45 protein-coding genes and 1 pseudogene are annotated in these 50824 nt (G+C 64.1%); 16 read left to right on the forward strand and 30 right to left on the reverse strand.

Translation table 11 applies throughout. From position 1 onward, the window contains the following. Nucleotides 1–145: 145 nt before the first annotated feature. Genes cofH through H8B02_RS10300 form a run of 6 tightly spaced genes read right to left on the reverse strand, consistent with a single transcriptional unit; the run spans nucleotide 146 to nucleotide 6418 of the window. On the reverse strand, nucleotides 146–2551 hold the full coding sequence (gene cofH / locus H8B02_RS10275) for a 5-amino-6-(D-ribitylamino)uracil--L-tyrosine 4-hydroxyphenyl transferase CofH (RefSeq protein ID WP_229166138.1): 2406 nt from the start codon (nucleotides 2549–2551) through the stop codon (nucleotides 146–148). After that, nucleotides 2551–3240, reverse strand: coding sequence for a 2-phospho-L-lactate guanylyltransferase (gene cofC, locus H8B02_RS10280; protein ID WP_233287574.1), 690 nt, complete (start codon nucleotides 3238–3240; stop codon nucleotides 2551–2553). Before cofC ends, cofH begins: the two co-directional genes overlap by 1 nt. Before the next feature lie 8 nt (nucleotides 3241–3248). Further along, complete coding sequence (gene cofD / locus H8B02_RS10285) at nucleotides 3249–4187, reverse strand: 2-phospho-L-lactate transferase (protein WP_229166140.1); 939 nt, start codon at nucleotides 4185–4187, stop codon at nucleotides 3249–3251. Beyond that, nucleotides 4184–4957, reverse strand: a complete 774-nt coding sequence (gene cofE, locus H8B02_RS10290; protein ID WP_229166141.1) for a coenzyme F420-0:L-glutamate ligase — start codon at nucleotides 4955–4957, stop codon at nucleotides 4184–4186. The genes cofD and cofE overlap by 4 nt, the downstream gene beginning before the upstream one ends. A 3-nt stretch (nucleotides 4958–4960) precedes the next feature. After that, nucleotides 4961–5620, reverse strand: a complete 660-nt coding sequence (gene npdG / locus H8B02_RS10295; RefSeq protein ID WP_229166142.1) for an NADPH-dependent F420 reductase — start codon at nucleotides 5618–5620, stop codon at nucleotides 4961–4963. A gap of 21 nt (nucleotides 5621–5641) precedes the next feature. Next, nucleotides 5642–6418 (reverse strand): LamB/YcsF family protein, encoded by a 777-nt coding sequence (locus H8B02_RS10300; protein WP_212316331.1) that lies wholly within the window; start codon nucleotides 6416–6418, stop codon nucleotides 5642–5644. Nucleotides 6419–6675: 257 nt separating this feature from the next. Between H8B02_RS10300 and H8B02_RS10305 the strand changes: the two genes are divergently transcribed. Then, on the forward strand, nucleotides 6676–7863 hold the full coding sequence (locus H8B02_RS10305; RefSeq protein ID WP_229166143.1) for a diaminopropionate ammonia-lyase: 1188 nt from the start codon (nucleotides 6676–6678) through the stop codon (nucleotides 7861–7863). Between the two features lie 139 nt (nucleotides 7864–8002). Here the strand turns inward: H8B02_RS10305 and H8B02_RS10310 are convergent, their stop codons facing one another. From H8B02_RS10310 to H8B02_RS10345, 8 genes are all read right to left on the reverse strand, one after another. Beyond that, complete coding sequence (locus H8B02_RS10310) at nucleotides 8003–8761, reverse strand: GntR family transcriptional regulator (protein WP_229166144.1); 759 nt, start codon at nucleotides 8759–8761, stop codon at nucleotides 8003–8005. 53 nt (nucleotides 8762–8814) lie between these two features. Further along, nucleotides 8815–10035 (reverse strand): xanthine dehydrogenase family Fe-S subunit, encoded by a 1221-nt coding sequence (locus H8B02_RS10315; protein WP_229166145.1) that lies wholly within the window; start codon nucleotides 10033–10035, stop codon nucleotides 8815–8817. Beyond that, nucleotides 10032–10871 carry an FAD binding domain-containing protein gene (locus tag H8B02_RS10320; protein ID WP_229166146.1) on the reverse strand — a complete coding sequence of 280 codons (840 nt, stop codon included), beginning with the start codon at nucleotides 10869–10871 and terminating at the stop codon, nucleotides 10032–10034. Before H8B02_RS10320 ends, H8B02_RS10315 begins: the two co-directional genes overlap by 4 nt. Further along, on the reverse strand, nucleotides 10868–13294 hold the full coding sequence (locus tag H8B02_RS10325) for a xanthine dehydrogenase family protein molybdopterin-binding subunit (RefSeq protein WP_229166174.1): 2427 nt from the start codon (nucleotides 13292–13294) through the stop codon (nucleotides 10868–10870). The genes H8B02_RS10320 and H8B02_RS10325 overlap by 4 nt, the downstream gene beginning before the upstream one ends. Nucleotides 13295–13452: 158 nt before the next feature. Next, a complete protein-coding gene (locus H8B02_RS10330) occupies nucleotides 13453–14730 on the reverse strand; it encodes an ArgE/DapE family deacylase (RefSeq protein WP_229166147.1) in 1278 nt (425 codons plus the stop codon). A gap of 36 nt (nucleotides 14731–14766) precedes the next feature. Continuing rightward, on the reverse strand, nucleotides 14767–15720 hold the full coding sequence (locus tag H8B02_RS10335) for an LLM class flavin-dependent oxidoreductase (protein ID WP_229166148.1): 954 nt from the start codon (nucleotides 15718–15720) through the stop codon (nucleotides 14767–14769). A gap of 27 nt (nucleotides 15721–15747) precedes the next feature. Continuing rightward, nucleotides 15748–16518, reverse strand: coding sequence for a CoA-transferase subunit beta (locus H8B02_RS10340; RefSeq protein WP_229166149.1), 771 nt, complete (start codon nucleotides 16516–16518; stop codon nucleotides 15748–15750). Next, complete coding sequence (locus H8B02_RS10345; RefSeq protein WP_229166175.1) at nucleotides 16511–17431, reverse strand: CoA transferase subunit A; 921 nt, start codon at nucleotides 17429–17431, stop codon at nucleotides 16511–16513. Before H8B02_RS10345 ends, H8B02_RS10340 begins: the two co-directional genes overlap by 8 nt. Before the next feature lie 673 nt (nucleotides 17432–18104). On the opposite strand from H8B02_RS10345, the gene H8B02_RS10350 reads away from it, so the two are divergent. After that, nucleotides 18105–19043 (forward strand): acetamidase/formamidase family protein, encoded by a 939-nt coding sequence (locus H8B02_RS10350; protein WP_229166150.1) that lies wholly within the window; start codon nucleotides 18105–18107, stop codon nucleotides 19041–19043. Between the two features lie 56 nt (nucleotides 19044–19099). Here the strand turns inward: H8B02_RS10350 and H8B02_RS10355 are convergent, their stop codons facing one another. From H8B02_RS10355 to H8B02_RS10385, 7 genes are all read right to left on the reverse strand, one after another. Beyond that, nucleotides 19100–20071: a TRAP transporter substrate-binding protein gene (locus tag H8B02_RS10355; RefSeq protein WP_229166176.1), complete on the reverse strand. Its 972-nt coding sequence runs from the start codon at nucleotides 20069–20071 to the stop codon at nucleotides 19100–19102. A 154-nt stretch (nucleotides 20072–20225) separates the two neighbouring features. After that, nucleotides 20226–20954 (reverse strand): class II aldolase/adducin family protein, encoded by a 729-nt coding sequence (locus H8B02_RS10360; protein ID WP_229166151.1) that lies wholly within the window; start codon nucleotides 20952–20954, stop codon nucleotides 20226–20228. Between the two features lie 120 nt (nucleotides 20955–21074). Beyond that, nucleotides 21075–22622 (reverse strand): threonine ammonia-lyase, biosynthetic, encoded by a 1548-nt coding sequence (gene ilvA / locus H8B02_RS10365; RefSeq protein WP_229166152.1) that lies wholly within the window; start codon nucleotides 22620–22622, stop codon nucleotides 21075–21077. A gap of 388 nt (nucleotides 22623–23010) precedes the next feature. Continuing rightward, nucleotides 23011–24216: a M24 family metallopeptidase gene (locus tag H8B02_RS10370; RefSeq protein WP_229166153.1), complete on the reverse strand. Its 1206-nt coding sequence runs from the start codon at nucleotides 24214–24216 to the stop codon at nucleotides 23011–23013. A 3-nt stretch (nucleotides 24217–24219) separates the two neighbouring features. Continuing rightward, nucleotides 24220–25638 (reverse strand): MFS transporter, encoded by a 1419-nt coding sequence (locus tag H8B02_RS10375; RefSeq protein WP_229166154.1) that lies wholly within the window; start codon nucleotides 25636–25638, stop codon nucleotides 24220–24222. A gap of 18 nt (nucleotides 25639–25656) precedes the next feature. Continuing rightward, nucleotides 25657–26382 carry an alpha/beta fold hydrolase gene (locus H8B02_RS10380; protein ID WP_229166155.1) on the reverse strand — a complete coding sequence of 242 codons (726 nt, stop codon included), beginning with the start codon at nucleotides 26380–26382 and terminating at the stop codon, nucleotides 25657–25659. 77 nt (nucleotides 26383–26459) lie between these two features. Next, the gene (locus tag H8B02_RS10385; RefSeq protein WP_312000779.1) at nucleotides 26460–28037 is read right to left on the reverse strand and encodes an FAD-dependent monooxygenase; all 1578 of its coding nucleotides are present in this window, start codon (nucleotides 28035–28037) and stop codon (nucleotides 26460–26462) included. A gap of 150 nt (nucleotides 28038–28187) precedes the next feature. Between H8B02_RS10385 and H8B02_RS10390 the strand changes: the two genes are divergently transcribed. The 8 genes from H8B02_RS10390 to H8B02_RS10425 all read left to right on the forward strand — a co-directional run bounded on the left by H8B02_RS10390 (nucleotide 28188) and on the right by H8B02_RS10425 (nucleotide 35156). Next, a complete protein-coding gene (locus H8B02_RS10390; RefSeq protein WP_229166157.1) occupies nucleotides 28188–29084 on the forward strand; it encodes a LysR family transcriptional regulator in 897 nt (298 codons plus the stop codon). A gap of 302 nt (nucleotides 29085–29386) precedes the next feature. Then, nucleotides 29387–30760 carry an aromatic ring-hydroxylating oxygenase subunit alpha gene (locus H8B02_RS10395; protein ID WP_229166158.1) on the forward strand — a complete coding sequence of 458 codons (1374 nt, stop codon included), beginning with the start codon at nucleotides 29387–29389 and terminating at the stop codon, nucleotides 30758–30760. Further along, nucleotides 30760–31275 carry an aromatic-ring-hydroxylating dioxygenase subunit beta gene (locus H8B02_RS10400; protein WP_229166159.1) on the forward strand — a complete coding sequence of 172 codons (516 nt, stop codon included), beginning with the start codon at nucleotides 30760–30762 and terminating at the stop codon, nucleotides 31273–31275. The genes H8B02_RS10395 and H8B02_RS10400 overlap by 1 nt, the downstream gene beginning before the upstream one ends. Before the next feature lie 8 nt (nucleotides 31276–31283). After that, nucleotides 31284–31607, forward strand: a complete 324-nt coding sequence (locus tag H8B02_RS10405; RefSeq protein ID WP_229166160.1) for a non-heme iron oxygenase ferredoxin subunit — start codon at nucleotides 31284–31286, stop codon at nucleotides 31605–31607. 39 nt (nucleotides 31608–31646) lie between these two features. Beyond that, the gene (locus H8B02_RS10410; RefSeq protein WP_229166161.1) at nucleotides 31647–32960 is read left to right on the forward strand and encodes an MFS transporter; all 1314 of its coding nucleotides are present in this window, start codon (nucleotides 31647–31649) and stop codon (nucleotides 32958–32960) included. A gap of 77 nt (nucleotides 32961–33037) precedes the next feature. Next, entirely contained in the window at nucleotides 33038–33550 is a 513-nt protein-coding gene (locus H8B02_RS10415; protein ID WP_229166162.1) for a MarR family winged helix-turn-helix transcriptional regulator, read from the forward strand. A gap of 147 nt (nucleotides 33551–33697) precedes the next feature. Beyond that, nucleotides 33698–33979: a hypothetical protein gene (locus H8B02_RS10420; protein WP_050401090.1), complete on the forward strand. Its 282-nt coding sequence runs from the start codon at nucleotides 33698–33700 to the stop codon at nucleotides 33977–33979. Nucleotides 33980–34202: 223 nt separating this feature from the next. Further along, nucleotides 34203–35156 (forward strand): helix-turn-helix domain-containing protein, encoded by a 954-nt coding sequence (locus H8B02_RS10425; RefSeq protein ID WP_229166177.1) that lies wholly within the window; start codon nucleotides 34203–34205, stop codon nucleotides 35154–35156. A gap of 38 nt (nucleotides 35157–35194) precedes the next feature. Here H8B02_RS10425 and H8B02_RS10430 read toward each other — a convergent pair whose 3' ends face one another. Next, a complete protein-coding gene (locus H8B02_RS10430) occupies nucleotides 35195–36064 on the reverse strand; it encodes a DUF2066 domain-containing protein (protein WP_229166163.1) in 870 nt (289 codons plus the stop codon). 200 nt (nucleotides 36065–36264) lie between these two features. Here H8B02_RS10430 and H8B02_RS10435 point away from each other — a divergent pair, with 200 nt between their 5' ends. Then, nucleotides 36265–37278, forward strand: a complete 1014-nt coding sequence (locus H8B02_RS10435) for a zinc-dependent alcohol dehydrogenase family protein (protein WP_229166164.1) — start codon at nucleotides 36265–36267, stop codon at nucleotides 37276–37278. Between the two features lie 9 nt (nucleotides 37279–37287). On the opposite strand, the gene H8B02_RS10440 is transcribed toward H8B02_RS10435, so the two are convergent. After that, entirely contained in the window at nucleotides 37288–38061 is a 774-nt protein-coding gene (locus tag H8B02_RS10440; RefSeq protein WP_229166165.1) for an enoyl-CoA hydratase-related protein, read from the reverse strand. A 101-nt stretch (nucleotides 38062–38162) separates the two neighbouring features. On the opposite strand from H8B02_RS10440, the gene H8B02_RS10445 reads away from it, so the two are divergent. Further along, nucleotides 38163–39752 (forward strand): gamma-glutamyltransferase, encoded by a 1590-nt coding sequence (locus H8B02_RS10445; protein WP_229166166.1) that lies wholly within the window; start codon nucleotides 38163–38165, stop codon nucleotides 39750–39752. Nucleotides 39753–39797: 45 nt separating this feature from the next. Further along, nucleotides 39798–40652, forward strand: a complete 855-nt coding sequence (locus H8B02_RS10450; RefSeq protein ID WP_229166167.1) for an enoyl-CoA hydratase-related protein — start codon at nucleotides 39798–39800, stop codon at nucleotides 40650–40652. 313 nt (nucleotides 40653–40965) lie between these two features. Here the strand turns inward: H8B02_RS10450 and H8B02_RS10455 are convergent, their stop codons facing one another. Continuing rightward, complete coding sequence (locus H8B02_RS10455) at nucleotides 40966–42138, reverse strand: GAF domain-containing sensor histidine kinase (RefSeq protein ID WP_312000775.1); 1173 nt, start codon at nucleotides 42136–42138, stop codon at nucleotides 40966–40968. A gap of 273 nt (nucleotides 42139–42411) precedes the next feature. On the opposite strand from H8B02_RS10455, the gene H8B02_RS10460 reads away from it, so the two are divergent. Beyond that, nucleotides 42412–42813, forward strand: a complete 402-nt coding sequence (locus tag H8B02_RS10460; RefSeq protein ID WP_229166178.1) for a PaaI family thioesterase — start codon at nucleotides 42412–42414, stop codon at nucleotides 42811–42813. Nucleotides 42814–42815: 2 nt separating this feature from the next. Further along, a complete protein-coding gene (locus H8B02_RS10465) occupies nucleotides 42816–43805 on the forward strand; it encodes an alpha/beta hydrolase family protein (protein ID WP_229166168.1) in 990 nt (329 codons plus the stop codon). A gap of 7 nt (nucleotides 43806–43812) precedes the next feature. Here H8B02_RS10465 and H8B02_RS10470 read toward each other — a convergent pair whose 3' ends face one another. From H8B02_RS10470 to H8B02_RS10485, 4 genes are all read right to left on the reverse strand, one after another. Continuing rightward, nucleotides 43813–45105 (reverse strand): NAD(P)/FAD-dependent oxidoreductase, encoded by a 1293-nt coding sequence (locus H8B02_RS10470; protein ID WP_229166169.1) that lies wholly within the window; start codon nucleotides 45103–45105, stop codon nucleotides 43813–43815. A gap of 14 nt (nucleotides 45106–45119) precedes the next feature. After that, complete coding sequence (locus H8B02_RS10475) at nucleotides 45120–45851, reverse strand: amino acid ABC transporter ATP-binding protein (protein WP_176529609.1); 732 nt, start codon at nucleotides 45849–45851, stop codon at nucleotides 45120–45122. Further along, nucleotides 45848–46501: an amino acid ABC transporter permease gene (locus tag H8B02_RS10480; RefSeq protein ID WP_229166170.1), complete on the reverse strand. Its 654-nt coding sequence runs from the start codon at nucleotides 46499–46501 to the stop codon at nucleotides 45848–45850. The genes H8B02_RS10475 and H8B02_RS10480 overlap by 4 nt, the downstream gene beginning before the upstream one ends. Nucleotides 46502–46680: 179 nt before the next feature. Further along, nucleotides 46681–47448: an ABC transporter substrate-binding protein gene (locus H8B02_RS10485; RefSeq protein ID WP_229166171.1), complete on the reverse strand. Its 768-nt coding sequence runs from the start codon at nucleotides 47446–47448 to the stop codon at nucleotides 46681–46683. A 164-nt stretch (nucleotides 47449–47612) separates the two neighbouring features. Here H8B02_RS10485 and H8B02_RS10490 point away from each other — a divergent pair, with 164 nt between their 5' ends. Next, nucleotides 47613–48290 (forward strand): cupin domain-containing protein, encoded by a 678-nt coding sequence (locus H8B02_RS10490; protein ID WP_229166172.1) that lies wholly within the window; start codon nucleotides 47613–47615, stop codon nucleotides 48288–48290. A 70-nt stretch (nucleotides 48291–48360) separates the two neighbouring features. Here the strand turns inward: H8B02_RS10490 and H8B02_RS10495 are convergent, their stop codons facing one another. After that, complete coding sequence (locus tag H8B02_RS10495; RefSeq protein ID WP_229166173.1) at nucleotides 48361–50628, reverse strand: xanthine dehydrogenase family protein molybdopterin-binding subunit; 2268 nt, start codon at nucleotides 50626–50628, stop codon at nucleotides 48361–48363. 3 nt (nucleotides 50629–50631) lie between these two features. Then, nucleotides 50632–50824 (reverse strand): annotated as a pseudogene (locus H8B02_RS10500) (FAD binding domain-containing protein); the annotation flags it as partial.

A 50824-nucleotide genomic window follows, 5' to 3' on the forward strand; every position in this document is an offset into this window, starting at 1 on the left:
CTGCGAGAAGGTCGGCAGCCTCAGGTTAAGTTTGCGCGCTTGCGCCGCGGCTTGCCGCCAGCCTTTCCTGTCGACGACATTCGGCTCGATTACAAACGCCATTTCCAATCATCCCTGTTGAATCTCACGGCCTCGCCCGGGTCCTTTAGCACCCCGCGGATCGCATGCCCGTGCTGGTCTGCCGCTCGCGGACCGCGTCAAATGAACGCTGCCGCCGAACCTCATCCGCGACGCCATACGTCGTCGTGCGCTGACGCGGCACACGGCCTGCCGAAATGATGATCGATTCGAGCGCCTGCGGCGTCATTTCCTGGCCGTGCGAGGCGCCGGCCGACCGCGAGATGCTCTCATCCATCAGCGTGCCGCCGAGGTCGTTGACACCAGCCGAAAGGCAGTGCCGCAGACCCTCCGGTCCCATCTTGACCCAGGATGCCTGGATATTGGTGATGTGCGGGTTGAGGACGAGGCGCGACACCGCGTGCATCAGGACCGCCTCGCGGAATGTCGGCCCCGGTCGCGCCCGGCCCTTGAGATAGACCGGCGCTTCCATGTGAACGAACGGCAACGGCACGAGCTCGGTAAATCCGCCGGTCTCCGCCTGCAAGCGCCGCAGCCGGAGCAGGTGCCGCGACCAATGGTCGTAACGCTCGATATGGCCGAACATGATGGTGGCCGTCGATCGGAGCCCGATCGAATGCGCCGTGCGCATGACGTCGAGCCACTGCTGGGTCCTGATCTTGTCCGCGCAGAGCGTCTCGCGCACCTCGTCGTCGAGGATTTCGGCGGCCGTTCCTGGCAGGGTGCCCAGGCCTGCCGCTTTCAGTTCCTGCAAGAATTCGGCAACAGAAATGCCAAGCGTGTGCGCCCCTTGATGGATCTCGAGCGGCGAGAACGCATGGAGATGCATGGCCGGGACGGCGCCCTTCACGGCCCGACAAACATCCAGATATTTCTGCCCCGTATAGGACGGGTGGATGCCGCCCTGCATGCACACCTCGGAGGCGCCGCGGTCCCAGGCCTCGGTGACCCGCTGCGCGACTTCGGACATCTCGAGGTCGTAGGGTCGCCCGCGCAGATTCTCGCTCATCTTCCCCTTCGAGAAAGCGCAGAACTGGCATTTGAAGGAGCAGATGTTGGTGTAGTTGATGTTGCGGCATACGACGTAGGACACCACGTCGCCGTTGACGCTGTACCGCAATTCGTCGGCCGCCCGGCAAATGCTGGTAAAGTCGCTCTCGTGAGCGCGGAACAGCCTGACGATCTCGCCCTCCGAAAGCTCATCGCCGCGCTGGGCTCTGGCAATGACGGACGTGACCTCGCTGCCGTGTGCGGTGCGCGGAGCGGACTTCAGCCATCCGAGCTCGCGCGATGGAAGCCCGCTGACGTGGCCGGGATGCCAGTCGTCGGTGCGCGGAAATCCGTCCCCATCGATGCGATCGAGGACCGACTTCAGCAGCTTGTTGTCGAGCCAGCGCGAGGGATAGCGCGCGAAGCTCGGATAGATCGGCAGCCGCTTCTCGAGCCGCTTGCCGGTTGACCGCGTTGCAGCCTCCAGGAGCCGCAGATGCGGCCATGGTGCTTCGGGATTGACGTGGTCCGGCGTGACCGGCGAGACGCCGCCCCAATCGTTGATCCCTGCCGCAACCACGCGCCCCAGGGCCGCCGGGCTCAAGTTCGGCGGCGCCTGAATGTTCATCTCCGGCTCGAATATCAGGCGGGCGACAGCAATGGTCCAGAGATGATCGTCTACGGAGGGCGCCGGCGCATCGGCCATGCGCGTCCCAACCTTCGGCCGGAAGTTCTGGACAATGATCTCCTGCAGATGGTCATGCGCATCGTTCAGGTCACGCAGGGCGAGCAATGCATCGATCCGTTCGGCCCTGGTCTCCCCGATGCCGATCAGGATTCCGGATGTGAACGGAACAGCCTGCTCACCGGCAGTCTTGATCGTCCGAAGTCTGACGGCAGGCACCTTGTCCGGCGATCCGAAGTGGGGGCCGCCCTTCGCGCAAAGCCGGTCGGACGCGGACTCCAGCATGATCCCCTGCGAGACCGATACCTTGCGCAGCATGGCAAGGTCGAGTTCGCTCATGATACCCGGATTGACGTGAGGGAGCAGGCCAGTTTGCTCGAACACAGCCCTGGCGACTTCGGCCAGATACGACAGCGAGGATTCGTGGCCGAGCCTTGTCAGCTCCTCACGCGCGACGCGGTAGCGAAGCTCGGGCTTGTCGCCGAGCGTAAACAGCGCCTCATGACAGCCGGCCTCCTTGCCGGCCCTGGCGATGGCGACCGCTTCCTCGACCGAGAGATACGGCTTGACGTTCGAACGCGGCGCGTGAGCGAACGTGCAGTAGTGACAGACATCGCGGCAAAGCTGGGTAAGCGGGATGAACACCTTGGGCGAATAGGTGATGACATCGCCGTGCGCGGCATTCCTTCGCCTGGCGGCTGCCGTCAGGAGTTGGTCGATGTCAGCAAGATCGATGAGCTCATAGGCTTCGCTTCGGGACAGGCGACGGTCGAACGAGAGATTCAAGACGGACGTCATCAGAACAGCCTCACGGGAACGGGATGGTCGTCGCCGAAGCGGTCGGCAATCTTGAGCTCATCAAGAAACGAACCGGTCGTTCCGAGGTTTTGCGACGAGATCAGATACGGACCAAAATCGATCGGGCAGTCGATGTCCTTGCCGATGCCATGCGACTTGAACACGCTGCAGCTCAATTGCCGCTGTCGCGCCAGGGCGCGGTGCGCGCGGAAACTCTCATCGCCAAATCGCGGCTCCAGCATGTCGGGCGACCGCATCGCGAGAGCATTTGTGCCACCGTCGTAAAGTGCGGGCACGAGCACGATCGGCGTGTGGTCCAGCAACCGGACGACGTGCTCGAAGTCCTCCGGCCGGGCGAACGGAATATCGGCGGGCACGACAAGAACCCGCCGGCCGTACAGTTGGAACGCATCGAGGCCACGCTGTACCGCGGCATTAACGCCCGTCTCGACCTCGTCGAAGATCATGGCCGCGCCAAAGCGCTTGGCGATCGCAAACGCTTCCGGATCGGCGCTCACCACGGCGCTGCCGGCCAGCGAGCGCGTATCCCGCAGGTTTCCGAGAACATCGCACAGCATGGCTTGCGCCAGTTTTGTGCGCTCGGTCGCCACCAGGATGTCGCCCAGCCTGCTCTTTGCTTGACTGAACCGTTTGACAGGCACCAGGGCCCAGGTTTCGGAATCGTCCATTGCTCCGCTCAGCTGTTTAGTCGATCGAGAAATCGGAGACACTCGCGTGCCAACTGAACACGCTCATCCTTCGAGCGCATGATCGTGTTCGTCACATGCACGGGAATGCCGATCGCATCGGCGTCCGCCTGGTCCTCGCGATCCATCACCAGACCATCGAGGAAGCCGTAGTGCCTGACAATCGAGGCGCAGTTTGTCGTGACGCCGAGTTCGTTCATGATCTTTGCGGTCGGTCCCTTGATGGCGCGGCCGCCGACCAGCGGCGAGATGGCGACGATGGGGGCCTTCGCCGCGTCCAAGGCTGCCCGGATACCGGGTACAGCCAGGATCGGATCGATGCTGAGATACGGGTTCGACGGACAGACAACGATGGCATCGGCGGCGCCGATGGCCCGCAATGCGGCGCTGGTCGCCGTTCCACCGCTGGGGCTCTGGAATTCGATCTTCTTGACCTCGGGCCGCGCCTGCAGCTCGACGAAATAGCGTTGAAACGCGAGCTTCTGATCGGCCGTCACGACGATCGTCGCAAACGGATCGTCGGTCATCGGCAGGATGCTCGCCTCAATGCCGAGATGCGATGCGATCCTGCCCGTGAAATCGGTCAAGGTCACGCCGGCGCTCAGCGCGCGCGAGCGCAGGACGTGCATGGCAAGATCGCGGTCGCCCAAGCGAAACCATGTCTCGCCGTTCAGGCCGCCGAGCGCCTCCATGAAGTTCCAGCTTTCGCCGGCTCGCCCCCAGCCACGCTCTTCGTCGGCAAGCTCGCCCAGCGTATAAACGACCGTGTCGATGTCCGGCGAGATCGTGAGGCCGAGATGCTCGAAGTCGTCGCCTGTGTTGACGATGACAGCGAGCTTGGCGCCCAGCAGGCGGTTGAGGCCATAGGCAAGCTTGGCGCCCCCGACCCCGCCACAAAGCGCAACAACGTTGAGGTCCGCGCCACTCATCGGAACATGTCCTGACTCTTGGGTCGCGCGAGCGCGGCCGCGGGTGAGACCGGTCCATCAAGCGTGAGGCCACGGACGAGGATGATCGGCATCCCCTCGCCTGCCTGCCCCATCAGGAGCGAAGCGGCGCCGGCGATCTCATCGGCGATGGCGATTTCAGTGACGCGCATCGCCCGGCCGAACATGTCGTGGACGCCGATTTGGCTCAACAGCGAAGGAATGCCGGCAGCGCCGATCGCCACGCCGACGACACCATTGCGCCAGGGACGGCCAAAACTGTCGTTGATGATGATCCCAAGATTGAGGTCGCCGGCTGCGTCCAGCGCGATCTTCAGCTTCTGCGCTGATCCGTCGGGATCTTTGGGCAGCAGCAGGACGCGCTCTTCGCCTTCACGGTGCTCGATGTTCGATTGATCGATGCCGGCGTTGGCCATGACGAAGCCGAGCCGGTGCGCGGCGATGACGACGTTCGGCCGCGTCTTGACTACCTCCGCGGATTCGCGCAGCACGACCTCAAGGAAGCGCGGGTCCTTGCCGACCGTCGCCGCGAGTTCAAGCGCCTCGGAGGACGGCTCGACGTCGCTCAGCCGAACGTACCGCCCTTCCGATTTCGAGACGATTTTCTGCACAATGACGAGGATGTCGCCCCGCTCCAGCTCGAGGGACATCCCGGCCAGACCTTGCCTGATGAGCGCGGCAATATCCTCGCCCGGCTCGACGCGCCGAATGTCCTGCAGGGCGATGTATTCGACTCGCGTCCCCACAGGCATGGATCAGGTACCCGGGCTTGCGGGCAGGCCGGTGATGCGGATGCCCGCGCCGGGCACCTTGTAGCGCCGATTGATCCCGATCAGCACGGATGTGAGCGCCTCGGCCGCCGCCGAGTTTGCCAGCACGCCGCCGTCGATACCGGCGGATGCAACTTCATTCGCGAGACCGATGACGACGTCACGCGCCGCCTTGTCGTCGCCAAAGACCAGAACGTCGCAATCCGCCCGGCTGCCCTGGTGCAGCTTGGTCGCGCCCACATTGTGGAAGGCGGAGACGACCCGCACGCCCGGCCCCAGCAACTGCTGCGCGATCTGCGCGGCCGAGCCGGCGGACGGAAGCTGCACGACGGATACTTTCGGCGGCACCAGCGGGACCGCGGCATCCACGACGATCTTGCCCTGAACCACGTCCTTGACTTCGTTCAGCGTCGCATCATGGCTCGCGAACGGCACGGCAACGACCACGATGTCGGCAGCCCGGGCAGCGGCGGAATTGCCGTCACCCGCGACGTCGCCGGTCATGGTCTGGGCCGCGCTCTTGGCCTTCTCCGCGGAGCGTGAACCGAGAATGACTTTGTAACCGGCCGCAAGCCAGCATTTCGCAAGGCCGGATCCCAAGTCGCCGGTTCCTCCAAGGATGGCAATCGTCGGTTTCGTGTTCATGTCTCGGTGGCCTTTCCGGGATTAGTCGAGGGGCATTTCGGTGAGCGGCACGAGCTTGACGCCGGCCTTCTCGAGGCCTTCCCGCACCGCACGGGCCGTGGCGACGCCGGTTGGCTCGTCGCCATGGACGCACAGCGAGTGGACCTTGCATGTGATCTTCTTGCCGTTGCGGGAGGTGATGGTGTTGTTCAACACCATATCGAGCACCTGCCGGGTGGCGACCGCCGCATCCTTGATGACCGAGCCCGCGATCTTGCGCGATGTCAGATTGCCGTCGTCGTCATACTGGCGATCGCAGAAGCCTTCGATTGCGACGGGAAGTCCGAGCTTGCGGCCGGCCTTCTCCATCTCGGACCCCGCGAGCGCCACATAGATGATGCGCGGATCGACGGCCTTGATGGCGCGGCCGATGGCCAGCGCGTATTCAGCGTCTTCGGCGGCCATGTTGTTGAGCGCGCCGTGCGGCTTGAGGTGGGTGACCCGCTCGCCTTCATAGGCCGCCATCGCCTGCAGCGCGCCAATTTGATAGGCGACCATGTATTCGAGGTCATCGGGGCGCATATCGATGCGCCGGCGCCCGAAGCCCCAGAGATCGTTGAAACCGGGATGGGCACCGATCGTGACGCCGAGGCGCTTGGCTTCGCGCACGACGTTGCGCATCACCCGCGGGTCACCGGCGTGAAAGCCGCAGGCGATATTGGCCGATCCGATGATCTTGAGGATTCCGGCATCGTCACCGACGTCGTAGGCGCCGAACCCTTCGGCCATGTCGGCGTTCAAGTTGATCGATATGGTCATCCGTCACCTCGTCTGCTTGAGCTATAATGTCCTATCATTAGTAAGACAATCCCTCTTGCAAACAATTTTTCCCGTTTTCCCGAAGACCGTTTTGGAACGACGAAACCCCAGGCAGCCGGTCTCGCGATCCGTATTGAACCATCATCCCAATGATAGTATGTATCCCCAATCCTGGCAAGCTACGCTGCCCCGATGGCGACACGTCCGATCAGCGGCGGCAGCTCCCACCAAACAACTCATCGCGAAGGCCGGCTCGAATGTTCCTGTCGAATACAAGTTCATCTCACGACCAACCGCTTGACCCGACGGATGCCGCCACGCTGGCGCGTGAAGAAGCGAGCGAAGTCGAGCGCTTTCTCGCCTTCCGACCGAATCACGCGGAAACGCCGCTGCGATCGCTGCCGGCGCTCGCCCGCGAATTCGAGGTCAAGTCCATCCATATCAAGGACGAATCGCATCGGCTCGGCCTCGGCAGCTTCAAGGCTCTGGGCGGATCCTACGCCGTCGTCAGGCTACTGCTGGAGCATGCCAGCAGCAAGCTGGGCCGCGCGGTGGATATCAGCGAGATCGGGACGCCGGCGATACGCGAGATCGCGCGCAGCCTGACGGTCGGCTGCGCCACCGATGGAAATCATGGGCGATCGGTCGCGGCCGGCGCACAGATGGTCGGAGCCAAGGCGGTCATCTTCGTGCATTCCGGAGTCACGGATGAGCGCGTGCAGGCGATTGCCCGCTTCGGCGCGGAAATCGTGCGGGTGCCCGGCACCTACGACGACTCCGTCGCGGTCGCCGACAAGGTCTGCCAGGACAATCATTGGATCGTCGTCTCTGATACGTCCTGGCCCGGCTATGAGCGCATCCCCGGGCTGGTCATGCAGGGCTATACGGCGATGCTGAACGAGATCCTCCGGCAGCAGCCGGAGACCCCCACCCATGTCTTCCTCCAGGCCGGCGTCGGCGGCCTCGCGGCCGCAGTCGCGGGTTACTTTGATGTCGTCTTTGGCAAGAGCCGGCCGACATTCGTGGTCGTCGAACCCGAACGGGCTGCGTGCCTCTATCAAAGCGCCATCGCGGGCGCGCCGATCAAGATCGCCCATGGCGAGCCGACGATCATGGCCATGCTGGAATGCTACGAGCCTTCTCTGGTTGCCTGGCGCATTCTGTCGCGGAAGGCGGACGCGTTCATGATGGTCGGCGAAGAAGGTGCCGCGGCAGCTATGCGCCGCCTCGCGCATCCGACGGGCGATGATCCGGCCATTGTGGCCGGCGAAAGTGGCGCTGCAGGATTGGCTGGCCTTTGGCGCGCTGCCAAGAGCAGCGCCGCGCGTGAATCGCTGGGCTTGAACCAGGCGTCGCGCGTGCTGCTGATCAACACCGAAGGTGCGACCGACCAACAGCGCTACACGGAGATCGTGGGCGCTTCGCCGGCCAGCATCCTCGCTTAGAGCATTTTCGGTTCTGATTGCATCAGAACCGAAGCTCTAGATTCTTGTTTCGACGCGTTTTCTTCACGCGAACCGGTGGCCACTTCGCTCGAAAACGCTCGAGCGCGGCCTTGGAGCGGGCCTTGCGTCCGCTCCTTCGTCAGGCCTTCGTTCGCTTCTTCGATTTTTCGAGAAGATCGGAACGGAGCGCGAAGCAACTGCGATGATAGTGGATGTTGGCGACATAGACGGCAATGTCGTTGCTGTCGACCAGCACCAGGCGACAATCGGCCGTTGGTTCGCCGAGGCCGATCTTGAGCAGTTCGGCCGTCTCGGGATCGGCCACGCCGATCGTCACGACCTGATGAGCATGGGCGAGCGTTATGTCGTCCATCTCCATGATCTTCGTCAGCGCGGCCGTGTGGGTGAAGCGCTTGCGGTCCTTGAGGTAGAGGTTGCGCGCCAGATGGAGGTTGACGACCGAAAACGGCTCGTCCTCGTTGTATTGCACGCTTCTGAGAAACGCGTAGCTGGCGGCGGGCCGCCCTTCATGCGCGGCGAGCCGGGGCGGATCCGCATTTTCCTCGACATAGACGCGCTTGAGGACGTTGTTCCTGACGGAATCGACCATCGACTCGAAATCATTGGCCAGGTTCAGCCAGTGACGATTCTTGGGTCTTCCGGACACGAACGTCCCGCGTCCCTGCTGCGCGTCGAGGAGACCCTCGTTCCGCAACATCTCGATCGCCTGCCGGATCGTAACGCGCGCGACGCCGAATTCGGCTTCGAGTTCCTCGATGGTCGAGATCTTGTCGCCCTCTTGCCATCGCCCGGACTCGACCCGTTGGCGCATGACCGATGCAACCTGCACGTAGAGGGGGACCCGGCTGCGCTCGTAATTTGGGACTACCTTATTCATGATAGTAAGATAGTCCATTTCATCGCCAAAGGCGAGTTTTTATCGCCGAACAACTAGGATCGTCGCAAGAGCCATCGAAGCGCTCGTCTCACATAATCCAACGCCATCGATCGCATGAGCGCGCCGGCGTCGAATTCCCTAACCATGGCCGGCTCACCCTCGCCTCCACCCGATCGATGGGAGAGCCGCGTCTCGAGGTTCTGGACAAAGACAGCGATGATTCGTCCGGCCACATCCTGGATCAGACCGGAGCGGCTGAACTGCGCCAAGGCCCCGGTCAAGGTGAAGCCAATGCTGAGATCGACCCTGGTTTGGTTCTCCACGTCAGCCGGCTTGACGGCATAGCCGATCAGGCCGCGGGTTGACGAGTTGCTGCGCTTGTCCTTGCCTGCGCCGACGATCGTGCCCGTGCGGCTCGCATCATCGCGCGTCACATCGGCGATGCCTTGAAATTCGGCAGAGATCGGCCCGACCTTGATCTTGATCTGGCCGTCGACGTGACCGTCGACCGGCTCTCCGGCCAACGATGCGCCCGGCAGGCAGGCCGCGACCGCGCCGATGTCGGAGAAGAAATTCCAGACGTCATCGACTGGATGCCCGACGGTGAAGCTCTGCGTGAACGTCGTTTGCGGCTTCCAGCCCGTATCCCTGAGCGAGGCCGCCGCCGCTGCCGGAGCTTCCGCCCTTTTCACAGCTGGTGTGGCGTTTGCTTTGGGCCGAACGGAGGCCGCGGTCACCGCGATCGCATTGCCTGAGCCCGAAGGCCCAAGACGCGTCCGGTTTCCGTTTGGAATCGCCGCGATCCCTCGCCCCCTGCGGTCTGCGATCACACCCTGGATGGCGCGGACGATGCCGACATAGCCGGTGCAGCGACAAAGGTTTCCGCTCATCGCCACGCGAATATCGCGCTCGCTGGGGTCCTGCATGCGCAGCACGACATCGCGCGCCGACACAACCATCCCCGGCGTGCAATAGCCGCATTGCAGGCCGTGCTCTCGTGTGAACGCCGCGCGCAGCTCGCGCGTGATCTCGTCGTCGTCGAGCCCCTCGATCGTCGTGACGTCGGCCTGCTGGCAGGCCAACGCGAAGGTGATGCAGGAGCGCGTGGGCACACCATCGACTAGCAGTGTGCATGCACCGCAGACGCCGTGCTCGCAGCCCAGATGGGTGCCGGTCAGATTGAGCTTCTCGCGGAGAAAGTCCGCAAGATGCGTTCGCGGCTGGATCTCCGCGCTGACGGCGCTCCCGTTGACGTTGAGGTTGCAGGTGCTCATTGCGACCGTGCCTGCTCGATCGCGCGGCGCAGCGCAGCGACATGGGTTTGCTTGTCCAGGGGATCGACCATCCCTGCCTTCTCCAGAATCTCGTCGACGGCCCCGCCGTCGAAACTGTCGTTCAGCCGCGGAGCGCGGCCGTCGCCGATCACATTGCTTGCCTTGGCAATGACGACCGGACGGCTCTCCGTCGCGCCGATCACCGCACGGCTGATGCCGCGATCGGGGTCGGTCATGAAGGCGCCGATTGCGTGGGCAAACTCGCCCGTCTTGCGGCAACTCTTGTAATAGCCCCAGCGCGCCGATTTGCTCAGTCGCGGCACCACGACGCGAACGAGAACTTCGCCAGGGCGCAGATCGGCTTCGAGAGCGCCGACCATGTAGTCCTCAACGGCCACGGTCCGCTCCCCGGCCGGGCCGCGCAGCACGACTTTGGCCCCAACCGCGGCGAGGATTGAGTGCCAGTCGGCGGACGGATCGGCGTGCGTCAAGCTGCCACCGATGGTGCCGCGATTGCGCACCGCGCGATATGCGATGCCGTTGGCCACCGTCGGCAGCGCACCACGCGTGACGTCGGTGACGCGGAGGTCCTCGATATCGGCATGCGTGACGCAAGCCCCGATCGAGATTTCGTCGACCCCGTCACTGAAACAACGGAGCTCTTCGATCCCGGTCAGGTCGACGATCAGATCGGGCTGCACGAGCCTGAGGTTCAACATCGGCCCGAGCGACTGGCTCCCGGCCATCATCTTGACGGTTCTGCTGTCGTCCGCGATGAGCCTGATCACCGCGTCGACCGCATCGGGGCGCGCATAGTCGAAATTGACAGGTTTCACGCCGGCAGCCCTTCCGCCAGTTCGGGCGCCTTCTCCTTGCGGCTCTCGGCTGCGGCCTGGATGGCTTCGAGGACACGCCGTGGCGTCATTGGTGTGTGCAAGACCTGGGCTCCAAGAGGCCTCAGCGCGTCATTGACCGCATTGCCGATCGCTCCGGGAGGCGCAATGGCACCACCCTCGCCGATGCCTTTGACACCGAACTCCGTATACGGCGCCAACGTCTCCATGTGGCCAAGCTTGGGCGCCGGCACCTCGGTCGGGCCCGGCAGCAGATAGTCGGCAAAGGTCGACGCGAGCGGCTGCCCCGACGTGTCAAAATTCATCTCTTCATACATTGCGGTGCCGATGCCTTGCGCCAGCCCGCCATAGATTTGCCCATCGACAACCATGGGGTTGATCAGTTGGCCGCCGTCTTCGACGACCACGTAGTCGATCAGCTCGATATCACCCAATTCCGGATCGATGGCGACCACCGCGATATGGGTCGCGTAGCTGAACGTGCCGGAATCGCGCGCGGGCTTGTAGCCGATGGTGACCTCCAGGCCTCTCGGATCGACAGTTGCCGGCAGATCCTGCGGCCGGCGATACCAGGTGTGCGCGATTTCATCGATCTTCACGCTGTTGGATGGACCAACGACCGCGCCGTTCTCGAGCTTGACGTTCTCGACATCGGTCTGCAGCAGATGCGCGCCAATCCCCTTGATGAGCTTGGCGAGTTCACGCGACGCCGTCGCAACGGCGCCGCCGGACATCACGGCGCAGCGCGATCCCCAGCTGCCTGTCGAGTACGGCGTGTACTCGGTGTCGCCGTGAACCAGCTTGATGCGCGCGATATCAATGCCAAGGATCTCGTGCGCGACCTGCGGGAGCGTGGTCTCCATGCTTTGACCATGCGAATGCGCGCCGATGCGAAGCTCGAGGCCGCCGTCGGGAGTCATGCGGGCGGTTGCCTGCTCGTGTCCCGGAACCATCGGGATGCCCCAGCCTGCGTAGACCGACGTGCCGTGCGCACCCTGCTCGCAATAGACTGATAGCCCGACCCCGATCAACCGGCCGTCCGGCTCGCCCTTCTTCTGGCGCGCGCGGAGGCCCGCCAAATCGATCTTTGCCAGAGCCTGCCGCAGCGATTCCGGATAATTTCCGCTGTCAAAATGCTTCTTGGTGATGTTGTCGAACGACATCTGCTCCGGCCGCACCAGGTTCTTGAGCCTCACCTCGTACGGCTCAAGACCGCATTCGTGTGCGATCGCGTCCATCATCAGTTCGATCGCGTAGCACACGCCGGTTCGGGCAACGCCGCGGTAAGGCAGGATCGGGCACTTGTTGGTGGACACCGACCAGGTGCGGCAGCGATAGGACGGGAAATCGTAAGGTCCAGGCAAAATGCTGGCGATCTGCGCAGCCTCCAGGCATGCCGAGAACGGATAGGACGAGTAGGCGCCGGAATCGACCGAGGCCTCGCACTCGACGCCGCGCAACTTTCCGTCGCGATCGGCATAGACAGTGATGTTATAATGATGCTCGCGGCAATTCGCGCCCGCCGTCAAATGCTCGCGACGATCCTCGATCCAGCGCACGGGATAGCCGCAGCGCATGGCGAGCCAACCAAGACAAACATCTTCCGTCAGCACGATACCCTTGTAGCCGAAGCCGCCGCCGACATCGGGCGAGACGATGCGGATCTTCAGCTGTTCGATATTAAGGCATTCCGACAGGCCGTTGCGCACGATGTGCGGTTGCTGATTGCCGGTGTAGAGCACGAGCTGGTCCATCCGCTTGTGCCAGACGGCAACCGTGCCGCGGCCTTCCATCGGCGCCATGCTCTGTCGCGCGGTCGATATCTCGCGCGTGATCTTGATCGGAGCGTCGTAGGCCGCTTCCATGTTGATGTCGACAAACGTCTCGAGGAAGACATTGTCGCCCCACTCTTCGTGCACCAGGGCCGAGTCCGGACGCCGCGCCAGCAGCATGTCATGCACGGCCGGCAATTCCTCGAAATCAACTTCGACGGCAGCCGCAATGTCCTCGGCTTCCGCGCGGGTATCGGCGACGCACATCGCGATCAATTCGCCGACCTGACGGACCTTCTCGAACGCGAGGATCGGCTGATCGGAAGGCTTGAAGCCCGGCAGTCCGGACACAGCGCGAATGGGACGCGTATCGGCCGCGATATCTGACGCAATGAACACGCTGCTGCGGAGGTGCGGCGGGATACGAATGTCCTTGATCCGCGCATGTGCAAGCGGACTACGGACGAACGCAACGTCGCGCATGCCGGGCAAGCGAATATCGCCGACATATTCGCCTCGTCCGCGGAGAAAGCGATCATCTTCCTTTCGGGGAACGGAAGCTCCAACGCCTTGCTTTGCCACTCCGTCTCCCCTCTTGTCGTCCGTGTCCGGAGCGATCGACGGCTCGAACATCAAATTCATTCTATTATCATAAAGATAGCATCACCAGGATTGAGCGTCGAGTCTCGATAACCCTCCCGCGTGCGACAATAGCGAGTTCGCACCACCGACGCCGCCAAAAAAGGAGGGGCCCAAACCATGGGCCCCTTCCCGATCGATCCGGCCCTCGATTACTCGGTTGGGGCGGAATTGCACCAGTCGTAGATGCTGAGCGCCATGACCTTGATGGCCGTCAGATAATCATCGATCGACACATACTCGTCGTTCGCGTGCATGACCGCCGTCGAACCGGGTCCGAAGATCACGGTTGGCGTATTCGCGTACTTGTTCAAGAACCGCGTATCCGCGGCACCCTGGCGCCCCGAGATCGTCGGCTTCTTGCCGGTCACTTCCGTATAGACGTCGCAGACGGTCTGCACGATCGGATGCTGGACCGGAATCTCCGAGGCCTCGGCGTCATAGCCAGCGAACTTCACCACGGGAGGATGGTCCTTCATCCAGGGATCCTGAGCCGCAACTTCGGCGATCTTCTTGACGAGGCTCTGCTTGACGCCCTCGTGGTCCTCGCTCGGCACCGTACCGATCGATCCCTTCAGAACGGCGCTCGCCGGGAAGGCGCTCGGATAGTTGCCGGCCTGGAAGCTGCCGATGATGCAGGGCAAGGAGTCGATGGCGCTCGGGTAGAGCGCGTGCTTGACGTTCGCAACGCGCTCGTCTTCCAGCTCCTGCACGGCCTTCACGATTTTGTTGCCGAGCTCAATGGCGCTGATGCCAAGGTAGCGCTGCTGGATACCGGCGGGCTTGCCTTCGATGTCGATCTGGAACCAGATACGCCCGATGCAGGCCGGCTGCACGAACAGGTCGCTGGTTTCGCCGGAAATACCGGCATCCGCCTTGTATCCCCGGATGACGGTGTCGAGCGTACCGTGTCCGCTGACTTCCTCGTCAATGACGATGTTGATCATGACATCGCCCTTCGGAGTGAGCCCGAGCTCCTTCAAGTACTGGACCGCGAGTACGTGGCTGGCAACGCCGCTCTTCATGTCGCACGAACCGCGGCCATAGATGCGCCCGTTCTTGATCGAAGCCGACCACGGATTGTCGCTCCATCCCTCGCCGTTGCCGACGGGGATCACGTCGGTATGACCGTTGAGAAGCAGCGAGCGGCCGCCGCCGGTGCCCTTCAGGGTGGCAACGATATTGGGGCGATTCTCATAGCCGCGGTCGACCGGGCGATAGCCGGGATGCTTCTTCAGCTCGTCCCAATTGGTCTCCCACATGTCGACCTCGAGACCGACCTCGGTCAGGTAGCCGTGCATATGCTTCTGGATCGCGGCTTCGTCGCCGGTCACGCTCGGGATCGCGACCATATCCTGGAGGAACTTGATCGCGTGATCTTTCGAAGCGTCGACCTTGTCGAGGATCTTCTTGCGTACGGGGTCAGTCATCTGCTTGTCGCCTGTGTTGAGCGTTTTCCGGTTTCGTTACTTGGCGTGCAGGCGCGGGATGATCTCACGCGCGATGGTCTCGACCTGGTCCGCCTGATACTTGTACGGGACGAAGATGATCTTCTGGACACCCAGCGCGATATGCTCGCGAAGCTGGGCGACGCACTCATCGACCGAGCCCATGATGGCGCTCTCGCGGCTGCAATCGCTGTGAGCCGGGAAATCCCACTCCTTGTTGAGCCAATCCATCATGTCGGCTTCGACCGCCTGCCGCGATTTTCCGATCATGATCGGCAGCTGCGAGGCGTTCTTCAAAGTCGACGGATCCTTGCCGCCCTCCTTGGCGAAGTTGATGATCTTGTCCCAGGACTTCTTGAAGTCGGCGGCACGATAGAAGTAGGTGAGCCAGCCATCCCCGTTCAGAGCGGCGCGCTTCAGCACGGGATCGGCGTATCCGCCGATCAGCAGCGGAATTTGCGGCTGCGCCGGCTTGGGATACATCACCGCCTTGGAAATGTTGTGGCGCATGTATTCGCCGGTAACCGACTCTTCGGTCCACAGCCGGCGCATGATCTCAAGATTCTCATCCATGATCTTGCCGCGCTTCTCGAAGGGAATGCCGAGCGCATCGAACTCGCGCTTGTACCATCCGGACGCCATGCCCATGATCAGGCGGCCTTCGGACAGCTGATCCATGCTCGAGAGCTGCTTGGCGAGCGCCACCGCGTTGCGGAGCGGCAGAACCAGGATGCCGGTGCCCATCTTGATCCGCTTCGTGCGCGCGGCAATGCCCGTCAGCGTCGTCAACGAATCGATGATCGGGAAGTTCGGATCGACGCCGAGAAGCATGTGGTCCCAGACCCAGACCGAATCGTAGCCGAGCTCCTCGACCCGAACGCCATACTCGACGAGCGCCCGGGCGTTGGGCATTTCGGGATAAGCGGTGAAATTGCGCGCGGCAATACCAAACGTGTTGGCGAGCGTGGTCATCAATAGATCTCCGGACTTGGTGTAGCTTTAGGCGGTGAAGAGACGGTCGGGATCGAGCATCCGCAGCGTCTCGAGTTCGTGATCGGTCGGCGGCGACGTGACGTGGAGCTTCTCGTCGAAGTCGAGCCTGAAGCCGGTATTGTCCTGTACTTCCTCGCGGTTGACGCCGGGATTGAGCGCCAGCACCTTGATGCGCCGGGTCCTGTCGTCGAAGCCGAACACCGCGAGCTCGGTAATGACGCGCCACATGCCGCCGCTCGGCAGGCCGGAGTCGCGCCGGCTGGTGCCGCCGCGGACGAACCCGGGGCTGGTGATGAAGTCGACCTGTTCGACGAAGCGCCGCTTCTCGTGCTTCATCGCGACGATCATGTTGGTCAGACTGGAGATGTCATTGCCGCCGCCGGTGCCCGGCAGGCGCGTCTTCGGCTTCGCCGGGTCGCCGATGAACGACGAGTTCAGATTGCCGAACTGATCGATCTGGGCGCCGCCCATGAAGCCGACATCGACGTAACCGCGCTGGAGCAGCAGCAGGACATCGGCGCTGCCGAGGACCATGTTGGCGCGCTTGGTGCAGCGCTGGTCGTTGGTCGACGGCGGCAGTTTGCCCGGCTCGACGAAGGCGCCGACAACGCCGCCCTCGAACAGAATGGTCAGAGCCGGACAGCGGGTGCGCTGGGCCAAGGTTGCAGCGAGCAGCGGCACGCCGATGCCGGCGAAGACCACCTGCCCGTCCTGCAGCTGGCGCGCGCTCAAGATCGCGAGAATTTCGCTTGCGGTGTAGCGCTGCGCCTCAGTCATTATAGATGCTCCTGCCCTTCTGCGTTGCCTCCAACACCTCATCCATGCCGATCAGCGAGAGATATTCGTTCCAGGACTTCGGGCTGTAAAAATAGCGGTCGAGATATTCCTGCATGCCCTTCACGGGATCCGCGTTGACCTGCGCCACATAGGCTTCCATGTGCCGCATCATCGGCTCATAGAGGCCGTAGCACTCGTGCGGCGCCGATCCGTAGGGAACCTCGACCACGGCATCGACGCAGAAGAAGGGAATTTTCGTCTGGTCCGGCGCGCGCCGAATCTGGTCGTTCGAGACGATCCGCTCGGTCGTGAGGATCACGCTGTTGGCAGCGAGCGCGAGATCGATGTCCATGAATTGCAGGCCGTCGATCTGGGCGTTGCCGTAGGGGTCGCAGCGCTGGACGTGGATCAGCGCGACGTCGGGGTTGAGCGCGGGGACCAGCAGCAGCTTCTCGCCCGTGAACGGACAATCGATCTGCTTGGCTTCGGGACGCTGACCAACGATATCCGACCCCAGCATGGCGCGGGTCGGCAGGAACGGAACACCCATGCCGCCGGCGCGAAAGCGCATGCCGACAGCCATGTGGCTCCATTCCTCATAGCGCTTGCCGCCATTTTCCACGTGATGCCGCATCACCTTGGACAGACCCCAGAGAATCCCCTGGGCGAACCAGCTGGTGACGACGTGGTTCGCGATGCCGGATCCGAACACGAGGTCGCCGTCCGTCGAGACGATGCAGCGCGAAATCGAAAGGTCCTTGCGATGCTGGCGGATCAGCTCCCAGAGCAGCGCCATCGGCGTGCGGGACATGGTCGACCCGCCAATACCCACTTTCATGCCATCTTGGACGAAGCCTGCCGCTTCCTCGAGCGACACCACCTTTTCGCGCAGGCTGCGGTTGCGCTGCGCCATCTTCTCTCTGAGCCGCGTGTACGGCTCCACCAGGGTATCCGGCAAAACATCCTCCTTGTCGGCAACTGGCAGCGGCTGAGGAGCGAACCGCAGGCCCTTCCTGCCAATTGGACCTATCGTACTAATGTTAGTCCCATACGTCTAGCAGAATCTTCGCGACGGCCAATCGTGGCGGATACAGCAGCCGCGACATGCCATGGCGAAGGGGCCATCGAAGGACCGCAGCAGTCCTTGCCGCGAGAGATGAGCTAATGCGTCCGGTGACTACTGCTCGGCGCGTCATCGCCGCCCTTCAGCCGGATGGTTGAGAACATCCGAATCACCAGGCAGCTCGGCAAGGCTGACCATTCCTTGACGCGAAACAGGGCGAAGCACTTGAAATAGCGCTACGGCATCATTGTCCGCTTGGCGATCGCAAACCATGAGTCGAACGCGCGAGCTCGCTCATGTCTCAGATGATCCGCGATGGAAGACGACAGGTCGGCTGCACGTGAGACGAGCAGCGCGCACTATTCCAACTTGACGGTCCCGCCTATCACGGTTCCGGCTATCAGCTACGCGAGCGGACGGAACTGCCGCATGGTTGACCTGGCCAGCTCAAAATGTCGGCTCGAAGCGGAGTGTATTAGGACCATAGGCCGATAGATAGGATGTCCTGCCCAGTTCACGGCTCTTGGCACAGATCGTGCTTATGAGCCAACGTCACTTTCGAAAGCATCGCCATGCAGCGCCCTGCTTCCACAGCGATCACCCGGTTGAAGTGGCCCCGCCTGGTGCCGCAGCGGGCGCACAGGCGTCAACAAGAACCAACAAGAGAGGATGGACCGTGGAGCATTATCTTACCTCGACACCAGATCATCTTCATTGGGGACTGTGGGATGGTCGGCTCAGTCCCGTCATCAGAATAGCGTCCGGTGATCGGGTGACGATCGAAACGCTATCGGCCGAGCCGGATGAAGCGTTCGATCTCGTGAGCGACCTGGTCGAACCGCTTGGCTGCAGCGACATCCCCGCGTCCCACGTAGCCGCACCGCGGCTATTGACCGGACCGATCCATATCGAGGGCGCCGAACCGGGTGACGTGCTCGAGGTTCGTGTCCTCGATGTCCGCTTGCGATCGGACTGGGGTTGGAACATGAGGGCCCCGACGAGCGCTGCGCGGGAAACCTCATTGGACTTTTGCTGCCGGCATGTCCCGCTCGATCGCGCGCGCAATATCGCGCGCCTGCCCTGGGGACGGGAGCTGAGGTTGTCGCCGTGCTTTGGCAACTTTGGTGTCGCGCCGCCGGCGAACTGGGACCCCCGCAAGCCGAACGAAGCGAACGGTTTCAGCGGGCGCATCGACAACAGGGATCTCGGCGTCGGATGCACCGCCTATTTCCCGATCTTCGTCGCAGGCGCATTGTTCTCGGCGGGTCATGGTCATGCGTTGCTCGACGATGGGGCTGCGCACCTCTCCGCCATCGAAACTGCGCTCGCCGGTACGTTCGAATTTCACATTCGCCGCAATCTGCATCTTGCCACCCCTCGGGTCGAGACCGCATCCGCGTCGGCCAGCTCATCGACCGTCAATGCGCATGCACCGCAAGGCCGCAGCCAACGCACGAACTAATGCTGCACGCCGCGCACAGCGCCTTGGCTCATCGTCGCCCGTGCAAATGACACCGTCTATTGCTGCTGCAACGCCCGCTCGACGATAGCCACGGCTTCCGGAGGAGCCTTGGCCTTCCACATTGCGATTGGTGCCGACGCACCTTGCTTGAGCGCGGCGAGAACGGGAGCCGGCGCCGGCTCTGCGATCTCAACCCCGTTGGCGCGCATGCGCACATAATTCTCGGCTGTGCGATTGGCCAGAAGCTGGAACTGGCTTTGTTCCGTCTCGGCAGCCACCTGCATCACCTGGCGTTGAACCGATTCCGGCAGCGCGTCAAAGGCATCGGCCCTTACAAAGGCAATCGAGATCGGGATCGCGTAGTTGATCGCCGTGAAATGAGTTAGATCCTGCCAGAGCTTTCGGCCGGCCCCGCCGTCGCCCGACGTCAGGATGGCATTCAGCTCATGGCTTTTTACCTTGGCGATTGCCTCGTTGAACGGAAGATACTCCGCCGTTGCACCGACCGCGCGCATCACCTCGGCCGAATTGTAGTCATACGTCCGCGCGGCAATGGATCGCAGGTCCGCCGGCGTCGAGATTGGCTGGACGCTCCAGAGGCCGGTGGACGGCCAAATGGTGATGTACAGGAGCTTGAGGCCCTGCGCGGCCAACGCCTTCTCATAGAGTGGCCGCGCGCGCTCGTTGATGGTCCGCGCCGCCTCGATGGACTGGACAACAAACGGCAGCGACGGCAGACCAAATATCGGATCGGACGCTTCGAGCGGCCCCGCAAATGCGTCGCCACCGGCAATCCGTCCCTCTTGGGCCGCGCGCAACATTTCGCCGGAGCTGATCTTCAACTCGTTATCGAACGCATTGCGGACCGTAACATACCCGTTCGTCTGCGCGGACACGAGCTCAGCGAACTTTGCCAAGCCAACTCCCGAGATATTGCTTCGAGGATATTCCGTCGCCATTTGCCACGCCACTTGAGCGGACGCAGGTAGGCTGAAGATGACCATCGATACGATGAGAAGCGCCGCCATGGCAGAGCGCAGACCGGCCCAACTGGTCGACCAAGGCAAATCGGAATCGGAATCGAGCACCGGATATGTCCCGCAAGTACAGTTTGACTTCGATCAGTCTTGCTTATGCTGACGGGGCCGTCAAACATGCCGTCCTAGACCGGCGCAGTGCCTGTCATCGCTTGCCGCTACGCCGCTTCTCGGCGCGGCGCGGCGCCGCCTTTGTCGTCGCACGGGCCTTGTTCGGCTTTGGCATCTGCAACCCGTAGGCGGAGAACCCCTTTGCGGTGTCGGCGATCTCCTCGTCGCTCAGGATGATCCACGAGTCGAGCGCAAGCGAGAGGTAGTATTGCCGCGCGAGGGTCTCGAGCTCGACCGCGAGCCACATCGCCTTGTCGAGATTGGCGCCGAGCGCGATCATGCCGTGATTGGCGAGCAGGCAGCCATTGCGACCCTCCAGCGCAGCGATCGCGTGATCGGACAATTCCTTGGTGCCGTAGCGCGCATAGCCGGCGCAGCGGATGTCGGTGCCGCCGAATGCCGCTATCATGTAGTGGCAGGCCAGGATCGGCTTGCGCGCGATCGCAAGCACGGTCGCATAAGTCGAGTGGGTATGGACGATGGCGCCGACATCGGGCCGGGCGCGCGTGATGTCGAGATGAAAGCGCCATTCGGTGGAGGGCCGCAGCGGCCCCTCCCACGCGCCATCGTCGCCCTCGAGCGACATCGACGCGATCATCTCCGGCTTCATCGAATCATACGGGGTCGCCGAGGGCGTGATCAGCATCCTGTCCTTGTAGCGGGCGGAGATGTTGCCTGATGTCCCCTGGTTGAGACCCGACGCATTCATCCATCGGCACTTGGCAATGATCGCCTCGCGCAATTGTCGTTCCTCACCGGTCATACGGACTGCCTTTCTCTTCAGCACGAATTGCCTCTTCAGCACGGATTGCGTGGCGGCTCGCCGATGTCTTGCACCGCCAACCGTCCTCTTTACTCTGGACCAGCGTAGGACCTCGCCGCTTCATCCCTTCTCGGCGGAGAGGAACAGGCGATAGGCCGGGTTCTCGCTCTCGTTCCAGTAGGGATAGCCGAGCGCATCGAGCGCCTGAACGAACCGCGCGCGCTCCGAAGGCTTGACCTCGATGCCTGCCAGGATACGTCCGTAGTCGGCGCCATGATTCCGGTAGTGAAACAGCGAAATGTTCCAGTCGGGCGCCAGGCTCTCGAGGAATTTCAGCACCGCGCCGGGACGCTCGGGAAACTCGAAGCGGTAGATCACCTCGTCCCTGAGAAGCGGCGCGCGACCACCCACCATGTAGCGGACATGGTCCTTGGCCATCTCGTTCTCGCTCAGATCCAGGATCGGATAGCCCTCGCGCCGGAGCAACTCCATGACTTCCCGCTTCTCGGCCTCGCCACGGCTCAGCGCGATACCGACAAAGAGTTGCGCCGGCGCGGTGGTCTCGGCAAAGCGGTAGTTGAATTCCGTAATGGCCCGCGAGCCGAGAATGCGGATGAAGTGCCGATAGCTGCCCGGCTTCTCCGGCACGGTCACTGCAAGCAGCGCCTCCCGATGTTCGCCGACCTCGGCACGATCGGCAATGGTGCGCAGCCGGTCGAAATTCAGATTGGCGCCGCTGTTGACGGCAATCAGGCTTCCGTCGCTCAGCGCGCCGCGCTCGGCGTAGGCCTTGAGGCCGGCGAGCGCCAATGCCCCGGAGGGCTCGGCAACCGATCGCACGTCGTCGAAGATATCCTTGATGGCCGCGCACATGGCGTCGGTGTCCACGGTGACGACCTCGTCGAGCAGGTCGCGGCAGAGCCGGAACGTCTCCGCTCCAACCTTGCGGACCGCGACGCCGTCGGCGAACAGTCCGACCTGATCCAGCGCGACAACGTTACCCTTGGCGAGCGCGGCCGCCATCGAGGCAGCGTCAGCCGGCTCCACCCCGACGACCTTGATCGAGGGGTTGAGGAATTTCACGAAAGCGGCGACGCCGGCCGCCAGCCCGCCCCCGCCGATCGGCACGAAGATCGCCTCGATCGGATCGGGATGCTGGCGCAGGATTTCCATCCCGACGGTCCCCTGGCCGGCAATCACATCAGGGTCGTCGAACGGATGCACGAAGGTCAGGCCGCGCGCGACCTCGATCTCCCTGGCCTTGGTTTGCGCATCGTCGAACGTGTCGCCATGCAGCACGACGTCGCCGCCCAAACGCCGGACGGCTTCGACCTTGATCGCGGGCGTCGTCCTCGGCATCACGATCGTCGCGGGAATGCCGAGCTTGCGCGCCGCCAGCGCCACACCCTGCGCATGGTTGCCCGCCGACGCGCAGATGACGCCCTGTCTTCGCTGCGCGTCCGGCAGCCTGACGATCTTGTTGTAGGCGCCGCGAAGCTTGAACGAGAAGATCGGCTGAAAATCCTCCCGCTTCAGCAAGACGGCGCGCGACAAGCGCTCCGAGAGCCGCGGCATCGAGTCGAGCGGCGTCTCGACCGCCACGTCGTAGACACGGGCGGTCAGGATGCGTTGGGCGTAGTCACGGAGCGCGTTGGCGGCAGTGGTCATCAGGTCGCTTCTGTCGATGGGGAGGCAATCCATATCGGTTGCACCTGCCCATCGTCGGCGCCGCCCTGGCGAGCAGACGGCACGGAGCCGCCGCTACATCCAGCTCGAAGCATCGCATGACCGGAGGCACGAGTGAAGCGAAGACCGCCGGATCAATCGCCCGACCGAGCGCATATGAAGTCATCCGGGCCGTCGCAGGGGGCGCTGCCAAAATATCGAAAACAACCCCATGCAAAGTAGCCGGCGGCGGCCGGCGTCGACCGGGCAACTTGACACGTCGGGCAATTCAGGGATATATTTCTATTATTCCGAAATTGACCACGAGCGCCTGCAGCATCGCAGCTGAACCGGTGACCCAGCCAAAAATGCCGCCCTGGCGTTAACCGCTTCAAGCGATGAGACGCGACGAATTCCATCCCCGGCCGTGGTCTCCGGGCGCTTCCCAGCCCGATTCGGAGACGAGCAGCGTGTCCTCGAGCTTGATGTAGCCGCGCGCCGGGTGCAGCAGAGCGGTTTCGATCGAGATCACCATCCCGCATTCGAGCGGCCGGTCGGCGTCATACGGCGCGTAAGGTACCGGGCCGGTCGCGGTGAGGCGCGGCGCTTCGTGACTGACAAGCCCAATGCCGTGTGCGGTGAAGTCGAGCACGGCGCGATGCGGAGAAGCATTCACGGCCGCCTCGCCCGCGGCAATGATGCCGCCACCCAAGGCGCCCGGCCGGATTGCGCGCCGGGCCACCTGCTGGATGTCCTCGACCTGTTGCAGCAACTCGCGCAGCTCGCTGTCGGGCTCACCCAGAATACCCATGCGGCTGAGGTCGCCGATATAGCCCCGGTAGTTTCCGCCGGAATCGATCGAGATCACGTCGCCCTCTTCAAGACGCTGGTTCGACGGCGCGCGGTTATGGCTCTTGCCGCCGGCGATCAGGCAATATTCGAAGACGAGATCACGTTCCTGCTCCTCACGGCGCAGACGGGCGACGACGTCGTTCTTGGTCATGCCCGGCGCGCAGCCCTTGAACGTCGCCATCATCGCATCGACGACCCGTTCGGAAGCCTCTCTGATGAGATCCAGTTCCGCCGGTGACTTGACGGCACGAAGCCGTTCCAGCGTGAAATGGGCCTCGCGGACCTCGACGTGGCCAAGGCCGGCAAGCAGGTGATCCCTGGCGTCGGCCGGCAGGAAGCCGGCTTCGATGCCGACGCGCCTGGCGGAGCCCCCAAGTCTTCTCACATGTTCAATCGCGAGGCCGATCGCATCAATCGTTCCCCATGCGCCCGCTTTGACGGTCGGCGCCGATATCCGTCCGAGCTCATGCTCGAACTTTTCCATCCGGTTGCCGATGTAGGCGGAATTTTCAGGGTGCCCTTTCTGATAGACGAAGACAGGCAGATAGCGGCTCGTGCCAATTGCCTCCATGACGTCGAAGAAGAAGAAGCGATATCCACCGAGCAGGTACTGCACATTGTGACGCGAGGTGACGACCAGGATGTCGAGCCCCGCCTCATCCATCAGCCGATCGAGTTTTGCGGTATCGAACGGCGCCGCCGTTGCGACCATGTCGTGCGCATTGTCCATGGTAGAACCTTCCATTTTTCACTGTCCCGCCGCCGCTTTTGCGGCCAGCGGCTTCGGTGCGGCGCTCGCGCCCGCGTTTTCACCAAACAGAACCACCGGGCGTCCGTGCGGCTCGACGCCGAGGAACGTAAAGGCAAGCCCGATCAGGAGGCCCGCGCCGGCAAGAAAGCAGAACGCCGGCATCACCGCCGACGCGGTCGCGCTGGGATGCACGACGTTATCCGCGCCGGCGATCAGTGCGAGACACAGGGGACCTACGATCTTGCCGACCCCGTTTGAGAGCTGGGCAAGGCCGACCGCGCGCCCCGACAGCTGGACCGGAAAGATCTCCGCGGGATAGGGCCCGATGTTCGAAAATCCACCGTCGAAGAACAGGGCGCCGACGATCAGGAAGACTAGGAACAGCGGGACCGAGCCGGCAAAATCGTTGTGAAAATAGGCGGCCAGCGCCAGCGAGACCGCGGTGCCATAGCCCATCAACTGACCACACGGCTTGCGGCCGATCCGATGGGCGAGAAAGGCAAAGCCGGTCCGGCCGACAACGCCGGCGAGGCTGACATAGATGAACATCTTCGCCGCATCCTGGGGCGAGACGCCAAGCAGCAGCGCCACGATCGTCGGCCCCCACAGGAAGACACCGTAATTTGCCGTGCTGGCGCCGAACCAGACCAGGACCGTCAACCAGAAGCGCCGCTGCTCTGCAAAGAGATCGGCGAATGTCGCCGGGTTCGCCGGCGGCAGCGTGGGCAGAACAAATGACTCGCCGCCGACCCGATAGAGCTTTCGGATGCTCGCCTGCGCCTCGCGCACGCGGCCCTTGCTGATCAGCCAGCGCGGCGATTCTGGCATGATGATCATGGTCAGAATTCCGAGGATGATCGGCAGGAATCCAACCGCCGCCAATCCGCGCCAGCCCACCAGCGGCAACAGGAAGCTCGCCGTCACCGACGCCGACAGCACGCCGAAGGCGACCGGAACGACCACGAGGCTCGTGACCAATGTGCGATGGCGGGTCGGCGCGAATTCGACGATGGCGGGAACTGCCGCCGCCGCGCCCGCGGCAAGGCCGAAGCCGACGAAAAAGCGCAGGATCGCAAACGCAACCCAGCCGTCTTCCGGAATGAACGCGATCGCGCCCGAGGTCAGGCCGCAGAGCATAACGCCGGCAACCGCCAACGGCTTGCGCCCGAACCGATCCGCGAGGACCCCCGCGGCGAACGCGCCCAGCATCGCCCCGATGCCGGCGCTCATCAGCATGATCGAGGTTTGCCCAAACGTCAGGTGCCATTTCGGCGCCAGTACCGAGACCAGAAACCCGACCACAAAGAAATCGAAGAAATCGACCACGCCGGAGATGGCGAAGATGATGATCGATAGCCAATAGCGCGTCGTCACCGGCGCTTCGTCGAACGGCACAGCGCTCGTTTGCTCAGCCATGGTCTCTCCCTGTTGTTATCAAGCCGCCTTTTTGTTTGAATTCAGAAATGCCGTCACCGCCTCCGCCACCCGCTCGGGGGCCTGGATCGACGCGACATGGCCGACGTCTGCGATGGTCTTCGTCTCGACGCGCGCAAGATCGCGGGCGAGCGCAAATGTCTCTGCGTTCGGAATCAGCCGGTCGTCAGCACCCGCCAGCAGCAGCGTCGGGCGATCAAAGCCCGTCAGATCGGCGGCGACGGGCTGCGCGAGCAAGGCGCCACGTCGCGCCTTCTGGCCGTCGTCGCGGCTCGAGCCACGGAAGATGTCGATCAGCTCGGGCCGCGCGTGCAGATAGTCCGGCGGAAAAAAGAACTCCGCAATCTTCGGCGCGTTGCCTGTGGTGTCCGCGCGGTACGACGCGAGCTTGCGGAAGACATCCGCATTGACGTCCAGCGGACTCCTGTTGACCTTCCAGGTGCTGCCCAGGATCAGGCGGTCGATGCTGCCGGGATGGCGAGCCGCCAGCACTTGCGCGATCAGGCCGCCCAGCGAGGTTCCGAAGACATTGACACGATCGTAGCCAAGCCCCCTGATCAACGCAGCCGCATCATCAGCCAGGTCGGCCAGCGAATAGGACGACGGAGGGTTCCTGGTGGCGCCGGAATCGCGCTGGTCATAAGCGATCACGGTGAAATGCGCTGCCAACACCGGCGCAAGGCCGCCAAACATCGAATGATCGGCCTCGCCGCCATGCAGCAGCACGATCGGCTCGCCGCGCCCGGTTTTCTCAAACGCTGTGACGACGCCGTTGGATTCGAGCAATTGCATCGGAGACCTCGTCAATGCAGCAACGTTGAGAGCGCGCCGGCCAGTTCCTTTGCCGGATCCGACGGCAGCCACGGCATCCGCCACGCCACATGTCCATCGGGGCGCACCAGCACGGCGCCGCGCATGCCCAGCTGGTATCCGTCTGCCGGGTCGGCGGACGGCAACTGTTTCAGCGAGAGCGGCAGGCCAGTCTTCTCCGACACCTGCTTCCCCGCCTCCAGCCATTCGCTGCCGAGCGGCCCCGTGACGACGGTGAACGCCTTGTCGAACCAGTCGAGCGTCGATTTCTTGCGCGAAGGCTCCAGCCACATGTGCGGAAAGCGCGCGCCGGGGCGGTCCGTCGGCGTGTAGTAGCGGGAGTTCAACGCCTTCGCGACGGTACCGTCGGGGATGACCGCGCCCTCCTCGTAATTGTGTCCGAGGTTCTGCCCGATGCTGTGCAGATGATTGTCCATATCGTTGATCCAGAACCTGATCCGGTCCGGATTGCGCGATCGCACGGCGTCGTCGGTCAGCCCAAATCGCAGCCTGTTCCCGAAACTGAAATTGGCATTGGATTGCGCGATCGGACGGCGCTCGCTGGAATAGCTGTCGAGCAGCTTTTCGTCTGCGAGGCCCTTCAACACGAAGGCGAGTTTCCAGGCGAGATTGTGCGCATCCTGAACGCCGGAGTTCAGACCGAAGCCGCCGGTCGGCGGAAAGCGGTGCGCGCAGTCGCCGACCAGAAACACCCGGCCCTTTCGAAAGGTCTCGGCCACCTGCATGCTGACGCGCCAGATCGAACGATTCAAAAGCGTGACGTCGAGGTCCGGAATGCCGACATGGCCGCGCGCGATCTCGATGAACTCCTGGTCGGTCCACGGCCGCTCGCGATCATCCTTGGTCAGGCCGATTTGCGTCACGGTGAGCCAGCGATCCCGGCCGTTGGTGTTCAGGATCCCAGCGCGCGGCAGATCGGGCTTGTCGGGGACGATGATGAAGCCGGCGGCCTCGCGCGCGATCGGCAACCGCGACAGATCTGCACGCCAATACTCGTTCGACATCACCGCCAGCGTGGAGGGTCCGACCATGTCGATCCCGGCGCTGCGCCGCGTCTGGCTGCCCGCGCCGTCGGCGGCGATCAAGTAAGTCGCCGTCCACCGCGTCACCTCGCCGGTCTCTTCGCAACGTGTCGTGACGCCGACGCCGCTGTTGGTCTCCTCGAACGATTCACAGGCCGTGTTGAACAGCACCGTGGCGTGTTTGGACTTCTCGACCACCCGCAGAATTTCCTCCTCGACGGCATCCTGCGCGACCAGGCTCTTCCAGGCGGGGGTATGTCCGACATTCGGCTCGGGACGGGTGCGGCCGAACTCGTGACCCGCGATGCTGTCGAGGAACACGAACATGTCGGAGTTGTCCTGCAGGCCGCGGTCGCGGATCGCCTGCTCGATCCCCCATTGCCGGAAGATCTCCATGGTGCGGACCCAGCAGCCGCGCGACTTCGGATGATCTGTCGTCGTCGGGCTCTTCTCGACCACCACGCAGTCGATGCCGAAGCGATCGAGCAGCAGTGACATCGCAAGGCCGACCGGCCCGCCGCCGGCGATGAATACGGACGTCGGCGTGCCTCATCAGTGGCGGTGCCCATCCTCGTCTCTCCTCCGTTTGATCGTTGGGAAGAGACTGCCCCTTTTTTGGTATCTCACAAGAATATGTTTGATATGGTATCCATCTCATTTTGAGATGGAGCGTCCGTCATGGACCTGCGGCAGATCCGTTATTTCGTCGCCGTCGCCGAGCGTGGCGGCTTTGCCGCCGCAGCAAGCACGCTGAACGTCGCCCAATCGGCGCTCAGCCGCCACGTCAAGGAACTCGAAGACGAATTGGGCGGCGCCTTGCTCGAACGCGGCGCGCGCGGTGTCTCGATCACGGAATCGGGCAAGGTGCTGCTCGCGCGCGGACGCTGGCTGCTCGGGACAATCGACGACATCAAGGCCGAGGTGCGCACGGAAAATCGGGAGCCCAGCGGGACGGTGCGGATCGGCGCGCCGCCAAGCCTCGGCGATATCCTCTACCCGCCGTTGGCCCAGACATTCGTGAAGCAATTTCCACGCGTGCGGCTCGAGCTCAACGAAGGCTTGACGGAAAACGCATCCGAACGCCTGCTGCGCGGTGAGCTCGATCTGGCGATCGTGACGACGCCGCCTCCCAACGATCACCTCGACTATGAACTGCTCATGGTCGAGCAGGTGTTCCTGATCGGACCGGCGCGCGATCCGCTGCTGAAGCGCGGCAGACTGACCCGCAAGGAGTTCGACGCCCTGCCGTCCGCCGTGGCCCCGCTCAGCCGCAACCCGTTCCCGTCGACCATGCTCTGCGCGGTACGGGTCGACAACAGCACGCCGATGAAGCGCATGGTGGCATCGGGCCTCGGCTATGCCTTGTTGCCCTTCTCCGGCATTCACCAGGAAGTCGCTGCCGGTGCGCTATCGGCGGCGCTTTTGCCGTGGATGCGCGCCGACCGCATCCTTGCATTGCCGCGCGGACGGCCGGTCAGCCGCGCAACGCGTGAAGCGATTGCAACCTTGAAGACGATCTGCCGCGCCCTGATCGATGAGGGAATCATCCTGACCGCGCCGGCACGCAAGACCTGAGCGCGTCATTCCCCTCCAAACGATCTGCTCGTTCCGCGCTGGTGCCCACCGCGCCGGCTCCATTCGCTGCATCCCGTCGCCCGCTCCAGGCGACCGGGCTGGCCCTCTTGCGTCCGGCACTCGCCTTCCGGTCAACCAATCGTCTTGACCATAGTTGTCATGACAACTATAGAGTCATTCCAAGATTGGCGATCAAGCCAGCTGTTCCCGCCGTGGACGGACGAGAGCCGTGAAACGGCAATGGCTCTGCGGGCGACCTTGGTCGCCTTGCACGGCCGGCGGTTAGTCGAAGGGAGGACGTGATGAACGCTGCTTCGCAGAACCACGCGGCTCGACTGCGGGAGATTTCCCGACTCGTTGACGACCGCCCCAGCGAACGCATCTTCCAAGTCGATCGCCGGATCTTCAGCGATCCCGCCGTGTTCGACGCCGAGCTGCGGCATATCTTCGAGGCCACGTGGAATTTCATCGGCCTGGAATCCCAGGTCGCCCGGCCCAATGATTTCGTCACCACCCATATCGGCCGGCATCCAATTTTGGTGATGCGGAGCGCAGACGGCAAGGTCGGCGCATTCCTCAACACCTGCCGGCACCGCGGAACGGTCGTCTGCCCATTCAAGCAGGGACGGCAGAAATTCCATGTCTGCCGCTATCATGGCTGGGCATACGACTCGAGCGGACGCAACATCTCGGTGACGGAGGAAGCGAGCGGGCAGTATCCGCCGTCCTTCTCGAACCAGAATCACGACCTGCTCCCGGTCGCCCGGCTTGGTTCGTATCGCGGATTCCTGTTCGCAAGCCTCTCAGCCGACGTTCCGCAACTGGAAGAGTTTCTCGGCGACACCCGCGCGTTCCTCGACCTCATCATCGATCAGAGCGACAGCGGTGAAGTCGAGTTCGTGCCGGGCGCCAGCACCTACACGTTCGATGCGAACTGGAAGCTGCAGTTCGAGAACGGTCTCGACTATTATCATTTCGCGACCACCCACAGCTCCTACGTCGATATCCTGAAGAAGCGCAACGCCACCGCCGGACCGGACGCCGGTTTCACGGTTGAGCCGGGAGGCGAACAGGAAGGGCAAGGCAGCTTCAGCTTCGACTATGGCCATGCCGTCAACTGGTCGATCAAACGCACGCAGCTCTATGGCCGTCCGCTCGGCATGGACCCGGCGCGTCTCGATGCCGTGCGGCAACGCGTCGGCAGCACGCGCGCCAAGTGGATGCTTCGGCAACGCAACCTCACGATTTTTCCGAACCTGCAGGTCATCGACATCCTGTCGGCGCAGGTCCGAACCTGGCGGCCGCTGGCGCCGGACAAGACCGAGATGGTGTCGCATTGCCTCGCCCCCGTCGGCGAAAGCGCCGCGGCGCGCACGCTTCGGATTCGCAACTACGAGGACTTCTTCAACGCCTCCGGACTCGCGAGCTCCGACGACAACGTGATGTATGAATTCTGCCAGACCGGCTACGACGCGACGTCAGCCGCGCCCACGCAAGGCTATCTGCGCGGCGTTGCGGACATCGGCCACGGCGAAAGCGCGCATACGCGCGAGCTCGGCATAACCCCGTCCGAATGGTCGTTCGGCCCCACCAGCTTCGGCGGCGAGACGAATTTCCACCCCGGCTATCGCGAGTGGCACAGGCTGTTGCAGCACGCCGCGGGGGAGACGGCGTGATGGCTGGCGGCGCAATCAAGCAAACGGACGTCCACGCGGTCGCCGGCGCGACCATCTTCCGCGAGGCTCGCCTGCTCGACAGCGGCGAATGGGCCGATTGGGTCGCGATGTACAGCGAGGATGCCGTCTATTGGGTGCCGGGGTGGCTCGACGAATACACCACCACCAATGATCCCGATACGCAGGTCTCGCTGCTCTACCACGATGCACGGCGCGGGCTGGAAGAGCGGATCGCACGCATCGAGTCGCGCAAGTCGATCACCGCGCTGCCGCTGCCGCGCACCGTGCACCAGATCTCGAACCTGGAAGCGTCCGAAACCGGGCCTGACGAGATCACCTGTCACTCGGTGTTCTCGGTCCACGTCTACGACCCGCGCGTCGCCAAGGAGCATCTGCGCCACGGGCGGTATGCGCACACGCTGAGGCGTGAAGGCGACACCTGGAAGATCGCGCGCAAGGTCATCACGCTGGTCAATGACCGGGTCCCGACCGTGCTCGATTTCTACAGCATTTGAGAAGGCAAATGACGGATCAGGGAATCTGGCACGAGGCTGCCGCACTCGGCGCGCTGAGCGAAGGCGAGCCCTACGGCATCGAGATCACCGGCCATCACGTCGCGCTCTATCGCGTCGGCAACGAGTATTACGCCACGAGCAACATCTGCACCCATGCGGAGGCGCTGCTGTCCGACGGCATCCTGGACGGCTGCGAGATCGAATGCCCGCTGCACATGGGCCGCTTCGACATAAGGACCGGCGAGGCGCTGACCAGTCCGGTCGAGATCGACATCCAGACCTATCCGGTGCGCGTGGTTGGCGACCGGCTGGAAGTCTGCTTGCCCGCGTAAAGCGACCGTCAGAAAATCAACAAATCGGGGGAAGCTGGGATGACCGAAGTCGTGATGGACAAGGCGGCGATCGCGACCGCCGATCCGGAGATCGAACGCACCACGATTCGCAAGGTCGCGCTGCGCCTGATGTGGTTCGTGATGGCGATGTACTTTCTCGCCATTCTCGACCGCGGAAACATCTCCTTTGCCGCGCTGCAGATGAACAAGGAGCTCGGGCTCAACGCCGAGATGTTCGGCATCGCGGTCGGCATCATGTACTTCACCTATTCCATCTTCGAGATCCCGAGCAATCTCATCCTCAGCAAATACGGCGCGCGCGTCACCCTGACGCGGATCGCGATCCTGTGGGGCATTGCCACGGTGCTGATGGCGTTCACGCAGGGCCCGCTCAGCCTCTATGCATTCCGCGGCTTCCTCGGCTTTGCCGAGTCCGGCCTGTTTCCCGGCGTCATGCTGCTGCTGAGCCTCTGGTTTCCGTTCAGCTACCGCGCCCGCTACAATGCGATGTTCAATTACGCGGTGCCGATCTCCTACATCTTCGCCTCGCTGATCTCCGGCGCGATCCTCGAGCTGAACGGAACGTTCGGCATCTCGGGCTGGAAGTGGCTGTTCATCCTCGAAGGCGTGCCGCCCATCATCCTGGGGATCGTCGGCATCTTCTATCTGACCGACCGCCCGCAGCAGGCGAGCTGGCTGTCGACGGCGCAGCGGAACTGGCTGACCGGCGCGCTGGAGCGCGACGCCAGGGCAACCGGGGTGGTGCATGCCGAGGGCGTGCTCAGGACCATCACCAAGCCGATGGTGCTGCTGTTCGGCCTGTGCAATTTCGGCCTGTTCTGCGGGCTGGCGTCGCTGTTCCCCTGGCTGCCGCAGATCATCAAGTCGTTCGGCCTGCCGAATTCGCAGGTCGGCTTCGTCACCGCGATCCCGCCGATCGCCGGCCTGATCGGCATGATTGCATTGTCGCGGCACTCCGATCATGTCGGTGAGCGCTTCTACTATGCCGCGACGACCTTCGTGATCGCCGCAGCGGGCTTCGCGATCGCGGCCTTTTCCACATCGCCGGTCTGGATCATCATCGGATTCATGGTTGCCAATGTCGGCGTCTATGGTACGCAGGCCGTGTTCTGGACCATTCCGCAGTCCTACATGTCGCGGCAGAGCGCGCCGGGAGCGATCGGTCTGGTCGGCATGATCGGCAGCATCGGAGGCGCGACGATCCCGATCGTGATCGGACGCGCCAAGGACGCTTCGGGCAGCTTCACCACCGGATTCCTCGTGGTATCAGGCGTTCTCCTCGTCGCGGCGGTCCTGGTGTTGATCGCGCGCACACAACTCGTGAAAGAATGAAGAATCGGACTGCCACAAGTCGCACTAAAGTCGCTGACGCGCGCCGCGCCCCGCAAGAGGACGCACGCTCGGAACTGGTGATTGATTTCGAACGCTATGTGCCGACGGTGCTGTCGAGCCTCGTCGCGAAGTTGCGCGCGAATGCCAATGCTTTCTTCCCGCAAGCCTACGGCGTCTCGCTCGCGGAATGGCGGGTGCTGTCCTTTCTCCGGGAGCATGAGCCCGCCAGCGCCTACGACATCTGGACCAACGCGCAGCTGGACAAGGCCGTCGTCAGCCGCGAGACGACGTCGCTGAAGAAAAAGGGGCTGGTCGAGCTGACGCCGGTCAGGGGCAGCGCCCGGAACCGGAGCGAGATCCGGTTGACAGCTCAGGGCGTGGCGCTGCTTGACCGCAGCCTCGACGAAATCCTGCGCCGGCACAGCAACCTCACGGCCGGCCTCGATGCCAGGACGCTGGACACGTTCTTCCGCGTCGTGGATCACATCGAGCATCGCATTCCTCACATGGCCGATCCGTCCGAACATGCCGCGCCGGCCCATGCGCCGGTCAAGCGCATTGCGAAGCGGAGATCGCCAACCGGCGCCTGAAGGCGGCAGGCCGGGAATGCGGCGATCGCTCAGATCGAAATGCGAGTCACGGTGCGGTGAGTGCACGAAGGAACCGGGCGTAATTTAGGTTTCAGTAAGCAAGTTGCAGCTAAAGTCGATCAGTGAGTTGCGTAGAGGAGACTTCCAGTGATCGACTTTGACGAACTTCGTAGTATCGCCGCGGATGTTCGTATCTTTATCGATGCTTCGGAAGACAAGGGCGGTGCCTTGAAGGCCATCGTCGACGCCTACGATGTCGTCCTCGGCATCTTCCCCGCCGGCCCCGGAATGGACCTTCACGTGGTCAAGGGCACCGAGGTCCTCAATCACATCGCGCAGACCCAGGCCTCGTCGGGCTTCACGCACACCGCGATCGCTTTCCAGACCCGCGAGCAGGCTGTTGCGCTTGAGCACCTGATGGCGGCCTAGCCACCGGCGCAGAGCCGCTGACGACCGCGCATTTTGCTTTGAGATCAAACGATTGCCCCATGCGGCGGGGGCGATATGCAGTTTGTGCCAGTCTCGTCCCCAAGGCGCGCGGTCCTGACAAAACGGCGTCCCGACCCATCGATCCCGTGCCGTCGTCCGCGTTGCCTTCCCGAGCAAAACCGGCAAAAATCCCGTCCACGATTCCGCCGTGGGACGCGTGGATATGGGCCAGCACCTGACGGTCAGCACCGGCGAGCTTGACGGCTTCGAGGGACTCCACGACGCCGTCAAAGGCTCGCATGTCGATGTCATGCAGCTGGAGCGCGGCAAGCTGCGCGGTACATTGTCTCATGTCGGGATCGGCGATTTCTCGCTCAGCATCGGCGCATTCAATGTCGGGGTGCGCACCCAGCGCACTTCGGCCGATGACAAGCTGATCATCGGAATGCTGCTGAACGCCACGGATCGCGTCACGCATTGGGCATTCGACATGCAGCCGGCCGACGTGCTGGTGATCCCGCCATCGGTCGAGCATGACGGCGTCTTTCACAAGGCCTCGTCCTATGCCGCAATTCGCTTCGACATGGCCGATCTGCCCGACATATTCGGCGATGAGCCGCGGCTCGCCGATGCCGAAACATGGCAAGCAAAGAACCACTTTCGCGCCGACCCCACGCTCGGCATGGCCGGAGCGATCAGGCTGCCGCAGATCGTCTCGCATCTCGCCCGGTATCCGGACGCGCTGTCGGAGGCGTCGTCCGAGTTCTGGAAGCGCGCGATCATCGAATGCGTCAGGCCGACGGCGATCACATCGCTGCCATCAGACGGAACCAGCTACCTGCCGTCGGCGATGAAGCTGGTCCGCCACGTCGAGGACTATCTGCACGCCGCGGGCGCCCGCCCGGTCCATGTCTCGGAAATCTGCACCGAGCTTCGGCTGTCGCGACGCAGCCTGCACCGCGCCTTCCACGAGGTGTTCGGCGTCGGCCCGGTGACGTTCCTGCGCTACAAGCGGCTCTGCATGATCCGTTCGATCCTGCGCGAAAGCACGCCGGAGCAGACCACCGTTTCCAAGGTTGCGATCGAACAAGGCTTCATCGAGCTCGGGCGCTTCTCGCAATACTACCGCGCGATGTTCGGGGAGTACCCGTCGCAGACGCTCGGCTACGCCGGTTAGAACGATCCGGGGGCGCTCACGCACATTCAAGCGCAAGCTCATTTCGATCGTCCCGGATCGCCATTGCCGGACAGCACCTGCGCGGCGCCGCCGATGCCGCGCCGGAAGGCCTCATCGAAGGTGACGCCGCGGAACTGCCATTTGTAGTCCCTGCCGCGCCACGCCATCCGCCATTGCGTGGCCCAGCCGAGATCCTTGTCGTCCCAGACCAGCTGTCCGACCAGAATGGCCTCGCCGCCCCGCGGCCCCACGATCGCACTCAACTGCGCGGGCGGCGTCTTCAGGAGGCCGGCGGCCGCGACATTGGCGCTCGTCAGAGCGGCCGTCTCGGGCAGCACGAAGCGCATGCCGCGCTTGCCGGCCGCAGCCGCGAGTGCATCGCGCTGCAAGTCGGACTGCGTCCCGTCAGAGGTGACGATAAAGTCCTTCGGGCCATGCAGCATCTCGACGAAGACGCCGAGCGCCGGCCGCTGCGATCGCCACGGCTTGAGGCCGAGCTTGGCGAGAATGCCGTCGATCTTGTTCTGGTCGAAAGCGACCGTCAGGTCGTAAGGCCGGTCGCGGGTGCCCTGCTCGTCATGATGCGGCTTGCCGGCATACTGGTCGTGATAGTCGAAACTGCTGACGAATTCTCTGGCCCTCGATTTGTATGCGGCAAGCCTGCGGTCGCTTGCCAGCATCGGCTGGCCGGAGACCTTGATCAGGACGTCCTCCAGACATGCACCGAAGCCGATGATGCGGTTCGGCTCGCCCTGGCCGGTGACGACGGTCTGCGCGCGGTAGAGGTTGTCATCCGCCGCCGCGATCGCACCACTGCACCAGATCAATGCGGCGGCAAGCAGCGCCCGGACCACACCACGTGTGAACGCGGCGACCGGATTACGTTTCGTCTCAAGCAAGGCAGCCATGGTCACCTCCGCTCGGTCACGTCATCAACGGCACATTGGTGGCATTTTTCGGCAGCGCCAACATGTTCGGACATGGGCGCCATTCCATCGGCCGCACGGCACGCTATGGCCAGGCGCGGCAGGCCTGACATATGCTCGGTGGATGCGCGGCGGCGCCGGGTGCGCCGCCCAAGACAAGAACAGCCAACAGGAGACGTCCCGTGAAATGCTATGAGTTGCAAGGCCCCGGCGGCGTCGACGCGCTTGCGCTGGTCGACAAGCCGGTTCCACAGGCCGGCCCCGGCGAGGTCCTGGTGCGGTTGAAGGCGGCGACGCTGAACTATCGCGACCTGCTCACGGTCAAGGGCGGCTATGGCTCGCGCCAGAAATTTCCGCTGGTGCCGGTTTCCGACGGCGCCGGTGTCGTCGAGGCGGTTGGTGCCGGCGTCAGGAATTTCGCAGCCGGCGATCGCGTGATCGGCAGCTTCTTCGAAAGCTGGCTCGGCGGCGAGCCGAGCGAGGCGCGGATGCGCGCGGCGCTCGGCGGCAGCGTCGACGGCGTGCTGACCGAATACCGGGTGTTCCCGGCGCACGCACTGGTGCGCACGCCGGACCATCTCAGCGACATCGAAGCCGCGGCGCTGCCATGCGCCGGCCTCACGGCGTGGAGCGCGGTGGTCAAGCTCGGCGACATCAAGCCGGGACAGACCGTGCTGACCCAGGGCACCGGCGGCGTCTCGCTGTTCGCGCTGCAATTCGCCAAGATGTGCGGCGCCCGCGTCATCGCGACCTCTTCCAGCGACGCCAAGATCGTGCGGCTGAAGCAGCTCGGCGCCGATGTGACGCTCAACTACAAGACCACACCCGACTGGGGCAAGAAGGCGCGGGAGCTGACCGGGCGCGGCGTCGATCTCGTCGTCGAGGTCGGCGGCGTCGGCACGCTGAACGAGTCGATCCGCGCAACGAAAATCGGCGGCACCATCGCCTTCATCGGCGTGCTCGCCGGTCCCGCCTCTTCCGACACCCGGCTGCCGTTGATGGTGATGCAACAGCAAAGGCTGCAGGGCGTCACCGTCGGCTCGATCGAGGATCTGCAGGCGCTGTGCGACGGCATCAGCACGCACGGCGTCAAGCCCGTGATCGACAAGGTGTTCGCGTTCGACCAGGTCAAGGACGCATTCGCCCACATGGCGAGCGGCGCGCATTTCGGCAAGATCGCGATTGCGATCGGCTAGCATGCTTGCCTAGCGCCCCGTGAACTGGGCCTTGCGCTTCTCGACGAAGGCCTGACGGCCTTCCTTCGCGTCGGCGCTTTCGCGGATCACCATCTGCAGCTCGATCTCGCGGCGAAACTGATCGGCGTAGCTTGCGTGCTCGCTCTCCTCGAGCAGCTGCCGTGTCGCGACCAGCGCGCGCGTCGGGCCATCGGCGAGGCGGCCTGCAAGCGCTTTCGCCTCGTCGAGCAGCCTTGCGTCGTCGACCACGTCGCGCACCAATCCCCACTCCTTGGCCCGCTCGGCCGACAACGGCTCGTTCAGCAGCATCAGCTCGAGCGCGCGCTGGCGTCCGATCAGGCGCGGCAAGAGCCAGGTCGAGCCGAGGTCGGGCACCAGGCCGATCCGGCTGAACACCTGGATGAAGCTCGCCGAGCGCGCGGCCAGGATGATGTCGCCGGACATCGCAAGGCTGAAGCCGCCGCCCGCCGCGACGCCGTTGACGGCGACCACCACCGGCATCCGGCACTCGCGCAAGGCCTGCATTGCCGGCCAGTAATGCTTCATCACGCCGGTATAGATATTGTCGCCGAGCGAGTTGAACGCCTTGAGATTCTGCCCGGAGCAGAAACCGCGTCCCTCCCCGGTCAGGATCAGCGCGCGGATGCCGGGTGCGACGCCCATCTCGCCTATGGCGCGTGCGAGATCGCCGAGCAGTTCCGGCGTCATGGCGTTCAGGCTGGCGGGATCGTTCAGCGTCAGAATGCCGACCTTGCCGTCCCGTTCACGCTTCACACTGCTCATTTTCCGCTCCCTGAAATTGGTTCTTGTTGCACTGACAGTGCCATGCTTGGCATGCTACGCCAACGCGACCCGCCCGCAACAAGAACAGCGAAAGCAACGCCATGTCCGACCAGTTCTCCAACTCGCAAGTGATCCGCAAGCCGGCCGTCAGCGCCAAGGGCGGCATCGTCGCCGCGCAGTCGCGCAAGGCGGCCGAAGTCGGCGCTGAGGTATTGGCAGCGGGCGGCGATTGTGTCGACGCCGTAATTGCAACCACCTTTGCGCTGGGCGTGCTGGAGCCGTGGATGAGCGGCGCCGGCGGCGGCGGCGCCATGGTGCTGTACCGCGCCAAGGAGAACCGCGTCGAGGTGATCGACTACGGCATGCGCGCGCCGGACGGCCTGCGCCTCGAGGATTATCCGCTGACCGGCGGCGCGGCCTCCGACCTGTTCCCCTGGGCGCGCGTCAAGGACGACCGCAATCTGCACGGACCGGGCTCGATCGCGGTGCCCGGCGTCGTCGCCGGCATGGAGGAGGCACATCGCCGCCACGCCAAAATGCCGTGGAAGGACCTGCTCGCACCGAGCGTCAAGCTTGCCGGCGAAGGCCTGCTGGTGGATTGGTGGACCACCGACATGATCGCAAGCTCCGCCGCCGATCTGCGTCGCTATCCGGCCAGCGCCGGGGCGTATCTGCTGGACGGCCTGCCGCCGAATGCGCAATGGGGCATCAAGTCGGTGGTCCGCATGCCGCAGGACAGGCTGCAGGCGACGATGGCGCAGCTTGCCGCCGCCGGCCCGCGCGACTTCTACGAAGGCGATCTGGCGCGCAGCATCGCCGACGACATCCAGGCCGCCGGCGGCGCGCTGTCGGTGCGCGATCTCGCCGCCTTCCGCGCCCATCTGCGCGAGCCGCTCAGGATTCCCTATCGCGGCGGCACGGTCTATGCCACGCCGGAGCTGACCGCGGGTCCGACCATGGCGCGTACGCTCGGCCTGTTGCACAAGGCGTTTGCGCCCGCGCAGGGCGGCCCGGATGCGGCGGCCTATGCTGCCTACGCCGAGGCGCTGCAAGCCGCCTATCGCGAACGACTGAAGGACATGGGCGATGTCGACGGCCGCCGTTCGCTCGGCGCGGAAGCGATCGCGCCGTCCTGCACCACGCATTTCTCGGCGGTGGACCGCGACGGCAACATGGCCGCGGTGACGCAGACGCTGCTGTCGACCTTCGGCTCCAAATTCGTGACGCCGAACACGGGCCTCACCATGAACAACGGCATCATGTGGTTCGATCCGACGCAAGGCAATCCGAACTCGCTCGCGCCCGGCAAGCGCTGCCTGACCAACTACACGCCCGTAGTGGCGGAAGGGGCTGACGGCCGCCGTCTTGCCGCCGGCGCATCCGGCGGCCGCCGCATCCTGCCCGCGGTGTCGCAGCTGCTCTCCTTCGTGATGGATTTCGGCATGGACCTCGACGCCGCGATCCATCAGCCCCGCATCGACGCCAGCGAAGGCAATGTGGTGATCGGCGATGTCCGCCTGCCGCAAGCTGTGCGTGAGGTGCTGCGCGGCAGTTTCGACTATGCGGAGGCGCGCATCCAGACCCAGCCCAAGAAGTTCGCCTGCCCCAGCATCGTGCTGCGCGATGGCACAACAAACAGCGGCGCCACCGAGCCGTTTCATCCGTGGAGCGATGCAATCGCGGAGGGGTGAGTCGACCGCGGGGCGCATAACAACAAGCATCTCAGGGAGGCCGTCATGAGCTACGAACACATCACGTGCGACATCGACGGCTCCCTGATGATCGTCACGCTCAATCGGCCCGACAAGCTCAACGCCTACACCGGCACCATGGGTGCGGAGATCGCCGACGTGTTTCTGCGCGCCGATGCGGACGACGGCGTCCGCGCGATCGTCGTCACCGGCGCGGGCCGTGCCTTCTGTGCCGGCGCCGACGTCTCCGGCGGCGCCAAGAGCTTCGACATGTCCGGCAGCCACGGCGCAGGCGTGTTCGCAAGCGCCGGCCAGCGCAGCGGCCGCTTCGTCGAGGCGATCTTCAACTGCCGAAAGCCTTCGATCGCCGCGATCAACGGCGCTGCGGTCGGCGTCGGCATCACCATGACGCTGCCGATGGATATCCGCATCGCCGCTCGCGGCGCCAAGATCGGCTTCATCTTCGCGCGCCGCGGGCTGGTGCCGGAGGCCGGCAGTGCGTGGTTCTTGCCAAAGCTCGTCGGCCTGCCGCAGTCGCTGCGCTGGTGCCTCTCCGGCCGCACCTTCGATGCGGACGAGGCGCTGGCGGGCGGCCTCGTCAGCGAAGTGGTCGAGCCGGACGCCCTGCTCGAGCGGGCGCGGCAGATCGCCCACGAGATGACGGCGGAGACGTCGGCCGTGTCGGTCGCTCTGACCCGCCAGATGCTCTGGCGCTTCGCCGGCGCGCCTGATCCGTTCGAATTGCTTGCGATCGACAAGCCGATGTCGGTCGAGCGCGGCGGCCACGCCGACGTGCGCGAGGGCGTGCAGTCCTTCATCGAGAAGCGAAAGCCGGCCTTTCCGGGCAAGGTCTCGCAGGACATGCCGAGCCAGTATCCGTGGTGGCCGCCCTCGGAATGATCGGGGATCGCGGCGTGCGAGGTCGTCGTGCCGTGAGCCGGCCGCTGCGCCTCACGGTCGCACCTCACGCACCACCGTCGTCCCGGCGAAGGCCGGGACCCATAACCAGAGGGCTGCTTTGTTGAATGAGCTGTGGCCACAGCTCTGCAAGGCAATTCGCATTCGTGGTTATGGGTCCCGGCCTTCGCCGGGACGACACTGAAGATGTCGCACGGCCGGTGCGTCAAACGTACGCATTCTCGCGACACGTGAGCATGGTCCGGTCAGCAGCGCGGTATCCGAAAGGTGAACCGTGTTTCGGCAGCGGAGGACGTCACCTCGAGCTTGCCGTTGTGGGCGCGCGCAATTTCCGCGGCGATGTAGAGGCCCAAACCAGGCCTTCGTAGGTGGACTGGTGCGCAACGCGAAAGAACGGCTGAAACAACCTCTCGATAACCGCCGGAGCGATCGGCGCCCCGCCATTCGCGACCGACAACTCAAAGCCCTCGCTGTCGGTTGCCGCAGACACCCTGACTGACGAATTGCCGTCGCCATGCTTCAGGGCATTGCCGACCAGGTTGGACAGCAATTGCGCGATCCGGGCCGGGTCGGAATTGATGCCGCGATTGATGGCGAAATCGGTCTGGATCACGCGATCGGGCCATGCCGCGCGTAATTCATTCACGACTTGCTCAAGCGCCGGCAGCAATTGCGCGTCGGCGCTGCGCTTCAATTTGAAGCCGCCGCCCAGACGGGCGCGCGCGAAGTCCAAGACATCGTCGGTCAGGGTCGCCATGCGCTTCACGCTGTTCTGAAGCAACCCGACATAGGTCATCGACTTTTCGTTGAGCGGCTCCTTCAGCAACAGCCTCATGCCCGCGTCGATCGAGGCGAGCGGATTGCGCAAATCGTGCGCGAGCACCGCGATAAATTGCTCGCGAATCTCGTCCGCCTGCTGGTGGTTCAGTAGCGCGGCCTCGCTGGTTGCGACCCTCTCCTGCACCTGCAGGTGAAACGCGATCAGCGAAGCGAACAACTTGAACATGTTGACGACTTCCGGCGTGTTCACTTTCGCCGGGTGCGGATCGATCGCGCAGAGCGTCCCGAAAAACGTGCCATCGGCGAGGACGATCGGAATCGAAATGTAGCTTTGAAATCCGTACATCGCCGGCGTGCGGTGGTCGCGAAAGGCCGGATCCTCGGCGACATGGTCGATGACAACACCGTGTCCGCTCGCCCGGATTTCGTCGCAGATCGTGGTCTCGACCTTCAGCTCATCGCCGGGCTTCAGTCCGAACGAGATGTTGTCCCGGACGGCGCACGCAATCCAGCGACTTTCCGTGACCCTTGCCACCGCGGCAAAGCCCATGCCTGTGGTGCGGCACACCACGTCGAGGATGGTCGGAACCGCATCGATCCGGCCGATCGCCAGGATGTCAGCCTTCAGGTCAGCGGGGAGCTCTGTCGTCGCGGCGGCCGACGAGCCTTCCAAGTTCGTGGCAATCAACTCGGGAATTCGGATCTACCTCACGCAAACACCGGGAACAAAAGGCCCGATCATGGGTCGCGCACGATGGGGATCGTCAATGATCTCAGCATCGCCCGAAACTTCGACCGCTGTCCACATCTGAAGATGGTTCCCTGATTTCCCAAGTTCGGATCGCACTGACGCCGCAGGGGATTGTCGGATAAATCAGTGATTGAGCTTTCGCGATGGCGCGCCGAGGGACATTGCAGGACGCAAATGGGCTGATACAATTCGGCCCGACAACGAACAATGGTGACCGGCTTGAGCGATGCAAGCGCAGACGTGCCGCCCGGCGCTCAGCTCCTCGGACGCGAGTGGCTGGGCTTCGACGGCGAAATCACCTCGATCCGCTTCGTGGCGCAACCCCTGTTCACCAACCGGCATGGAACGATCCAGGGCGGCTTCCTTGCGGCGATGCTGGATTCGGCAACGGGCCTCGGCGCCCTCGCTGTACTTCCGGCAACCAAGACCGTGGTGACCAGAACTCTCACCACGCGGTTTCTCAAGCAGGCCCGCGTCGGTCCGATCACGGCCAAGGCCAGGGTCGTCTCGCAGACCGACCGCGACATGATCGTCGAGGCCGATCTGATCGACGCTGACAATTTGACCGTTGCCAGCGCCACGGCCGAATTGCGGATTCTGGACAAGCGATAGCCATGCGTTGTGCTCCCTTCGTGCTGTCAGCGCTGTTGCTGCTTGCGGTCTCGGCGGTGCAGGCGGCCGGGCTACGGCGCTTCGACGTTCCCGCGGGCCCCGACGGGCCTGCGATCAGAGGGGTGGTATGGCATCCCTGCGCCGAGCCCCCGCACGAGATCGACGCCCGCGGCAGCAGAACGTTCTTCGGCGTCAACGACTGCCCGATCGTGGGAGACAAGCTGCCACTGATCGTGATCTCGCATGGAAGGCGCGGCTGGCTCGGCGGCCATCATGACACGGCCGCGGCGCTTGCGGATGCCGGTTTCATCGTCGTGACGATCAATCATCCGACCGATACCGAGCGCGACACCAGCGGCACCGACAGCCTTGCCGTCACGGTCGAGCGGCCCGCCGACATCAAGCGCGCGATCGACTACGCACTCGGAGGCTGGCCCGATGCAGCTCGCATCGATGCCGGACGCATCGGTCTCTATGGTTTCTCCTGGGGCGGTTATACAGGTCTCGCGGCGATTGGCGGTGAGCCAGATCTCCGCAAGGGCCTGCCGAACTGCCAGACATCGAGCTTGCGGGCCTGCAAGGAGCTCGAAGGCGGAGAAAAGCCGAGCGGACCGGTCGTCCACGATCCGCGGATCAAGGCTGCGATCATCGTCGATCCCTTTCCTGTGCTGTTCTTTGCTGCCGAGAATCTGAAAGCCGTGACGATCCCGATTCAATTGTGGAGCTCGGACCCCGCGCAGAGCGGCGACGGTCTCTCCGGGTGCTGTGCCGCCGCGATCAACGACAAGCTTCCGTCCAGACCGGACTTTCACCTAGTGCAGGATGCCAAGCACTTCTCCTTCCTCGCGACCTGCACGCCGGAGGAGACAGCGAAGATGGCGGCCATCTGCACCGACCCGCCGGGCTTCGATCGCCTCGCCTTTCATCAACGCTTCCACGCCGCGGCCATCGCGTTCTTCAGAACGCATCTTGGCGAGACCGGGACGCGATAGCGCGTAGCTACACCCCGAGCTTGTCCCTTACCCGGCCGGTCAGCACCGCCGTGGTGACGCCGACGCGCCAGAAGGCGTGCATCGGGATCGGCTTGATGCCGGTCACGGGCATGTCGATCTCCGCCTTTGCACCTCCGACCAGGCGGCGGGCGAGTTGCGCGCCCATCGCGGTCGAGAGCGCGACGCCGCGGCCGTTGCAGCCGAGCGAGATCAGCAAATTCTCCGCGGGCGCATGAACATGCGGATAGTGATCGGTGGTGATGGCGAGCCGGCTGTTCCAGCCGTGGGTCCAGCTGACGCCTTTGAGCTGCGGCCACAACCGCTCGGCGTAGCGCATCAGATAGGCGACATCGGTCGGCTTGCTGATCCAGCGCATCGGGCCACGCCCACCCATCAGCAGCCGATTGTGCTGGTCGATGCGGTAATAGACCGTGATGTGGCCGCTCTCGTAGAGCACCGGACGGCCCGGCATGATCGAACGCGCGATCTCGTCCGACAGCGGCGCGGTCGCCGCGATCGACGAGAACACCGGCACGATGGTGCGGCGGAGCGCGGGCCAGAGATCATCGGTGAAGCCATTGGTCGCGAGCAGCACCTTGTCGGCATGCACGATTGCGCGCGGGGTCTCGATCCGCCAGCTTCTGCCGTCACGGCGCAACGACAGCGCCGGCGTCTCGCCATGGACGGCAACGCCGGCACCGATCGCGGCGCGCGCCAGGCCGCGCGCGTAGCTCAGCGGATGCAGATCGCCGCCGCGCGCGTCCAGCATGGCGCAGAGGTAACGGTCGCTGCCGGTCATCTCGCGCATCTCGGCGGCATTGAGCAGCTTGACCGGCATGCCGCGCCGGATGCACTGCTTCGCCGTGGTCTCGATCGCGGTGGCGCTGGCCTCATTGTAGGCGGCGCGCAGCGTGCCGTTCTGCCGCGCCTCGCAGGGAATCTGGTAGCGGCGGATCAGGTCGTGCGTGAAGTTGGTGGTGCCGTAGGAGAATTCGATCATGCGGCGACCGAGGTCGGCGCCGAAATCCTGTTCGATCTGATCGGGGTCGTGCTTCAGCCCGGGATTGGTCTGGCCGCCATTGTTGCCGGACGCGCCCCAGCCCGGCTCCTGCGCCTCCAGCACGGTCGCGAGCACGCCCTGCTCGGCGAGGTGCAGCGCGGTCGACAGGCCGGTGAACCCGCCGCCGATGATCGCGACCGGCACGCTCTTGTCCGACGTCAGCGGCGGTGTCGGCGTCGCTTCCACCGCGGTGTCGGCGTAGAGGCTCGGTGGAAGAGGAAGGCGAATAGGCGCGTTCATTACAGGTGACCTGATCACAACGGGTGCAGCACGCGGCGCAGGAAATCCTGGGTGCGCGGATGCTGCGGTTGGTTGAGGACGGATTTGGCGGCGCCCTGCTCGACGATGACGCCACCGTCGATGAACAGCACGCGGTCGGCGACGTCGCGGGCAAAGCCCATCTCATGCGTGACGACGACCATGGTCATGCCGTCATCGGCGAGCTTGCGCATCACCGACAGCACCTCGCCGACCAGTTCCGGATCGAGCGCCGAGGTCGGCTCGTCGAACAGGATCGCCTTCGGCTGCATCGCCAGCGCCCGCGCGATCGCGACGCGCTGCTGCTGGCCGCCGGAGAGCTTTGGCGGGTGCACCTCGGCCTTGTCGGCGAGCCCGACTTGCGCCAGCAGCGCGCGGCCGCGGGCAATCGCCGCCTCGCGCGGCTCCTTCTTCACATAGAGCGGCCCCTCGATGACGTTCTCGAGCGCGGTGCGATGCGGAAACAGGTTGAAACGCTGGAACACCATCGAGACCTGGGTGCGGATCGCGACGATGGAGCGGTCGCCCTGATCGACGCGCGCGCCTTCGACGCTGATCTCGCCGCGATCGTAGCTTTCGAGCCCGTTGATGCAGCGCAGGATGGTCGACTTGCCGGAACCGGACGGGCCGATGATACAGACCACCTCGCTCTTGGCGACCGAGGCGGTGATGCCCTTTAACACCTCGACCTTGCCAAAGCTCTTGTGGACGTCGCGCAGCTCGATCATTTGCGGTTCGCCTTGTTCTCGAAGTGCCGAACCAGCAGGATAAGCGGGATGCTCATGGTGAGGTACATCAGCGCCACCAAGGTGAACACGCTGGTGTTCTTGAAGGTCGAGGAGGCGATCAGCTTGCCCTGCAGCGCGAGCTCGGCGACCGTGATGGTGGAGGCTTGCGAGGAATCCTTCAGCATCATGATCATGATGTTGCCGTAGGGCGGCAGGATGATCCTGACCGCCTGCGGCAGCACCACGCGTCGCATGGTGAGCCACCAGCCCATCCCGATGGTCTGCGCCGCCTCGATCTGCCCCTTGTCGATCGCCTCGATGCCGGCGCGGAAATTCTCCGCCTGATAGGCTGAGTAGGCGATGCCGAGCCCGATGATCGCGGCCTGCAGCGCCGACAGCGCGATGCCGAAATCGGGCATCACGAAATAGATGTAGAACAGCAGCACGATGATCGGGATGCCGCGGATCACATTGATCAGCGCCGCGCTGAGGCCGACGAGAATGCCGATGCCGGACACCCGCATCAAGGCCCACACCAGCCCGAGCGCGGTCGAGAGCAAGAGCGAGCCGATCGTGACGACGATGGTCAGCCAGACCCCCTGCAACAGGATCGGCACGAACTCGACGGCGTCATGGAAGAATTTTTGCATCGGCTAATTGTATCCAGTCCCGTCACATGCTCGAATGCTTTTACCGTCACCCTGAGGAGCGCGTAGCGCGTCTCGAAGGGTCGACGGCCACCAGCCGGACCGTACATCCTTCGAGACGCGGCGAAGACGCCGCTCCTCAGGATGACGGATCACCTAAAGTCCCGTCGACGCGGTGGCGCTCACGACGCGCTGGCCTTCTGGCCCCATTTCTCCAGGATCTTTGCGATCGTGCCGTTGGCCTTCAGCTTCGCCAGCGAGGCGTTGATCTTGGCCAGCAGTTCGGTGTCGCTCTTGCGGATGCCGATCGCGACCGTGCCCACCGTGACGGGCTTGTAGCCGTCGACCAGCCGCACGTCGGCGAAATTGCCCTGCTGCAGATTGTAGGCGAGGATCGGATAGTCGGCGAAGCCGGCCTTGAGACGACCGGCATTCACGTCGCGCAGGATGTCGGGAATGGTGTCGTAGACCTTGACCTCGCTGAACAGCCCGGTCTTCTTCAGCGCGTCGACGAACGCGGTCCCGACCTGGGCGCCGACCACGGTGCCCTTCAGGTCCTCCTGCGTGGCATAGGCCTTGGTGTCGGCCTTCGGCACCACGAGGCCCTCGCCATAGGTGTAGACCGGCTCGGAGAAATCGATCACCTCCTTGCGCGCGGCGGTGGCGAACATCGCGGCCGCGATGATGTCGATCTTGTTTGCGGTCAGCGAGGGGATCAGCGCCGAGAACTGCATCGGCTCGATCTGCACGGAAAAGCCGGCGTCCTTGCCGATCTCGGTGGCGAGATCGACCATGATGCCCTGGATCGAATTGGTCTTGGTGTCGAGGAAGGTGAAGGGGATGCCGGTCGGCGTCGAGCCGACCTTCAGCACCTGCTGCGCCCCTGACGGCGCGCTCAAGGCAAGGGCAAGCGCCGCGACCGCGGCCTGCATGAGACGCTGAAAGGACATCGCAACACCTCCCGAAGCTGGCCGTGGCACCGCATCGCGCGCTGTGTCAGCGCTTTTGGTTGCGGGCGACGCCGTTCCGGCCTATTTTCACCAATATGAAATTGTGGTCACGAAACCGCGGCCATTGCAAGCGGTTTTCATGCACATGAAGGAAGCGGACTGACGTGAGCGGCAGCAAGAGATTGCGCAAAGGCGCGGCAGCGAGGCCAGCGACGGCACGCCGCGCCGCCAAAGGATCGGCCAAAAAACTGGCCAGGAAGCCGGCCGAGCCCGCGATGGACCTCGCGGTCGGACGCCGCATCCGCGACCTGCGCCGCACCAAGCAGATGTCGCTGGAGGTGGTTGCCGCGCGTACCGACCTTTCGATAGGCTTCATCAGCCAGATCGAGCGCGGCCTATCGTCGCCGTCGCTGCGCGTACTGGCGACGCTGGCCGACGTGCTCGGCGTCGGCATCGCCGCGCTGTTCGGCGCGACACCGAAAGATGACAGCGCCGGCGGCATCGTGACCCGAGAGGTGCAGCGCGCCGAGCTGAAACTGTGGCGCACCGGAATCTCGAAGCAGCTGCTGAGCCCGGCTGGCAGCGAGAGCCGGCTCAATCTGTTCCTGGTGCATCTCGAGCCCGGCGGCAACACGGGCGACGAGTTCTATACCCATGACGGCGAAGAGGCCGGCCTCGTGCTGTCAGGCGAGATGATTCTGACGGTGGACACCGAGACCTGGACGCTGAAGCAGGGCGACAGCTTCCGCTTCACCAGCCGCCGCCCGCATCGGTTTTCCAATCCGGCGCGTGATGCCAAGGCCGTGGTGCTGTGGGTGAATTGCGTGACGGCGGCGGGGTAGTCCCATCCAATGTCTCCCGGCGAAAGCCGGGACGACGATGATGTTTACACCGCGATCGTATCAAGCCGCGTCAGCTTAACCCCATCACGATCTCCTCGATCTTGATCGGGAAATTCCGCACCCGGATGCCGGTGGCGTGGAAGACGGCGTTGGCGACGGCACCGGCGCTGCCGGTTATCCCGATCTCGCCGACGCCCTTGATGCCGAGCGGATTGACGTGCGGATCGTGCTCGTCGACCGTGATCACATCCATCGGCGGCACATCGGCATTCACGGGCACATGATACTCGGCGAGGTTTGCATTGAGGATGCGGCCGGACCTCTTGTCCATCACCGCCTCCTCGTACAGCGCGAACGAGAGGCCCCAGATCATGCCGCCGTAGAGCTGGCTCTGCACCATCAGCGGATTGATGATGCGGCCGGCCGCGAACGCGCCGACCAGCCGCGTGGCGCGGATCTGGCCGAGCTCCGGATCGACCTTGACCTCGGCAAACACAGCGCCGTGCGCATGCATCGCATATTGCGATTGTGCCGCAGGATCGGCTGCACCAACGCCGCCGGCCTCGACCTCGGCAACGCCGGCGCGCGCCAGGATGTCGGCATAGCTCTCGCTGCGCGCAGCGTCGTCGCGGCGATGCAGCCGTCCGGCCCGCGCCACCACGCCGGCATTGCCGGCGCCGAACAACGGCGAACGCTGGTCCGAGGTCGCGAGCTCGGCGAGCTTTGCGATCACGGCAGCACCTGCATTGTGGATCGCGGCACCGACGGTTGCGGTGTGCCCCGAACCGCCGGCAATGCCGGCATCGGGCAGATCGGAGCTACCGGACCTGAACGTCAGCTGATCGAAATCGAGACCGAGCGAGTCGGCCGAGATCTGCGCCAGCGCGGTCCAGGCGCCCTGCCCCATGTCGTGCGCGCCGGTCTCCATCACGCCCTTGCCATCGGCGCGGATCACAGCGCGCGCATTGCCCTGGAACATGATGGCCGGGAACGTCGCGGTCCCCATGCCCCAGCCGACCAGAAAGCCGTTCTCGTCGCGCATCTGCCTCGGCTGCAGCGGACGACCCGCCCAGCCGAAGCGTTCGGCGGCTCTCGCGTAGCACTGGCGCAGCGCCTTGGAGGAAAACGGCTTGCCGGTGGTCGGCTCGACCTCGGCGTAGTTCTTCAGCCGGAACTCCAGCGGATCGATGCCGCAGGCGAACGCCGCCTCGTCGATCGCACTTTCCAGCACGATCGATCCGGTGGCCTCGCCCGGCGCGCGCATGAACAGCGGCGTGCCGGTGTCGACGCGCACGGCTTCATGCGCGGTGCGGATCGCGGGGCTGGCATAGAGCGTGTGCGAGGCGTCGGCGGCGGGCTCGTAGAAATCGTCGAAGCTCGACGTGGTGACGCGCGCCTCATGATTGATCACGGTCAGCTGGCCGGCATCGTCGGTGCCGATCCGGATGCGCTGGCGGGTCGGCGGACGATGGCCGACCGGGCCATACATCTGGCTGCGACGCAGCACGAGCTTGACCGGACGACCGATCAGCTTGGCGGCCATGATGCCGAGCACCTGCGGCCCGGAGATCAGTCCCTTGGAGCCGAAGCCGCCGCCGAGGAACGGGCTGTTGATGTGGATATTCGCCGGCGACATGCCGAACAGGCCGGCGACGCGCATCTGGGCGAAGCCCATGCCCTGGCTCGGCGTGTCGATGAAGAGACGGTCGCCGTCCCACACCGCGACGATCGCATGCGGCTCCATCGCGTTGTGATATTGCGCCGGGGTCTCGTAGGTCGCATCGGTCAGCTTCGTGGCCGCAGCCATGCCGGCGTCGATGTCGCCGTGACGGACCTCGGCGGGATTGCCGATGCCGACCACCGGCGGCGCATAGGCCTCGCCGGCGTCGAGGCCGACGCGCGCGATCTCGACCTGGTAGCGCGGCGACAGCAAGGCCGCACCTTCGGTCGCGGCTTCCAGCGTCTCGGCGATCACGACCGCGATCGCCTGGTTGGCGTAGCGCACCTCGTCGCTCTGCAACAGCTCCATGCGGAAGGCGAACGGATTCCCCTTGGCGTCGGGATCTTCCGCGAGCTCGGGCTTGTGCGCCGGCGTCATCACGTCGATGACGCCGGGATGGCGCTTGGCGGCGGCGACGTCGAGCGCGGTGACACGGCCGCGCGCGATGCAGCTGGTTGCGATCACGGCATAGACCATGCCGGGCGGATGATTGTCGGCGGCATAGCGGGCCTTTCCGGTGACCTTCAGCACGCCATCGGTGCGGGTCATCGGCTGGCCGATGTTCGAGCCATGCCTGATATGGGCGGGGTCGCGGGTCAGACTGAGTTCAACCGTCATGCGTTACGCTCCTGCAACGGATGAGAAAGGAGAGCCGGGCAGCGCGGCAATACGATCCGGCGTGCCTGCGGCAGCAAGGGTGAGCGCGCGCACGACGATGCGCTGCGCGAGCTCGATCTTGAAGGCGTTGTCGCCGGACGGCTTGGCGCCGGCGAGCGCAGTGCGCGCCGCCTCACGATAAACCGCCGCATCGGGC

Origin of the sequence: Bradyrhizobium altum (genome assembly GCF_020889705.1) — a bacterium.
GTDB classification, from domain to species: Bacteria; Pseudomonadota; Alphaproteobacteria; order Rhizobiales; family Xanthobacteraceae; genus Bradyrhizobium; species Bradyrhizobium altum.

Coding starts and splice junctions, on each gene's coding strand:
- cofH (WP_229166138.1), bottom strand. CDS start 2,551: ATGACGTCCGTCTTGAATCTCTCGTTCGACCGTCGCCTGTCCCGAAGC.
- cofC (WP_233287574.1), bottom strand. CDS start 3,240: ATGGACGATTCCGAAACCTGGGCCCTGGTGCCTGTCAAACGGTTCAGT.
- cofD (WP_229166140.1), bottom strand. CDS start 4,187: ATGAGTGGCGCGGACCTCAACGTTGTTGCGCTTTGTGGCGGGGTCGGG.
- cofE (WP_229166141.1), bottom strand. CDS start 4,957: ATGCCTGTGGGGACGCGAGTCGAATACATCGCCCTGCAGGACATTCGG.
- npdG (WP_229166142.1), bottom strand. CDS start 5,620: ATGAACACGAAACCGACGATTGCCATCCTTGGAGGAACCGGCGACTTG.
- H8B02_RS10300 (WP_212316331.1), bottom strand. CDS start 6,418: ATGACCATATCGATCAACTTGAACGCCGACATGGCCGAAGGGTTCGGC.
- H8B02_RS10305 (WP_229166143.1), top strand. CDS start 6,676: ATGTTCCTGTCGAATACAAGTTCATCTCACGACCAACCGCTTGACCCG.
- H8B02_RS10310 (WP_229166144.1), bottom strand. CDS start 8,761: ATGAATAAGGTAGTCCCAAATTACGAGCGCAGCCGGGTCCCCCTCTAC.
- H8B02_RS10315 (WP_229166145.1), bottom strand. CDS start 10,035: ATGAGCACCTGCAACCTCAACGTCAACGGGAGCGCCGTCAGCGCGGAG.
- H8B02_RS10325 (WP_229166174.1), bottom strand. CDS start 13,294: ATGTTCGAGCCGTCGATCGCTCCGGACACGGACGACAAGAGGGGAGAC.
- H8B02_RS10330 (WP_229166147.1), bottom strand. CDS start 14,730: ATGACTGACCCCGTACGCAAGAAGATCCTCGACAAGGTCGACGCTTCG.
- H8B02_RS10335 (WP_229166148.1), bottom strand. CDS start 15,720: ATGACCACGCTCGCCAACACGTTTGGTATTGCCGCGCGCAATTTCACC.
- H8B02_RS10340 (WP_229166149.1), bottom strand. CDS start 16,518: ATGACTGAGGCGCAGCGCTACACCGCAAGCGAAATTCTCGCGATCTTG.
- H8B02_RS10345 (WP_229166175.1), bottom strand. CDS start 17,431: ATGGCGCAGCGCAACCGCAGCCTGCGCGAAAAGGTGGTGTCGCTCGAG.
- H8B02_RS10355 (WP_229166176.1), bottom strand. CDS start 20,071: ATGGCGGCGCTTCTCATCGTATCGATGGTCATCTTCAGCCTACCTGCG.
- H8B02_RS10360 (WP_229166151.1), bottom strand. CDS start 20,954: ATGACCGGTGAGGAACGACAATTGCGCGAGGCGATCATTGCCAAGTGC.
- ilvA (WP_229166152.1), bottom strand. CDS start 22,622: ATGACCACTGCCGCCAACGCGCTCCGTGACTACGCCCAACGCATCCTG.
- H8B02_RS10370 (WP_229166153.1), bottom strand. CDS start 24,216: ATGGAAGGTTCTACCATGGACAATGCGCACGACATGGTCGCAACGGCG.
- H8B02_RS10375 (WP_229166154.1), bottom strand. CDS start 25,638: ATGGCTGAGCAAACGAGCGCTGTGCCGTTCGACGAAGCGCCGGTGACG.
- H8B02_RS10390 (WP_229166157.1), top strand. CDS start 28,188: ATGGACCTGCGGCAGATCCGTTATTTCGTCGCCGTCGCCGAGCGTGGC.
- H8B02_RS10395 (WP_229166158.1), top strand. CDS start 29,387: ATGAACGCTGCTTCGCAGAACCACGCGGCTCGACTGCGGGAGATTTCC.
- H8B02_RS10400 (WP_229166159.1), top strand. CDS start 30,760: ATGGCTGGCGGCGCAATCAAGCAAACGGACGTCCACGCGGTCGCCGGC.
- H8B02_RS10405 (WP_229166160.1), top strand. CDS start 31,284: ATGACGGATCAGGGAATCTGGCACGAGGCTGCCGCACTCGGCGCGCTG.
- H8B02_RS10410 (WP_229166161.1), top strand. CDS start 31,647: ATGACCGAAGTCGTGATGGACAAGGCGGCGATCGCGACCGCCGATCCG.
- H8B02_RS10425 (WP_229166177.1), top strand. CDS start 34,203: ATGGGCCAGCACCTGACGGTCAGCACCGGCGAGCTTGACGGCTTCGAG.
- H8B02_RS10430 (WP_229166163.1), bottom strand. CDS start 36,064: ATGGCTGCCTTGCTTGAGACGAAACGTAATCCGGTCGCCGCGTTCACA.
- H8B02_RS10440 (WP_229166165.1), bottom strand. CDS start 38,061: ATGAGCAGTGTGAAGCGTGAACGGGACGGCAAGGTCGGCATTCTGACG.
- H8B02_RS10445 (WP_229166166.1), top strand. CDS start 38,163: ATGTCCGACCAGTTCTCCAACTCGCAAGTGATCCGCAAGCCGGCCGTC.
- H8B02_RS10450 (WP_229166167.1), top strand. CDS start 39,798: ATGAGCTACGAACACATCACGTGCGACATCGACGGCTCCCTGATGATC.
- H8B02_RS10465 (WP_229166168.1), top strand. CDS start 42,816: ATGCGTTGTGCTCCCTTCGTGCTGTCAGCGCTGTTGCTGCTTGCGGTC.
- H8B02_RS10470 (WP_229166169.1), bottom strand. CDS start 45,105: ATGAACGCGCCTATTCGCCTTCCTCTTCCACCGAGCCTCTACGCCGAC.
- H8B02_RS10475 (WP_176529609.1), bottom strand. CDS start 45,851: ATGATCGAGCTGCGCGACGTCCACAAGAGCTTTGGCAAGGTCGAGGTG.
- H8B02_RS10480 (WP_229166170.1), bottom strand. CDS start 46,501: ATGCAAAAATTCTTCCATGACGCCGTCGAGTTCGTGCCGATCCTGTTG.
- H8B02_RS10485 (WP_229166171.1), bottom strand. CDS start 47,448: ATGTCCTTTCAGCGTCTCATGCAGGCCGCGGTCGCGGCGCTTGCCCTT.
- H8B02_RS10495 (WP_229166173.1), bottom strand. CDS start 50,628: ATGACGGTTGAACTCAGTCTGACCCGCGACCCCGCCCATATCAGGCAT.